Genomic DNA, 56,673 nt, shown 5'->3' with positions numbered 1-56,673 from the left:
GAATTTCTTGATCTTCATATTCATACAACCTACAGGATCACTACTATGTCTACCTGGGAAACCGTCAACGCATTACTGTCAGATCTCGCCAGCCAGTTGAATCTGTCGTTTCTGAAACTGAATGAAAATGGAATATGCGCTTTTGAAAACTCTGAAGGCGTTAAATTTCTAATTGAAGCTCCTGAGCACAGCGCTCTGGTGTTTATCGCCAGTCCAATGCAGTTCATGCCTAAACTGAATGATCAGCGTCGGGAATTGCAGCAGCATCTGCTGGAAGGGAACTTCTACTTTCATAACAATCTCGGCGCCGTATTTAGTCTGGATACCCGGGAGGACCGGATATATCTGCAGTACAGTTTTCCCGTCGCATTTCTAGACAGGGATCTGTTCGCCAATATCCTGAATAATTTCATTACCTATGCGACCCACAGCTATAAGGAGCTTCAGGATAACTTTTTTGCGGAAACGGCTGCGCCAGAGCATAAGCCACCCATGTTTTACCAACGTTTTTAAGCGTTCTGGAGGCGTAAAGCTATGCAAGTCAGTCATTCAACGCAATCTGTTCAGACCCAAACCGGGGCGACTCCGGAAGTAGTAACTCACGCCACTACAAAGGCCTCACACCCTTATGCCGGCTTGAGCGCCTCGCAACCCAGCGCCAACACGGCTCCGGATAATGCCGGGTCAATGAGTCAAACCTCGCTGAATAACCTTTTACCCACTCTGCGCCGTTCAGACTCGATGGAACTGAGTCATTTGGAAAAATCTCATTCCCAGGGCGTGGGAATAACGTCGCAAGGCAGAGTCAGCGTCATTAGAAATGGCGCGGAACTGCAGAAGTCGGTTGCTCATACGCAAGTCATGGAGAAGATTTCTGAACGGGGGCAGACCAAAACTAAAATGTGGGATGCTGGCGGTTCGTCGGATAGTCCGGCCAAGACTTACACCAAAGATCAGGTTAAGGGTAATACGGCGCTCACAAAAGAGGATGCCTGGGGAACGGGACGAGGAGATATTCATAAAGGGAATAACGCCCCCAACACTCCCTCATTTGAAGCTAATGTCTCCAAACAAGACGCTGAGGCGTTGATGCTGTCGCAGATGCAAGATCTGGTGAAGAGCAAGATTATTGGCAGCGGCAATTTAGAAAAGGGAGATGTCGTTCGCTTGGAGTTTCATGGCAACGAGGGGCCCTGTGATGGTTGTAAAGGGCGCCTGGAAGCGTTCACTGTCTCTCTGAAAGCTCACTTGGAGACAAAGGGCGTCAAAATCGAGTCAGATATATTTTATAACCAGGACGCAGTGGCGACGCAGCGCGCCGGTTCCGATACCTCATATGGCTGGCTGGGCGCTATCGGCGACATCAAAGAAAGCTATCTAGCGGAAACATCCAGGCTTTCTTCTTATTCGGGCAATCAGACGGAAATATTGTCTGACTCTAAATACGGGTCAACGGGCAAAGAGAAGACCTTGCATGGCGCCAGACTTCACTTTGCAGAACCGCCCAAGCCGTCTACAGCAGACGTTGCAGTACAGACGGAGCAGCAAGACCAAAAAGTTTAACTGATAGGATTTGCCGCCAGGGACTGGCAATGACTCAGCCTGGGACCTAGCATAAGTTAAGCGCCCGGCACTGCGTACATCCGCGCATTGTCTGGGCTGGCGACGGCGCCTATATTTTTCGGCCCGGCACATTAACCTGACATTGCTGAGTCCATGAAGTTACAGAAGTCCGAACTCCCTGCATTGCTTGAGCGTATTTATTCTGAGGTGACGCCTTTGTATGGCGTAGGTAAGACGGCGGATTATATTCCTCCGCTGTCGAGGGTGAATCCGCGCCAGTTCGGTATGGCGATTCGCTTTGTCGATGGCGATGAGTTCACGGTTGGCCAGGCCTCCACGCCTTTTTCCATTCAGAGTATCTCCAAACTGTTCGCCCTCATGCTGGCCCTGGATATTGTGGGCGATGACTTGTGGAAGCGGGTGGGACGCGAACCTTCCGGTATGCGCTTCAACTCGTTGTTGCAGCTGGAGAATGAAAACGGCATTCCGCGCAATCCTTTTATCAACGCCGGCGCCATTGTGGTGACCGACACCATCGTTAATCACAGCGCGTCGCCGGTGAAACGGCTGGAGCAATTCATGGCGTCGCTTTCCGGTAATATGTTCAACCGGTACGACCCGGAAGTCTATGCGGCGGAAGCGCGCACGGGTTATCGCAACGCCGCCATCGCCAACTTGCTCAAGGCGCTGGGCAACTTGGAAGGTGAAGTGGATGTGGTGCTCGACAGCTATTACAAGCAGTGCTCCATGACCATGAGCTGTCTTGATCTGGCGCGGGCCACCGAGAGTCTGGCCAATAAAGGCAAATCCAGTTTCCGCACTCAGTTTCATGGCGAACGCATGGACAAGCGAGTCAACGCACTGATGCTGACCTGTGGGCTTTACGACGCCGCTGGTAACTTTGCTTATCAGGTGGGATTGCCGGCTAAGAGCGGTGTGGGCGGAGGTATTGTGGCGGTGCTGCCTGGCTATTTCTCCGTGGCGGTGTGGTCGCCGGAACTGGATAGTTATGGTAACTCGGTGCTGGGCCAGAAGGCGCTGGAGTTACTCACTCATTACACCAGCAGTTCTATCTTCTGACGTCACTCATCCTGAGAGTCTACATGGGTGGTAAGGGGCGTCAGCGGGGCGCTCCAGGTATTTAGTCTTTCACCCCGCCTATCCAGGTTCCCTCGACCTCTAATTGGTCATTCAACAATACCAAATCAGCGCGATATCCCGGCGCAATACGGCCGTACTCGTCATCAATCCCCAGGAATTGCGCGGGATACAGCGAAGCCATACGTAGCGCTTCCTCTACGTCGAGGCCAATGGCGCTGACCGTATTACGCACAGCGGTGGCCATATCCAGGTCTGATCCCGCCAGTACGCCTTGCTCTGTCGCCAGTCGACCGTTACAGCGCACCAGTTTTTCGCCCAGCAACTCGAATTCTTCACCCGGCATACCGACAGAATGCATGGCGTCGGTGACTAGCATGATTTTTCCCTGAGCCTTGGCGCGCAGGGCGATACGCATGGTGGCTGGATGCACATGATGATTGTCCGCGATCAGGCCACACCAGCTGTCAGCGTCATCCAGCGCAGCGCCGACGACGCCAGGATCGCGATTGCGCAGCGGCGTCATGGCGTTGAACAGGTGAGTAAAACCTGTCGCCCCTTCCGCCAGCGCCTGATGCACTTGCTCGTAGCTGGCGGCCGTATGCCCCAGGCAAACATGGACGCCGCGTTCCCTTAGCTTGCGGACAAAACCCTCTGGCACTTTCTCCGGCGCCAGGGTGACGATGGTGACGCCGATATCGCCCAGGCTGCTGAGCAATTGCAGGGCGTCGGCTTCTGGCTCGCGAATGACGGCTTCTCGATGAACGCCTTTGCGGGCTACGTTCAGGTAAGGGCCTTCCAAATGAATGCCGAGTATACCCGGCGCGCCCTCGCGCAATGCGGCATCCACCGCACGCACCGCGGCATCCATTTTGTCGCGGGTGTCAGTGATCAGCGTCGGCATGAAAGCGGTAGTGCCGTAGCGCCGATGAGCGGCGCCCATTTCCCGCAGCACAGCCGGGCTGGGGTTGTCATTGAACAACGCGCCGCCGCCGCCGTTGACCTGAACATCGATATATCCTGGGGCCAACAACATTCCATTCAGAGAGAGACGGACCGCATCTGCGGGAATTTGATGTTCGGGCGTGATGCTGTGAATGCGTCCGCCTTCGATGATTAACGCTTGTTGCGAGAGTAGGGTCTCGCCGGTAAAAATCCGGCCATCAGTTAAGGCTGTTAGCATTCGCTTATCTCGGACTTCTGTTTGATCAGTAAGATGGCGCCGTCCAGCGCGTCCCCCAAAGGAGAGGTCAGGTAAGGCGTAATATCCCGCGGCAACCAGGGGACAATGGCTTCGCTCAGGCCCCCCATGATGCAGACGGCGGGCGCGCCCAGATTAATCAGGCCGCGAATCATCAACGCCGCTTCATCGGCGGTTTTCGCCAATAACTGCGTAGCGACGGGGTCATCCAGGCGGGCGTGCTCGAACACCAGTGGAACGAAAGCGGCGTAATCTCTGGGTTTGGCCTGATCCATCCAGGCCACGACGTTTTCCTGGTTGTTGTCGAAGCGCTGCATGACGGCGTCGGTCAGCGCCGAGGCCGGCTGCAGTCTTTCGAACGCCAGCAGGGAGTGACGCAGCGTGTTCAGGCCGAGCCAGGCGCCGCTGCCGCAATCCGATACCGGGAAACCCCAGCCGCCCAGTATATGAAATTCATGATCTATGGTGGCTACGGCGCAGGAGCCGGTGCCCATGATTAATATGCCGCCGTTAGCGCCGTTGAAGGCTCCCAGACAGGCGGTATGAGCGTCGGTAAGCAGGGCCAGATCCGCGAACGGGTGAGGATGGTTCAATACCAGTTCCCGTTCTTTCTTCTGCGCGACCCCCGCCAGACCAAAGCCCGCGTGAATATAAGGCAGCGCCTCGTCATCCAGATTCGCCGCCGTCAGCGCCTGGCGGGTGGCCAGCATAATATTGGCGTAGGCGAAGTCAAGGCCCAGGCGCGGATTGGCGCCGCCTGCGAAGCCTTCGCCGAGGAGGCGGCCATCGGCGGCGCAGAGTCGGGCGCGACAGGAGGTGCCGCCGCCGTCGACGCCGAGATACATAGGTTGCTGCGTCACAAATAGGCCCCCTGTACGCGTAAAGTTTCGCTCTGCACCCAACGATAATAGTCGATCAGCTCCAGTTTGGAGGCGGCGTCCGTATCCACGATCACCAGCGCGGACGGATGCATTTGCAAGGCGGAAGCTGGGTGCATGGCGCTGATTGGCCCTTCCACCATGGCTTTGACCGCATCCGCTTTAGCGGCGCCCGCCGCCAGCAGCATGACTTTGCGCGCATCGAGGATCGTACCAATGCCCATGGTGATGGCCAGATGCGGCTGCTCTTCGTCAGCGGAAAAAAAGCGGCTGTTATCGCGAATGGTTTCCTGGGTCAGGGTTTTCGCGCGGGTGCGAGAGCTCAGGCTGGAAGTGGGCTCATTAAAACCGATATGACCATTGCGGCCAAGCCCCAGTATCTGCAGATCAATGCCGCCGGCGCTATGGATTTTATCTTCATAGGCGCGGGACTCCGCAACGGGATCGCCCATGCCGCTAGGGATATGAGTGTTCTCGGGAAGAATATCAATGTGGTCGAATAACTGCTTCTGCATGAAGCTACGGTAGCTCTGCGGATGTTGCGGAGCAATACCAATGTACTCGTCCAGATTAAAGGTGCGTACCTGACGGAAGCTCACCTCTCCCTGCTGGCGCCGCTGAATCAAGTGTGCATACAATGCAATGGGCGTGCTGCCAGTGGCGAGACCCAGGACCGCAGCCGGTTTGTCCTGTAATAAACGAATGCACTGTTCGGCGCCCATCCGGGCCACTGCTTCCGGGGAATCTGCGATGATGACGCGCATAAGATCTCCTGCTGATTCAACGCCCTCTGAAGCAAGCATCCGGGACGTTCGATCAAGACAATACCTTTTTAATACCATTAATATAATAAGCGCACATGCGGACGAATAACAGCCCCAAATTTAGATAAAGGCGCCATTTTTGGACAAAGGTATTAAATTTCAGCGCTATGAAGGCTTGATTACCACTTTGCAATGGGTTTATATTGGTATTGTCAAATAAAAATACCAATTATTCTCCGGTATTGAGTACGAGCTGTTGAATCACTAACAACCTCTATGGGAGAAACAAGCGATGAGCTTTTTAACAATAAAGGGTGCGTTTCGCCATGCGGCGAAGATCGGGTTGGGCGTTTTCGCCCTGACGACATTAACTGCAGAAGCCGGCGACAAGCTGGTCATCGAAAGCTGGCGCAACGACGACGCCAAAGTCTGGAACGACGTCATCATTCCCGCCTTCAATAAAAGTCACCCCGATATCAAAGTTACTTTTACCCCCACACCTCCCGCAGATTACAACTCGGCTCTACAGGCTAAGCTTCAGGCGGGCACGGCTGGCGATCTGATCACCTGCCGCCCGTTTGATGTATCCCTGGCTCTTTATCAGAAGGGCAATCTGGAGAAGTTGAACGATCTTGATGGCATGAATAACTTCCCTGAGGTCGCCAAAACCGCATGGTCCACTGACGACGGTAAAGATGTGTTCTGCCTGCCAATGGCCTCGGTCATTCATGGTTATATCTACAATAAGGAAATTTTCAAAGAGCTTGGTCTGTCTGTGCCTAAGACGGAATCCGATTTCTTCAAGGTACTGGAGAAGATCAAGGATGAATCCCGTTATACGCCGCTGGTAATGGGCACTGCGGACCAGTGGGAAGCCGCCACCATGGGCTTCCAGAATGTCGGTCCCAATTACTGGAAAGGGGAAGAAGGACGCAAGGCCCTGATCGACGGCAAAGAAAAGCTGACCGACCCCGAGTACGTGAAGGTGTGGGAGCATCTGGCGAAATGGAAACCCTTCCTGGGCCGTGGCTATCAAGCGCAGAAATATGCGGATTCGCAGAACCTGTTCACCCTGGGTCGCGGCGCTATCTATCCCGCTGGCTCCTGGGATATCACCACCTTCAATGAGCAGGCCGACTTTGAATTCGGCGCCTTTCCTCCGCCAACGCCCGATGGTCAGAAAACCTGCTACATCAGCGATCACACTGATATCGGCATGGGCCTGAATGCGTCTTCCGCCAACAAGAAGGAAGCCCGTATTTTCCTATCCTGGATGGCAGGTCCGGAGTTCGCAGAGTTGTATGCTAACCAGTTGCCAGGTTTCTTTCCGCTGGGCAACCACAAGATTTCCATCAAAGATCCTGTGGCGAGCGAATTCCTGAGCTGGCGCGGCCAGTGCGAACAGACCATTCGCAACTCCTACCAGATTCTGTCTCGCGGCACGCCCAATATGGAAAACCAGCTTTGGAACGTGACTGTGCAGGTACTGAATGGCTCCATGGCGCCTAAAGCGGCGGCGGAAGAAGTCGAAAAAGGCCTGAAAACCTGGTATCAGCCGCACATGTAATCTTCCGCTAGCGAAGATCCTGGCCCGGCGCTCTGTGATAAGGAGCGCCCGGGCGCATAATAAATACAGCCGCAGACGCTTTATCGCCTGTGCAAAGGCAAACCGGGGCGGACTTCCGTCTCTCACCGGCTTGGTGTAGCGATTATGACTCACTCTGATATACGCAAACCTTTTCCCTGGCATATCCTGGTCTTTCTAGCGCCGGGACTGCTGATTTATCTGACTGTCAGCGTATACCCGTTGCTGGATACGCTAAGGCTGGGCTTTTTCAGTGAAGACGAAAGCGGCGCCACCTTTTTTGTCGGTATGCAGAACTACGCCAATCTCCTGTTTAGCGAGGTATGGTCAGAACCGTTCTGGAACGCCCTGAAAAACAATCTCAAGTTCTTCGTTATCCACATGTTGCTGCAGAACCCGATTGGTCTGCTGCTGGCGCTGTTACTGAGTTCTCCGCGCTTGCGCCTGAGTGGAACCTACCGCACTTTGCTGTTCATGCCGACCATGTTGTCGGTGGTGATTGTCGGCTTCGTGTGGCAGTTATTGCTGAGCCCGCTTTGGGGGATTTCCGAAGACTTCATGTACAACATCGGACTGGGCGATTACTTCGACGCCTGGCTTGGGAAAGAAGGCACGGCGTTAGTGACGCTGTCGTTGATTTCCGTGTGGCAGTTCGTCGGCATTCCCATGATGCTGATTTACGCCGCACTACTGAATATTCCTGAGGATCTCAATGACGCCGGTGTGGTGGATGGCGCCAACAGCTGGCAGATCTTCTGGAATATCAAACTGCCTTTATTGCTGCCTACCATCAGCATGGTGTCGATACTGACCTTCGTCGCCAACTTCAACGCTTTTGAACTGATATATGCAGTGAAAGGCGCGCTGGCGGGCCCCAATTTCTCCACGGACATCATGGGCACCTTGTTCTACCGCACCTTCTTCGGCTTCCAGCTGCAGCAGGGCAGCCCCACTATGGGCGCGGCGGTGGCGACGCTGATGTTCCTGATTATCCTTATCGGCGTGGCGATTTACCTGTTCTTCGTACAACGGCGCATCCAGCGCTTCCAACTGTAACGGGGAGGCGAACTATGCTAAACAAGATGACGCTGGCTATGCCTTGGAGTGGTATGAATAAACTGACGTTAAAACCGGATCTCGGTAAAAAGTTGATGGTGCACGCAGTGTTGCTGACCTACACCGTCATCGCTTTGTTCCCGATTCTGGTGATTCTGATCAACTCATTCAAAACCCGTAAGGCGATCTTTAACGACCCTCTCGGGTTGCCGGACGCGAGCAGTTTCACGCTGGTCGGTTTTGAGGAAGTGCTGGCGCGCTCCTCATTCGATGTATTTTTCTTCAACAGCCTGATCGTGACAGTGTTGTCGCTGTTCTTCGTGTTGTTGTTCGGCGCCATGGCGGCCTGGGCGTTGACGGAGTACCGCTTTCGCGGCGCGCTGTTTATCGCGGCGCTATTCGCCATGGGCATCATGATTCCAATTCGTCTGGGCACGGTGAGCATCCTGCAATTGATGGTGGATCTTGATCTGGTGAACACGCGGACATCTCTCGTGCTCGTGTATATTGCGCAGGGGCTGCCGCTGGCGGTGTATATCCTGTCAGAGTTTATTCGCACCATTCCGAAAGAGCTGAAAGAGGCGGCTCGCTGCGATAATGTCAGCGAGTACAAAATCTTCTTCCAGATCGTGCTGCCCTTGATTCGTCCTGCGATGGCGACAGTGGCGGTATTTACCATGATTCCTATCTGGAACGATTTGTGGTTCCCGCTGATTCTGGCCCCGGGCGAAAGCACGCAAACCATTACACTGGGCGTGCAGCAGTTTATCGGTCAGTTCGTGACGGACTGGAATGCGGTGTTGTCCTCTCTGACGCTGGCGATTGCGCCGGTGCTGGTGCTGTATCTGGTATTTTCACGCCAATTGATCCGAGGCCTGACGGCGGGAGCGGTGAAATGAGCGGCGTAATCTATATTCGTGGCCTGCGTTCCGGCGCACCGGCGGGGCTATGTCGGACAAGAGGTGAATAATGGCTGACGTACAACTTAAACAGATCAAGAAGAGTTACGGCCAGGTCAATGTCCTGCACGGCATAGATCTGGACATCAAGCACGGCGAGTTTGTGGTGCTGGTGGGCGCGTCTGGATGCGGCAAGTCCACCTTGCTGCGTCTGATCGCCGGTTTAGAGGACATTAGCGGCGGCGAACTGCTGATCGACAATAAAGTGGTGAATCATCAGCCCCCCGCCAAGCGCGGCATCGCCATGGTGTTTCAGTCCTACGCTCTGTACCCGCATATGTCAGTGTTCAAAAACATGGCTTTTGGCCTGAAAATCTCCGGCAAGGACAAGAACTACGTGCGGGAAAAAGTGGAGCACGCCGCCAAGATCCTGCAGATCGATCATCTGTTGGAGCGTTTGCCCCGGGAATTGTCCGGCGGCCAGCGTCAGCGGGTGGCGATAGGGCGCGCGATCGTGCGCGATCCCAATGTGTTTCTGTTCGACGAACCGCTCTCCAATCTGGACGCCGCGCTGCGGGTGCAGACCCGGGTAGAGATCGGCAAGCTGCATAAAGACCTGGACGCAACCATCATCTACGTTACCCATGATCAGGTCGAGGCCATGACCCTGGGCGATAAGATCGTGGTGATGAACAAGGGCAGGGTGGAGCAATGCGGTTCGCCCCTGGAGCTGTATCGTCATCCTCGCACGCAGTTTGTCGCGGGCTTCATCGGTTCGCCGAAAATGAATTTCATGAAAGGCAAAGTCTCGGTGAAAGCAGAGGGCGCCATTTATGTGAAACTGGCTGACGGCGTTGAAGTGGAAGCCCGCGTGGAAAGCGGCGCCATTGCTGTTGGCGAAGAAGTGACGGTCGGCGTGCGACCTGAACATTTGCAGGAAAGCCTTCACGGCGAAGGCCGGTTAAAAGGAAAAATTAACCTGGTCGAGCATTTGGGTGAAGTCAGTTATATATACATGACATTGACGGATGGATCTGAAGTTGTCGTGCGTGGAGACGGCGAAACGGAAGTGAAAGTGGGCGACGAGATATACGCTGACTATCAACCGCAGAATGTTCATGTATTCAATGCGCAGGGACTGGCTTTCAAACGATTAACGGCAGCGGAAGCCGATGCGCCGGCGGCTGCCATGATTAGGCAGGCAGCCGGTGGAAATACCTGACTTTATTCAAGTTTCTGCTATGCTAGCGTCTTCTCGCAGCTCAAAAAGCAAATCTACTGCTAAGAACCTACGTCAAGACGCTATGAGCAAACCAGACAGTCTGATTACTAAAATCTTCGGAATTCCGGAGCAAATCTCGCGGCATTCCGCGCCGTTGTATCTGCAGTTGCAGACCAAGATCCGCGAGGCGGTGGACGCTGGCGTGTTGCGCGCCGGCGATGTGGTGCCCGCGGAGCGTGAAATCGCCGCCGCCATGAAAGTTTCCCGCGTCACTGTCAGGCGCGCTATCGACGATCTGGTGGAAGAAGGCCTGCTGACCCAACGTCAGGGCGCGGGAACATTTGTGACCGAGCGCGTGGAACAGCCGCTGAACTATCTCAAGAGTTTCTCTGAGATCATGCAGGAGCGCGGCAAGAAGCCGGGCTCTCGCTGGCTGGACCGTTCCGTCGGCGTGCCTCACGAAGATGAACGCGTTGCGCTGAAGCTGGCGGTGGATAGTGAAGTGGTGCGTTTCCATCGTCTGCGTCTGGCGGATGATAAACCCATGGGGCTGGAAGTGGCGACGATACCGCGACAGTTTCTGGATAATCCGTTTGAAGTCACCGGGTCGCTGTATGAAGCGCTGGCGGAAAAGGGGTTGCGTCCGGTCAAGGCGCTGCAGCGTTTGCGGGCTATTTCCATTGATGAGACCCGCGCCAAGCTGTTGGATATTCCTGTGGACAGCGCCGTTCTCTATATCGAGCGCTTGGGCTTGTTGGAAGATGGCGTTCCCATCGAATTCACGCGTTCTTATTTCCCTGGCGACGCCTATGACTTCGTCGCGGAGATTCGCAATGTGTCTCACTACGCGCCAATGGGCTTTCACAAGTCAGATGGCGTTGAGGAAGACGACGAGGACTGAGCGCGCTGAGTCGGGTCGTATTATTAATCAGGCAGTCAAATAGCTTCCTTCTATTTGTCTGCAACGACAGGGCCTGCACAGGTCAGGCCCTGTCTCCCGAGGCTAGCCGCCGCGCAGGCGCATCCATGCGCCTAGTTATTAACATGCCAATATCATTGCCATATTAATAACTTAGTCAGAATGGAAGTAAGGTGGACGGCGATAGCCGGCTCCACCTTATTTTTTATCACGCCAAATCAATTCAACTGAAACCGAATCGGCACCGCCATTTTCCAATGGGTGCGCTCAAGCTCATCTGGGATAGGCTGGAACTGGGCCAAGGTGACCAACGCTTTGACGGCGGCTTCGTCCAGACGGGAAATACCGGAGCTGTCCCGCAAGCGCACTTCCGCAATATCGCCGCTTTTCGTAATCGTGAACTCCACCGTGCTGGTGCCTTCCTGGCGGCGGCGCTTGGCGCTCAGCGGGTACCTCTTGTTCTTCTCCAGGGCCAATTGCAACGCATTGATATAGGCCTGTTCAATATTAACGATTTGCGCTGAGCTTAGCTGCGGCTGCTCCGCAATGGCCGGCGCTGAGGATATTTCTGTTCGCGGGTCTGGCGAAGGAACGGGTTTTTCCGCCATTTCCTTGTTGGGTTCAGGGTCGACTTTGGCGACTTCTTCTTTCTTGGTCGGCTGCGGCGTCTTCACCTTTTCGACGACTTTTTTCGGCTCAGGCTTTTTCTTGACGGGCTGTTTAGGCTCTATCGGCTTTTCCACCTTGGCCACCTCCGGCTTGGGCTCGGGAGGCGTCTCCACCGGTTTAGGCGTTTCCTCTACGATTTCAGGCTCGGGCTCTTCAATGACCGGCTGTTCGGCTTCCACCACCTCTTCCACTTCCGGCGCTGGCTCCGCTTCCGGTTGCTTCGCCTCGATCTGTTGCTCGACGATGCGCATTTGCGACAGCACCAGGGACACTGGCGCGGCGGCGATGGGAGCCGGCGCTGGCGATGAGACGCCGGATATCAGCCAGACTGCGAGCGAAACATGCAGGCACAGGGCGACGGTGATTCCGATGATATGGCGTTTCATTGGTTACGACTGGCGAGTACGGAGAAATTGGTCAATGAATATTTCTGCAGCAGGTCGGCGACCGCTACAAAGCTTTTGAAATCCGCCTGACTGTCGACCTTGAGAGTGATCGGGCTGGATTTTCCCAGCGCTTTCAGGCGACCTTCCAATTGTTCCAGAGACGCGGCTTCATCCTGGTAGTAGTAAAGATTTTCCTTGTCGATAACGATATTGACCGCGTGTTCCGGCGCGGATTTGTTGGAAACGTTTTCCGCACTGGGCAACTCAATGGGGATTTTGCCCTGCACCACGAAGGTGGCGGTGGTCAGCACAATGGCCAGGAGCACCAGCATGATGTCGATAAACGGAATGACGTTGATCTGATCAAACTTTTTCATAGTGGGCCTGGCTTCCCTGGCGGGTATCTCTATCGGCGCGCCAAAGCGCCTGTGTGACTTCTACTTTGCGGGTCAGCGCGTTGTAAATCATCAGGGTGGGGATCGCCACCAGCAGGCCCAGGGCGGTGGCTTTCAGCGCCAGCGCCAGGCCGCTCATGATGGCGCCCACTTCCACATTGCCGCTTTGGCCGATCTGATAAAAGGTCAGCAGAATGCCGGCGACGGTGCCCAACAGGCCAACATAAGGGGCGTTGGCGCCGATGCTGGAAATAGTGGTGAGGTGTTTGGTCAGGTCGACAGTGAGTCGATCGAAATTTTGGTAATCCGGTAGCGACAGGGCGCGCATGAACAGCCAGCGTTCGATGGATAGCCAGACGACAGTGAAGCTCATCAGGCCCAGGATGCCGAAAATGGTGAGATCAAGGTATTCAGAAAGAAATTCCACTACGCCTCCCTTTGCGTCCGGCGCTGAAACGCTGTTGCGATGGAGTGGATCGCCGGGCTGCAAGACTAATTTGGGGATCAATGACGAAAAACAATAATCATACACAAATGAAAATGATTATCAATAAGTAGCTGAGGCGACGATATCGTTGAAATGTTCTCTTGCGGGTTCAAGCAGGTCTGACGCGGGAATGGCATTTATCGACTACTATTTAAGTAAATCATCAAGGCTTTATCTGGGGAATTATGGGCGCACCACCTCGTTTTCACCGCTATAGCCGTACGCCTCGTAGCCTTGCCGGTCTGGCGTTAGCGCTGTTGTTGTCCGCCACGTCAGCCTCCGCCGCCTCAGTGGGAGTGTGCGATACGCTGAATGTGACCGGCAATCCCGAGTATCCGCCATTCTTATGGCGGGATCGCGACAACCCGGATCAGCTTATCGGAGTAGCCGTAAGGTTGCTGGAGATAGCGCTGGAACCGGAAAACATCACTGTTGAATCTCGTTACGTCGGCCCATGGTCCCGGGCCCAGGTGGAGGCGCAATTGGGACGGGTGGATATGCTCACCGGCGCCTTCATTACGGAAGAGCGGCAGACTTATATGGACTATATCAAGCCGCCCATGATGATCATGCCCAATGTTATTTTTGTAAAAAAAGGCAAAGCTTTTCCGATGAACAGCTGGCTGGACCTTAAGGATCGCCATGGCGATACTTTGATCAACAACAGCTTTGGGCAAGAATTTGACGAATTCGCCGAGCGCCAATTGAGCATTGAAGAAGTGCGTTCGATTGAGTTTGCGTTTGAGCGCTTGCTACTGGGGCGCACCGATTATGTGATTTATGAGTTGTATCAGGGCTACGCCATCGGCGAGGTCCGAGGCTTCAAAGGCGAAATTGAACACTTGCCCACGCCTATCAGCTCTGAAGGGCTTTATTATACCGTGTCGAAGAAATCACCCTGCCATAACCAGGAGTTGATCGATTTTCTCAATAAGCGATTGCGTGAGCTGGTGGATAAAAAAGCGCCGGAGAGTCTGGTGGAGCGTTATATGACGCTATGGCGCAAACAGGCCACAGCCATTGATATCTCAGAAATTTCCTCCCTTAGCACGAAAAAAAGCCGCTTCTCAAAGTGAGAAGCGGCAAACTCCCAGGATATTGAAACGCTGAGGGCAGGTTTCAATTACTTGCGTGCGTCCTCCCAGGACTTGATCAGAGCGTCATAGCTGACGGTCTCGCCTTTGGGCTTCTCGTTAGCCAGTTTGGCTTTCGGAGAACCAGGCTGACTCAGCCAATAGCTCGGGTCCTTCTTCTCGTTCAGCTTGGGACCGCACTCGCCCTGTACATTGGCGCGTTCGAGGCGCTGCAGTACTCGGTCTTGTGCTTCCGCCAAACCGTCCAAGGCTTGCTGCGGAGTCTTCTCGCCGTTGGCGGCCTCCGCAATGAACTGCCACCACAACTGGGCCAGTTTCGGATAGTCAGGCACGTTGGTGCCGGTAGGCGTCCACTGAGTGCGGGCCGGGCTGCGATAGAACTCGACCAGACCGCCCAGTTTGGGCGCCACAGCAGTCATTTCTTCAGACAGAATGTCAGACTCACGAATAGGAGTCAGACCCACCAGCGTTTTCTTCAGAGAAACGGTTTTGGCTACAGTGAACTGCGCATACAACCATGCCGCCAGACGGCGATCATCCGGAGTGGACTTCAGGAAAGTCCAGGAGCCGGTGTCCTGATAGCCCAGCTTCATGCCGTCTTCCCAGTAAGGTCCTCTGGGAGAGGGCGCCATCCGCCACTTCGGCGTGCCGTCTGCATTGACCACTGGCAGACCAGGTTTGGTCATGTCCGCGGTAAATGCGGTGTACCAGAAGATCTGCTGAGCGACGTTGCCTTGCGCAGGAACCGGACCGGCTTCAGAGAAGGTCATGCCCTGTGCTTCAGGCGGCGCGTACTTACGCAGCCAATCTACGTATTTGGTGGTGGCGTAAACTGCAGCCGGGCCATTGGTGGCGCCGCCGCGTTCTACGCTGGAGCCCACTGGACGACAACCGTCGACGCGAATACCCCATTCGTCGACAGGTATGCCGTTTGGCAGACCTTTATCGCCTGCCCCCGCCATGGAGAACCAGGCGTCAGTGAAACGCCAGCCCAGGGAGGGGTCTTTCTTGCCGTAATCCATGTGGCCGTAAACGCGCTGACCGTCGATGTTTTTGACCTTGTCGGTAAAGAACTCAGCGATGTCCTCATAGGCCGACCAGTTCTTGGGTACCCCCAGCTCATAGCCGTAGATTTCCTTGAACTTTTTCTTCAGGTCGTCGCGCTGGAACCAGTCATAACGGAACCAGTACAAATTGGCGAACTGTTGGTCTGGAAGCTGATAGATTTTACCGTCTGGCCCGGTGGTGAAGGACAGGCCGATGAAGTCTTGCAGGTCCAGTGTCGGCAGGGTCAGGTCTTTGCCGTCGCCTTCCATCATGTCTGAGATGGGCACGGCTTTTCCGTAGCGGAAGTGAGTGCCGATCAAGTCGGAATCGTTGATGTAACCATCATAGATGTTGCGGCCGGACTGCATCTGAGTCTGCAGTTTTTCGACCACGTCGCCTTCCTGAATCAGGTCGTGGTTAATCTTGATGCCGGTGATTTCATAAAATGCTTTCGCAAGTACTTTGGATTCGTACTCGTGCGTGGTGATGGTTTCGGAAGCAACATTGATTTCCATACCGCGGAAACGTTTCGCCGCCTCGGTGAACCACGCCATTTCTTTCATCTGTTCTTCTTTCGACAGCGTTGAAGCGGTGAACTCGCTATCCACCCATTTCTTCGCTGCGTCACTATACTGGTCCGCCCAGCTCGCACTACTTGAGACCATCGCCACTGCCGCAGCTAAGCTGGCCAGCCGTAGCTTCATTGGTCCGGTGGGCAGTTTAACCTTATTATTTTTTTTCATGTCTACCTCTCTAATTGTTAGTTGGTTGGCTTCCATGCAAAGTCCTTTTGAATCCCTATGACGTAGGGGGCGGTTTACCCCCACCTCATTACAATTCCCATCCAAAGAAGGGAAATGATCGTCGCTATCCACACCGCCATGCTGGTGAAGCCCACAAAGGCCAGGTGGATATAGGCGCTGCCGAGCAACCCGATAAAGAGACGGTCGCCACGGGTGGTCAAAAGCGGCAGAAAACCTCTACGTTCAATACTTGGTGACTTCAGCTCCCAAACTGTCATCGCAATCAGAATGAGCACGATGGTGGTAAAGAAGCTAGCCGTTGGTACAGTCCACGCCATCCAGTTCATACAAAACCCTCTTACACACGACCCAAAGCAAAGCCTTTGGCGACATGGTTACGGACGAACCAGATCACCAATACGCCAGGAACAATAGTGAGAACGCCTGCGGCTGCGAGCACGCCCCAGTCGATACCTGATGCGGACACGGTCCGCGTCATGACGGCTGCGATGGGTTTGGCGTCCACAGAGGTCAGCGTACGCGCCAGAAGCAGCTCCACCCATGAGAACATGAAGCAGAAGAATGCTGTGACGCCAATGCCGGAACGGATCATGGGGATGAAGATTTTGATGAAGAATTTCGGAAAACTGTACCCATCAATATAGGCGGTTTCGTCAATTTCGCGAGGCACTCCGCTCATGAAGCCTTCCAGAATCCACACCGCCAGCGGCACGTTGAACAAACAGTGCGCCAACGCGACGGCGAGATGAGTGTCGAAAAGGCCGACAGAGGAATACAGCTGGAAGAAAGGCAGCAGGAATACGGCGGGCGGCGCCATCCGGTTGGACAACAGCCAGAAGAACATATGTTTGTCGCCGATGAATTTGTAACGGCTGAAGGCGTACGCCGCTGGCAGCGCGATCAACAGGCTCATGATCATGTTCAGGGAGACATAGGTAATGGAGTTTACGTATCCCATGTACCAGCTTGGATCCGTGAAGATTTTGACGTAGTTGTCAAAAGTGATGTCCTGTGGAAACAGGCTCAGGCCGCCCAGTATTTCCGCATTGGTCTTGAGGGACATATTGAGAAGCCAGTAGATCGGCAGCAGCACGAAGGCGATGTAGGCCACCAATCCAAATTTGCTGCGACTGAACATAGACATTACCCCTTTGCTTGCGTTGGCGGAGTCCTTTGCGCCTGTGTCGGCGGTCACGTTGGCCGCCAGGTTTACGTTTTGTTGACTCATTACCTGCTCCTCATTAACGGTCGTCGCGGCTGATATGCATGATGGTGGTGTAGAACAACCAGCAAACCAGCAGGATGATGAGGAAGTAGATCAGTGAGAACGCCGCCGCAGGTCCCAGGTCAAACTGTCCGACCGCCATTTTGGTCAATGACTGACTCAGGAAGGTGGTGGCGTTGCCGGGGCCGCCGCCGGTCAATACGAACGGCTCGGTGTAGATCATGAAGGAGTCCATGAACCGCAACAGAACGCCAATGATCAGCACATTGGTGAGCTTCGGCAATTGAATGAAGCGGAACACCGCCCAGCGGGAGGCGCGGTCAATGCGCGCAGCCTGGTAATATACTTCGGGAATGGCGCGCAGGCCGGAGTAGCACAGCAACGCAACCAGCGGCGTCCAGTGCCAGACATCCATCAGCAATACCGTCAACCATGCGTCCACCGGGTCGCCAGCATAGTTATAGTCGATACCCATGGCGTTAATACCCCAGCCGAACAGACCGATATCAGCGCGACCGAAAATCTGCCAGATGGTGCCTACCACGTTCCAGGGAATCAACAGTGGCAGGGCGATAAGAATCAGGCTCAGAGAAGCGGCTTTGCCTTTGGTCGGCATCAGTAGCGCCACGCCCACGCCCAATGGGATTTCAATCAACAATACAGCGAAGGAAAACAGGAACTGACGCACCAGCGCGTCATGTAAACGGGCGTCGTTCATCATTTGCTTGAACCATTCGACGCCGACGAAATAAGCTGTGTTCTGGTCAAAAATGTCCTGCACGGAATAGTTGACCACCGTCATCAAGGGAATGATGGCGGAGAAAGCTACAATCAGGAATACCGGTAATACCAGAAACCAGGCCTTATTGTTTTCTACCTTGTTCATTGGTCGCCCTCCAGCAGGAATTCATCCACATAAACCTTGAGCCACTGATCCGGGAAGCTGATGAAAGCGACGCCTTGCGGTACTTTCTGGTCTTCCTGCAGGCGCGCTTTCATTTCCACGCCGCCGAGGTAAAAGGTCATGATTTTGTAGGTGCCCAGATCTTCCACAAACCTGACGTTGACCTGCATGGCTTCGTCGTTGGCTTCATCCCAGACATGGACGAATTCGGGGCGGATGCCGATTTTGATGTTGTTGCTGCGGATCTGTTTCAAACGCTCCATCAGCTTCGGCCGCAGGGGCAGTTCGACACCGCCGAACGTGACGCCGTTTTCCGTCAGCTCCACGCTGACCAGATTCATGCCCGGGCTGCCGATAAAAAATCCGACGAAGGTGTGGTTAGGCGCTTCAAACAGGTCGCGGGGCGTGCCGAACTGTACGATCTGGCCTTCATACATCACCGCGATTTTGTCGGCGAAAGTGGACGCCTCCAACTGGTCGTGGGTGACGTACACCATGGTGATATTGAACTGCTCGTGAATCTGCTTCAGCTTGCGGCGCAGTTTCCACTTCAAGTGCGGGTCGATTACCGTCAGGGGCTCGTCGAACAGGATGGCGGATACATCGTCCCGCACCAGGCCGCGTCCCATGGAGACTTTCTGTTTCTCGTCCGCGGTCAGACCCTTGGCTTTCTTATCCAGCAATGGAGTCAGATCCAGAATGGACGCGATCTCATGAACTTTGCTTTTGACCTTGTGTTCCGGCGTTTTCACGTTGCGCAGTGGAAACGCCAGGTTATCGAACACAGTCATGGTGTCGTAAATCACCGGGAACTGGAAAACCTGAGCGATGTTACGGGCTTCCGGCGGCAGCGTGTTAACGCGTTTGCCGTCGAACAGCACGTCGCCGTCGGAAGGCGCCAGCAGTCCGGAAATAATATTCAACAGGGTGCTCTTGCCGCAGCCGGAAGGGCCTAGCAGCGCGAAAGCGCCCCCTTGCTCCCAGACGTGGTCCATCTTGCGGATGGCGTAGTCGTCGTCGCTTTGGGGGACCGGCGCATAGGAGTGCGCCAACTGAGATAGTCTGATTTCTGCCATGGCTTAAACTCCAACGCGTCTTACCGGCGCTTGCACCAGATGTCCGCTCATATCGAACGCATACAATTTATGAGTGGGGAAATAGATATTGATGCTCTCATCCACGTCGTAAGCGTGTACGCCGGACAGGTGCATCACTAGGCTCATATGGTCGTTGCGAACGTGCAGGAAGGTTTCAGAACCACTGATTTCAGCCAGATCGACATTGACGGATAACTCCAGGTCATCGTCGTTCTGCGGCACCAGCCCAATATGGGAGGCTCTGACGCCGAACTTGTAACGTCCTGGCTTCAGGGTGCGCAAGTCCTGATTCAACGGGAAATGAACAGTTTCGTCGAAGGTGACTTCTTCATCGGTCACCAGGCCTTCAACCACGTTGATAGGCGGCTCGCTGAACATTTCCGCAGTGAGAATATCCTGCGGACGGTGGTAAACTTCCGCGGTCGGACCGTGTTGGAGAACACGCCCTTCATGGATAACTGTCGTCGTGCCGCCCAGAGCCAGGGCTTCGTTGGGCTCAGTGGTGGCGTAGACAGCGATGGTGTTGCGCTCTTTGAACAGCTCGCGCAATTCCTGACGCAGCTCTTCGCGCAGCTTGTAGTCAAGGTTCACCAGCGGCTCGTCAAACAGAACCATATTGGCGTCTTTGACCAGGGCGCGCGCCATCGCCGTACGCTGCTGCTGACCGCCGGAAAGCGCCAGAGGCAGCCGGTCCAGGTAGGGCTCTATATGCAGCATCGACGCCGTCTCACGCACCCGCTCTTTGATTTTCGCTTCGCTCATATTGGCGAGACGCAAAGGAGACGCGATGTTTTCGTAGACGGTCAGGTTGGGATAGTTGATGAACTGCTGGTAGACCATGGAGATATTGCGGTCTTTTACCGGCACGCCGGTAACGTCTACGCCGTTCATGAAGATTTTGCCGCTGCTGGGTTTATCCAACCCCGCCATCAAACGCATGAGGGTGGTTTTACCGGCGAGGGTGCGGCCTAGGAGTACGTTGAAGGAGCCCGGTTTTAATGTGAGGTTCACATCGTTAATCCAGGTTTCGCCGTCAACAATACGACTGACATTTCTAAGCTCAAGGGACATTTTGCTAATCCCACCTTTGTTCTTGTTTGAATATGTTCGTAAATGTTCTTTTGAACAATTTGTTTTTTTCGAGTAGGTATATATACAAACATCGGGCCAACTTTTTTGCAAATCGCCCGCTTGTCGCTGATTGAACAAATTAGATAGATATAACAATGATTTGCAGAGGCGAATGTCGCCGCTGAGAAAGAAAGGTAACGCTTGGACAACAATTTTCCATTTCGAAAAGTGTTGACAACTGTTCACACTTAACAACAATGATTGAACAGGTTGACTGTTTTGTGAACAGTTGAACACTGTCCTGAACACCGATTTGAACACTCATGCGAGCTCACCATTCAGAAAGACGAGGGTCCTATGGACTCAGATGAAAATAAAAACGCATCAGTCTTCGCCGCTGAGGGGACGGCGCGAACTCATAGGGAGTTGATCGAGGATTCCTGGCGTCGCTGTAAAGAGTACGGGCTGACTCATAACAGCGTCCCGCAATACGGCGCTTTGAGAAGAGGCGACGTGTCGGCGCTGTTGGAAGAGCATCAGTTATTGGTGAACACCACGCAGAAAGAGGTGTTGCCTTATTACGACCACATTTTGTCCAACTCCAACTGCTTGATCGTATTGGCGGATCGGCGCGGCCATGTGTTGAACACCTGGGGCGAACAGCGCTTTACGCCGTTGGAGTGCGCGCATGGCCTGGTGGTGGGCAACCGCTGGACGGAGGTTGGGGCGGGCACTAACGCTATTGGCACCGCAATCGCCACGGGCGCGGCGGTGCAGGTAGGCAGGGATGAGCATTTCTTGCGCGCCAATCGTTTCATGGTCGGCTCCGCGGCGCCGATATTCAACACGCAGAAAGAGATGGTGGGAGTGTTAGACATTTCTTCTGACGCCTACCTGCCTCAGGACCATACCCTGGGGATGGTCAAGCTGATGACCCTGAGTGTAGAGAACCGGTTGATTCACAACGCCTTCCAGCGTGAACACCTGTTGATCACCTTCAACACGAATATCGCCGCGTTGGAAAGCCCGTGGTCAGGGTTAGTCGTGATCGATGAAGATGGTCGCATTATTTCCGCCAACCGTCGCGCGGAAGTGATGCTGGCGCATGATCTGGCTCTGGCGAACATCGAAGACATCTTCAATTGCAAGCTGAGGGAACTGCGGCATCATCCAGAGGGAATGCCGATGGAGGTCTCCGCGTTGGGCAAGTACCGCATGCATCTGATGATTAAACGTCCCCCTCAGGCGGCGATAATCGCTCCAGATTATCGTAAGAAGGAAAAGCCTGCGCCGGTAATAGTGGAGGAAGAACTGCCGGACGATGTTATTCCCTTTCATGAACTGGAGCATGGCGATGAACGGGTGGCGCGGATGGCGAAACAGGCCAACCGCATCATGGAAAAAGACATTCCCATTCTGATCCATGGCGAGACCGGTAGCGGTAAAGAAATTTTCGTACGCTCACTGCATTACCACAGTTCCCGCAAGGCGTTTCCGCTGGTGGCGGTGAACTGCGCGGCGATTCCGGCGGAGTTGGTGGAGTCTGAATTGTTTGGATATGAAAAAGGCGCGTTTACTGGCGCCAGCAACAAAGGCTCAATCGGACTGATCCGTAAGGCGCACCGAGGCACATTGTTTTTGGATGAGATCGGTGAAATGCCCCTCAAAGTGCAAGCCCGTCTGCTGCGAGTGTTGCAGGAGCGCCGCGTAACGCCGCTGGGCTCCACAGAAACCTTCCCAGTGGACATCAAGCTCATTTCCGCCACTAACCGTGTACTGAAAGAAGAAGTTAAACGGGGCGCGTTTAGAGAAGACCTGTATTACCGTATTTCCGGTCTTAATCTGGAGTTGCCGCCATTACGGGAGCGTGCGGATAAAGCCAGACTGATCGAGTACGTGCATGGAAGACTGACTCGCAGCGCCGGGGAAACCTATCATCCATTGAGTGCTGACGTGCTCGCCATGCTGGTGGACCACCCCTGGCCGGGCAACGTGCGCCAGTTGATAAGCATTCTAAGCGTGGCGCTGGCGATGGCGGATGGCGATCCGATTGAAGACTGGCACATCCCAGATGATTTTTATGACGACCTCAATGGTCTTGGTCTGGCGGAACCGGACGGAGACAGCCTGAATGAAGATGTCGATGGCTTCGGTGATGGACCGGCGATGCGCAATCCGAAAGAAGAACTGGAAGCGAAAATCGTGAGGTTATATCGAGAATACGGCGGCAACGTCAGCCAGACCGCCAAGGCGGCGGGCGTCAGTCGCAACACCGTGTATAAATACATCCGCTAGGCTGCGCCCGGCGGATGCTGTCGCAGAAAGCTATTTCTTGTGGGCGGCCTTGGCCATATTGCGGACGCCTTCCACGGAGTTGAGCCAGCCTTTGTAGAGGCGGTCGGCGACCGCTTCCTCCATGCTAGGTGGGAACGTCTTTTCGCATTGCCAAAGTTCCTGCACCTCTTCCAGTGAAGAGTAAACGCCAGCTTTCAGACCCGCTAGAAACGCTGCGCCCAGTGCGGTTGTCTCGGTAACGAAGGGACGATCCACACGCACGTCCAGAATATCCGCGAGGAACTGCATGGCCCAGTTGTTCACCACCATGCCGCCGTCTACGCGTAAAGCCGCCAGGCTTTCCACGCCATCCGATTTCATCGCTTCAAGCAAATCGCGAGTCTGATAAGCCACAGACTGCAGGCCCGCCGTGACAATCTCGGCGATGCCGGTATCCCGGGTCAGACCGACGATGGCGCCGCGAGCGTTGGGTTCCCAATAGGGCGCGCCCAGTCCAGTAAAAGCGGGAACCAGATATACGGAATGGTCCGGTCCGACTTGTTGCGCATGTCCCAGACTTTCACCGGCGCTTTTTAACAGACTGATGCCATCGCGTAACCACTGCATGGTGGCGCCGGCCATAAAGATGCTGCCTTCAATGGCGTATGTGGGTTTGCCATTAAGCCGATAGCCGACCGTGGTGAGCAGCTTATTGTTGGACTCCAGAGGGGTTTCGCCAGTGTTCATGATCATGAAACAACCGGTGCCGTAAGTGCTCTTACACATGCCCGGCGTGAAGCAAGCCTGCCCAAACAGGGCCGCCTGCTGGTCGCCAGCGACGCCAGTGATGGGGATTTCCGATCCCAGGAAGTGGTGCTCGGTCACGCCGAAATCGTCAGAGCTGTCTTTCACCACCGGCAGCATGTTGCGGGGCACATTGAGCATATCCAGTAGCTCATCATCCCATTGCTGGCTGTGAATATTGAAAAGGAGTGTACGGGAAGCATTGGTGGCGTCAGTGGCGTGTACAGTCCCGCCAGTCATCTTCCAGATAAGGAAACTGTCGACAGTGCCAAATAGAAGATCGCCGCGCTCCGCCTTTTCCCGCGCGCCTTCCACATTGTCGAGAATCCAGCGAATCTTGGTGCCGGAGAAGTAGGGATCGAGCAGCAGGCCGGTCTTTTCGCGCACCAGGGGCTCGCGACCGTTTTCATACAACTCTGCGCAGAACGCGGAGGTGCGGCGGTCCTGCCAGACGATAGCGTTATAAATGGGTTCGCCAGTGTGGCGATCCCACACTACCGTGGTTTCCCGTTGGTTGGTGATGCCGATGCAGGTGATGTCGCGGCCGGAAATCCCGGCCTCTTTCATAACGGCGCTGCAAACGCGTTTGACGGTATCCCACAAATCATGCGGGTTGTGTTCCACCCAGCCGTCATTCGGAAAATGCTGGGCGAATTCTTGTTGCACGCTGTATGCGGGCAGGCCTTCACGGGTAAACAGAATGGCGCGGCTGCTGGTCGTGCCTTGATCGATTGCTAATATGTACTTGCTCACAGTCGTCGTTCTCATGTTTGGCCACGGCGACGCAAGCCAGTCTGGAACTTAACACCCGGCCGCCGCAGTCTGCTTATTATTGTTCAATACCCTTTCGGTCGCTTGCGTTACTTTCCGTCAGTTCCGTTTATCCGTTCTGTTTTGACCTCCCGCTCATGCGCTCGCTTGCATGGGCTGGTAAGGCTCAGCGGCCCGGGGGCGCTTCCCCGCGAGGTATTCCGCCAGAGCGGCCTGTTGGTCTTCATTCAGGAACAGACCCATCTTGGTGCGGCGCCACAGGATATCGTCAGCGTTCATCGCAAACTCATACTCTAGCAGATAGTCCACCTCTTTTTGGAAAAAGCCTTCCCCGAACTTCTGACCCATATCCGCTCCCGATTGCGCGTCTTTCAGGAACAACTCGCAGCGGCTGCCATAGGTTGTGGCGAAGCGTTTTGCTGTGCGTGCGGTCAGGAACGGATAACGATTCTGTAGCCCCTGGCTGTAGTTGGCCACTGTGCCGGGCAGGTCGCCGCCAGGCAGTACGCTGTCTGCAGTCCAGGGCGCGCCCATTTGTGGATAAAACGGCTTGAGAGTTCTCAGTGCTGACTCCGCCAGTTTGCGATAGGTGGTCAGCTTGCCGCCAAAAATGGAGAGCAGCGGTAGTTCGCCTTCAGTCTCCAGCTCGACGGTGTAATCGCGGGTGATCGCCTGGGCGGAATCGGACTCATCGTCGCACAGAGGGCGTACGCCAGCGTATGTCCAGACGACGTCAGCGGGTGAAATCTGCTTCTTGAAGTGAGCGTTCACTACGTCGCAAAGATAGTCTATTTCTTCGTTTGAAATGGCGACAGTTTCCGGCGCGTCTTTGTGCTCCACATCGGTGGTGCCGACGATGGAGAACTCATCCAGATAGGGGATCACGAACACAATGCGCCCATCTTCGTTCTGTAGGATATAGGCTTCATCTTCGTTATGTAATTTTGGCACCACCATGTGGCTGCCTTTGATCAGGCGAATACCGCGTGGGCTACTGCGGTGCATTTCTTTCGTCAGTAGTGTCTTCACCCAGGGGCCAGCGGCGTTGACCAGCCCTTTGGCTTTCATGGTGTATTCTTCGCCAGTGACTTCGTTGCGCAATTGAACATGCCACAGGCCTTTTTCCTGGGATACGCCCACACACTTGGTCTGCACGAAAACATCTCCGCCCAGCGAACGGAATTGCATCGCGTTCAGCACCACCAGACGCGCATCATCCACCCAGCAGTCGGAATATTCGAAACCTTTGGTGATTTCTTGCTTCAAGGCGGCGCCAGGTTGATTAAAACGAATGAATTTACTGCCTGGAAGGATGTCGCGCTTGCCTAACATGTCATACAGGAAAAGTCCGATGCGAATCATCCAGGCGGGACGCAGGTGAGGGCGATGAGGCAGGCGGAACCGCATGGGTTTCACGATATGGGGCGCCTTGCGGTAGACCGTTTCGCGCTCGTTCAGCGCTTCTTTTACCAAGCGGAACTCATAATGCTCCAGGTAGCGCAGGCCGCCATGAATCAATTTGCTGCTGGCGGAAGAGGTGGCCCATGCGAGATCGCGCATTTCCACCAATGCGGTTTGCAATCCACGGCCCTGGGCGTCTACGGCGACGCCGACGCCATTGATGCCTCCGCCGATCACGAGAAGATCGTAAATTTTCTCACTCATTATTCGGAACCTTTCCATGCGGTTAAAAATTGACTAAAGTTTAAACGAAAGAAAAAAGAAAATAAAAGGAAAATTTACGAATTATTTTGTGACAGTTTCTAAATATTCTCTGCTTTATAGAGCGTCAACTTGAAACTAAATGAAAATAAATTATTAAATTCAGCAAGTTAGCCGTGGCCTGAAAAACAGATGAGGGAATGCTTCGAGAAAGAGAAAACAAAACTTCAGGTCGATTATCGGAAGTGGATTAGTTGCCCTGTAGCGGCGGAATGACGTGATGTGGAGAGAAAAGAAAAAAAACGAAGATAGGTCTGTGAGCGGTAAAAGCAGGGATGGTGAGCGGGCGTTCCCTGGCCCGTTCCCCGATGACGCTGTTAAGGCGTACAGATATGCAGGCGTACGTCGTGGTTCTTCATCATGGTTTCTATGTCTTCACTGGGACGCTGATCGGTGAAGAACATGTTGGCCTGAGTGATGCTGCCAAGGCGCACCATGGCTCTGCGACCGAACTTGGAATGGTCCGCCGCCAGAAACACATGCCGGCTTTGCTGGATAATCGCCTGGGCGACGCGGACTTCGCGGTAGTCGTAATCCAGCAATGCGCCGTCTTCGTCAATGGCGCTGATGCCAATGATGCCGAAGTCCAGGCGAAACTGCTGAACGAAGTCCATGGTGGCTTCACCCACAATGCCGCCGTCACGGGCCCGGACCTCACCAGAGGTGACGATCACGCGAAAGTCCTCTTTTTTACTCATCATACTGGCGACATGCAGATTGTTGGTCACTACCTGCAGGCCTTTGTGATTCATCAACGCTTTGGCGATGGTTTCGGTGGTGGTGCCGATATTGATGAACATACTGCTGTGATCAGGAACATGCAGCGCAATTTCCCTGGCGATGGCTTCCTTTTCCTCCAGGTTACGGATTTGTCGATCCTGATAGGACAGGTTTTCCGTGGACGTAATGGAGGTGGCGCCGCCGTGAAAGCGTTGGATCAGGTTGTAATCCGCCAGCAGATTAAGGTCCCGTCGCAGGGTTTGAGGAGTAACGTCGAAGGCTTCCACTAGTTCGTCTATAGTGGCGACGCCATTCTTTTCGATGAGCTTGAGAATCGCGGTTTGCCGCGCATTTAAAGGCTTGTCAGCGGACATGTTCGTTTTATTTTCGTGCGCAAATGATAAAACGAAATGGTAGTAGAAAATTACCCAGGGCGAAACCAGTAATAGTACTTCCCTTGAAAGGGCGGGAATTCTTATCCAGACAAGAGGTTAAGGACGAATCTCGCTTGTGCGTTAGCCTGGGCGTGGATGGCGATCTGGGCTTGCGTAAGAATTTTTTGGGTCGCCAGGTTGGCGCTTTCTGCGGCGATATCGGTATCCGCGATGCGGCTGCGCGCTTCAGTCGCATTGAGATGTGCGGTTTCCAGTTCGCGTATGCCGGCCTCGAAACGATTTGACAAGGCGCCGAATTGCGCGGCCCGATCAACCGTCGCTTGCAGGCTGTCGTCAATGACGGATACTGCGCTGATGGCGCCCTGCTGGCTGGAAATATCCAGGCTGTCCAAACCGAAGTCGCTCAACTCCTGCACCAGATTACGGCCTTCCAGAACGATCTGTTCTCCACCTTCCGCGCCAGCCTGAAAGCGGTGTTCATCACTCGAATCGAACAGATTGACGCCATTGAAGTTGGACTGCTTCAGCAACTGGCGCGTACTTTCCAGAATCTGTGCGGCCTCCTGCTGTAAGGCGGCGCGGTCACTGTCGTTGTATACCCCGTTGCTGGCTTGCAGGGCGAGCTGGCGGATACGCTGTAGATTTTCGGTCACCTGCCCCAATGAACCTTGAGCTGTCTGGGAGAGAGAAATGCCGTCGCCGGCGTTGCGAATAGCGGTGGAGAAACCACTGATACGGCTGCTGATACGGGTGGCGATGGACAGACCGGCGGGATCGTCAGCCGCGCTGTTAATACGCGAACCGGAACTGATGCGGGCGAAGCTCCGCTGAATTTGCGCGTCGTTCGGCGAAGGTAGCGCCGGGCCGTTAATCGTGACCGCCATGAAGTACCTCTATAATCCATAGCTTTAAGTTATTTTAGATCAATAAATGATCAATTGCGACTGCCTTATATCCTTACGAGCCCCGTCTTTATGCGCACGCAGCTTTCTTTTCCGTTTCTAAGCGGCATCGCTTAGACTCTGTGTTTTAACGTTTTACTGAAGAGAAATAATCATGCGTATATGGGTAGACGCCGATGCATGCCCGAACGTCATCAAAGAGATTCTGTTCCGGGCGGCGGAAAGGGTGAAGGTTCCCTTGATTCTGGTGGCCAATCAGCCGCTTAAGACGCCGCCGTCGCAATATATCCGCAGTTTGCAGGTGGCGCCGGGATTTGACGTGGCGGATAACCATATTGTGCAGCATGTCGAACAGGGCGAGCTGGTGATCACCGCCGACATTCCCCTGGCGGCGGAAGTGATAGACAAAGGCGCCCATGCGTTGAATCCCAGAGGCGAGTTTTACAGTAAGGAAAACATACGCCAGCGCCTGATGATGCGGGACTTCATGGAAACCATGCGCAGCAGCGGCGAGCACACCGGCGGTCCCGCCGCGTTTAATCACGGCGACCGCATGGAGTTCGCCAATCAACTGGATCGTTTTCTGGCGAAGGCGAGTAAGCCATGATTGAGGCGACGGATTACGCCGTCGCCTCACATAGCTCCGCCATACGCTCCGCAGCGGCGTCACTGCCAAGTTTTCCTTGCCATTCGATATAACGGGAACAAACCGCAGCGACTTCCACGCGCCCTCGCAACTGGCGTAAATCCTCTGCGCTGCGTACGCCGAAACCGACTGCAAGAGGCAGATTCGTGTAGCGCCTGAGTCGTGCTATGTAGTCGTCGAACTCGGCGTCCCAACGGGTTTGCGAGCCAGTGACGCCGGTTCGCGCGACAACATACACCATGCCTCGGGCGGCGGCGCTGATGCGTCGCAGGCGCTCGGGGGGCGTGACGGGCGTCACCATCATGATTGGCGCCAAACTAAGCTTATCCAGCAGCGGCAGGTGTGGCTCCAGGGCTTCCACAGGCAGGTCGGGGATGATCAGCCCTTTTACGCCGGCTTCGGCCGCATCGGTGAATAAGCGATCAAGACCGTAACGGTAGAGAGGGTTGAGGTAGCTCATGAACAGAAAGCTCACCTGTGGATGACGTTGTGACACTTGCGCCGCCAACGCCAGCGCCTGTCTAACGCCGCCGCCATTCTTGAGGGCGACATGGCAGGCGTGAGCCAGTGTCGGGCCGTCGGCTACCGGGTCGCTGAATGGAATTTGCAGCTCTATCATTTTCACCCCTGCGGCGACCAATCCGTCAATCGCAGGCAGGTTGGCTTCAAGAGAGGGGTAGCCCACCACAGCATGGGACATGACCAGCAGTTCTTGTGGTTTTTTTTCAGGCAACATCGGTGGTGTTCTCCCCTTGCGTTGTTTGCGTTGTGAAATCCGGCTGGCGAGCCAGCTCGCGTTGCAGGAAGGCGGACCAATCCGGATGCGGGAAAGCGCGCGCGACATTGAAAATGTCTTTGTCTCCGCGTCCGCTCAAATTGATCACCACATGTTCGTTGGGTGACATCTGGGCCGCGCGGCGGAAACCGCCCGCCAAAGCATGGGAGGATTCCAGCGCCGGGATGATGCCTTCGTGGCGCAGTAATGTCTCAAACGCCGTCAGGGCTTCCTCGTCGGTTGCGGAATCTGGCGTCAATCGCCCGCGTTGGGTGAGGTCGGCCAGGATCGGCGATACGCCGACGTAGTCCAGTCCCGCCGCTACGCTGTGCGTGTGTCCAAGTTGTCCGTCGGCGTCTTGTAAGAAGAGCGTTTTGAAGCCCTGGGCGATGCCGTCTTCGCCGGTCCCTTCCTGAAGACGAATGGAGTGCTGGCCTTCCTCGCGGCCGCGTCCGCCGGCTTCGACGCCGATCAATTCGATGTCACTTTGGTCGATATACGGCGCGAACGCGCCCAGGGCGTTACTGCCCCCGCCGACGCAGGCCACGATGCTGTCAGGATTGCGACCGATTTGTGATAGAGCCTGTTGCTGTAGCTCTTTACCGATAATGCTCTGGAAATAAGCCACCAGCTCCGGGAAAGGCGCAGGTCCGCAGGCGGTGCCGAGCACGTAATGGGTGTCTTCAAAACTGGCGGCCCAATCGCGCAATGCCTCGTCCATGGCTTCTTTCAAAGTGCGTGCGCCGGTGGCGACTGGAATGACTTCTGCGCCCAGGCGACGTATCCAGAATACATTGCCGTACTGACGCTCGATGTCGTCCGCTCCCATGTAAATACGGCACTCCAAACCCAAACGAGCGGCCATGATCGCAGTGGCCAGTCCATGCTGACCGGCGCCGGTTTCAGCGATCACCCGACGTTTGCCCATGCGCCGCACCAGAAGGCCTTGGCCCAAAACGTTATTCACTTTGTGGGCGCCGGAATGGTTGAGGTCTTCCCGTTTTAACCAGATTTGCGCGCCGCCAATCGCCTTAGACAGGCGTTCGCAGGGAGTGAGAGGCGTGGGCCTGCCGCTGAATTGCTGCGCCAGGGTCTGATATTCTCGCCAAAAATCAGGATCGTCGCGCAAACTGAAAAATAGTCGTTCCAGCTCCATCAGAGCAGGCGTCAGTATTTCCGGGGCGTAACGGCCGCCGAAGCTGCCGAACATACCGTTGTTGCTGCGGATCATGGCGATTTTCTCCTGTATTATTCGGGCCCATAAGGCATAATGGAAACAGTTAAAATTAAACTAAACTGTTTAGTTAAAATAAAGTGAAATTCTGAGCATGGCAAGAGCATCGAAGCGAGATTTTATTGTTGAGACGGCGACAGGGATTTTTCTGGAGCAGGGCTTCAAGGGGACATCGATCGATATGGTGGTCAATGCCTGCAAAGTATCCAAACCCACGGTATACAACCATTTTCCCGACAAATCCCAGCTTATTGACGCCGTCATTGATGACTGGCTCAGGGCGCAAAAACCGATTATTCCGCAGTGTGATAATGAGTCCGCTCTGTGGTGCGTGCTAAACGAAAGCTGGTGGCGTGATGAAGCTATCGCCATGTATCGCCTGGTTATTGGCGAAGGCTGGCGCTTCGATGAGGCTGCGCAGCATTTTTGGCGCGAATATGACGCCAAATGGCGTGAATATGTAGAAAAATACGGGAAAGAGCGGCACTTATCCTCAGAGGATATCGCCTTGCTGCAGGCCAGGGTCAGCCATGAGCTGTGGACAAGACTCAGTCACGGAGGAGAAGGCTCATGAAAATACTGCTGACCGGTGCAGGCGGGTTTATCGCCAGCGTTGTCCTGGAGAAGCTGTTGGAGCAGGGATGTCAGGTGGTGGCGGTGGCGCGGCGGCGAGCGAATATCCCCGTTTCAGATTCTGTCACCTTCGTTCAGGCGGATCTGCATCACCTTACTCGCATGGAAGATTGGTCCTCTATGCTGCGCGGTGTCGATGCTGTGATTAATTGCGCCGGCATTTTGCGGGAGCCGCGCAAAGGCGACTTCGATCTGGTGCATTTTCAGGCGCCAAAAGCATTGGTGGAAGCCTGTCTGCAGAACGGCGTTGAGCGCTTTGTGCAGGTTTCGGCGTTGGGGACGGAGCAGGACGGCGGTTTTATCACGTCCAAACACAAGTTTGACGATTACCTCATGCGGGCGTTGCCCACCGCAGTGGTGCTGCGGCCTTCGGTCGTGTTATCGGAAAGAGGCTCTTATGGCGGCACTTCTCTGCTGCGGGCCTTGGCGGCTTTGCCTTACCTGCTGTTTATCCCCGGTTCTGGCGATCAGAAAATCCAGCCGATTCTGCTGGAGGATCTGGCGAGCGTTGTAGCGCAGGCTGCCACGCGGACAGAGGATGTACAAAGTCTGGAGCGATCCAGTGGTGTGGCTTATACCGTGGGGCCGGAAGTCATTACATTGCGGGAATATCTCACGCTGATGCGGCGATGGTTGAAGTTTCCCGCTGCGAAACTGGTTTCTGTTCCCTTATCGTTAATCGGGTTGGTGGCCTGGATAGGGCAGCGGCTGGGAGCGGGCCCTCTTAATGATACGGTATGGGGCATGTTGCAGCGGGGTAACTATGCCGAGCCGGGAGCCTATGAACGTTCCTGTGAAAAATTCGACTATGCGCCGCGCTCCGTAAAGGGGTATCTACAAACATCCGCCAGTTTTGTGCAGGACCGCTGGCACGCCAGACTGTACCTGTTGCGGGAGCCCATATGGCTGACGCTGGTCGTGGTGTGGATGCTGTCCGGCGTGGCGGGGATCGGCGCTCAACCCGAGACCTTCTCGCCTATATTGAAGGCGATGGGCTTACCCGAATTCCTATGGCGTCCTATGGTCTGGTTAACCAGCGCAGTTGATCTCGCGCTGGGGGTGTTTTTGCTGAGCCGTCGTCATATGGCGTTGGCGGGACAACTGATGTTGGCGTGCACGTTGGGATATACGCTGGCTTTGGGCCTGCTGGCGCCGGCCGTATGGCTGGAGCCTCTGGGCGGTTTGTTAAAGAATTTGCCGCTGCTGTGCCTGCTGAGCGTATTTCTGGCGGTGGAAAAGCTGCGTTGAGAGAGGCGTTGTCGTATGGAGTGGTATCCCCTGGTCAAACTGATTCATATTCTTTCCTCCACCTTGCTGTTTGGTACGGGGCTGGGGACGGCATTCTACATGTGGCGGGCGGATTGTAGCGGCGATGTGCGGGTTATCGCCGCAGTGGCTCGCAACGTGGTGCTGGCGGACTGGCTGTTTACCACTCCGGCGGTCATTATCCAGCCGTTGACTGGTTTTCTGATGCTGCATTGGCTGAATATTCCATACACCACGCCCTGGATAGGGATAAGTCTGGCGCTGTTCGTCCTGGTGGGAATGTGTTGGCTGCCGGTGGTCTGGCTGCAGATTAAGGTCGCCCGCGGAGCGGAAGCGGCGGTGCGTGATGGGACAGGATTCAATTACCCCCACCGCGCCTATATGCGCATCTGGTATGCGCTGGGTTGGCCGGCGTTTATCGCCGTTATGGGAATTTTTTATCTGATGGTGACCAAACAGGGCTGGTGATAAAGCCCTGGCGCGTTGACATGTGAAAACGTGGAGGTTGCGGTTATCGTTTGGGTAAAAAATACGGAGCCTCCGTATATCGGTCTGATCTTTGCTAAGCTTTTGAAAAGAGTGGAATTATCATTTTACCCCGTTACAATTGCGATGAGGCTGGGGACATCTTCCTATAGTTGAGGATGGCGCGAAGGAACGGTTCCAGCAGTCAGCTTCTTGTTAATAGTGAGGCGAATGGATGCGCCTGCGCGGCGGTTAGCCGCGGGAGACAGGACCTGACATGTGCAGGCTCTGTCGATGCAGACAATATAGCAGGAGGCTATCTGTCTGCCTGGTTAATGAAACATGATGTCGGTCAGATGGGGACGCGAACGGCGACGGCCCGGAGACCGGGGAGGAAGGAAATCTCTCCCTGTGGGATGCGTACGTAATATTGTGACCGCCCACTGAGCAGTGACGAATGAGTTGTTAACGTAGTAATGGATGCGACGACCCGGTCCAGGTTAGAAGTTCGCAGTCTGCGGTTTACGTTCCCTTTGTAGACGGTTGGATATCTCCGACGCGTCTTACCGATGATGTCGTATCACAACAAGAAGGGAATGACTTATGAACATGGATCAGGAGAAGTCAGGCGAACGTCTGGCTTTGAGGAAAGTTGTCGGCGCATTTTTTATCACCGCCATGATATCCGCCCCGACCCTCGCCGCAGATCTCGTCTGCGCTTATGGCGATGGCCAGACTTTTCTCAAATGGAATGAAATCAACGATCCCAGCGTCCGCTATCAGATATATCGGGGAACGCAGCCGTTTCAGGTGGATCAAGCTTCACAGACCGTATTAGTGGGAGACGCCGAGTTGCTCGGCGACGCCGCATTCGCTTCAGGATTGAATAAGCGAAGGTCGGGACGACCGTTCCTCACGCCGTTCTTTCCTATGACCAAAGGCGAAGGCCTGTATGTGCACACGATCAGGCAGGATACCGCCACGGCCTACTACGCCGTATTTCCCAATCGCGGCGGCCAGCGCCTGGAGTCCGTGGAGGAGGTTTCCTTCGGTTGCGCGGTCAGTAATGAACGCGTCGCGAAAACTGCGCCTTTTCTGCAGGAAAACGTAGGGGGCGTACGATACTTTACTCATTGGGGCGCGCACTATGACACCGCCGCGCAGAAGGCCTTCTCCAATACACCCAGCTCTCCATTCACCTTCGGCATTGAAGGCGATCTCAGCAAGACTGGTCAGCCTTTGTTTGTCGGCTTTCACCCGCGTCGGGCGGACCCGACCAAGACCCCTGAATTTGAAGTTAAACCAGGCTCTTTTGATAATCCCGCTGAGGATGAGATTGTCTACTATCCGGAAGACTTCAACACTAACCTTCTAGACGCCTGTGGCGGAGACCAAACTCAACCTTCCTGCGAAAGAGGGCCGGTGGAGTTCGTGAATGACTTCTGGTACGGCTATCCTGATCGCCTGGGCATTCGTAACTGCAGTGCGCAAGAGCTGCCCCGTAATAGCAACGGACAAGTGATTATCCGTGATTACAGTCGGCAGCGGGTGTTGCATATTATTGGCTGGCTGAAGGGGTTATTGATCAAGACTGACGGGGAACTGAAGCCAGTCATTGACCCTAACAGAGTGTACGCCGGCGGCTATTCCATGGGCGGCATTGGGGCTCTGTTTACGGCGGTGGCGTCGCCGGAAGTCTTTGCGGCGGTCATGGCCAGCGCGCCTAAATTCAATTTCGCCGCGTCATATAGTGAGCAGTCCGACCAATGGGATATTGGGGAAACCGAACGCTGCTACGGCGATCACTTATGGGGGGATATGCCTTCCAGTACGGTATTCGTGGACCCGGACGGGTTATGGATTTACGACCGTCTGAACCTGAATTATCTGGTGGACCATGCCCGCGCCGACTTACCGATTATGTATGTCATCAATGGTAAGAACGACAATGTCGTCAGTTGGGATGAAAAGCCGGAGTTCTACCAGACGATGGAAGCCAATAAGCAGTTGGGCTATTTCTTTTGGGACCAGCGCGTCAAAAGCGGTAAAACCCATACGCCTGTGGGCGGCGAGTGGGACCCCATGATCGACTTTTCCACGATTTACGCTTATCGCAAGAACCAGAGTTACCCGGTGTTCACCAATGTACAGGGCGCGGATAATCCAGGCTCCGGCTCACCGATGGACGGTGACGCAGTGGGTGTTCTTAATGGGTATTTGACATGGGACACGCATACAATTGTCGACACGCCAGTGCGCTTTCGCATGACGTTGAAGCTACGCAGCCTGCGCAAGTGCGTTCGCTTTAACCCGGAGCGGGAGTGCCTGCAGATGGGCAGGGCGAACGCCCCTTCCAGCATTGTGACGGCGGATGTCAGCTTACGTGGTTTGCAGAGTTTTGAGGCGGAGCCGAAGGGCGTTTATCTGTATAAAGCGACCAATCCGGACAACCCGTCAGAGATTTACCAGAGCGGGTTGGCGAAAGCCGATCCTAATGGTTTGATTACAATCGAAGGGCTGCAGATCCGCGACGCTGGCGTCGCCCTGTTTCTCGGTAAGGCTGATGACGGCAGTAGGCGTCCTTAGCCATTAGTCTCCTTATCGTTTTGACGCCGCCGCATTATGGCGGCGTTAATTCTCCTGTCGCCCATCTCTGGTTGCGCAGCGTCCGAGGACTTTGTAAGGTCGGCGCTTTAATCTCTTTATCGCGGACTGTCTTATCGCCAGTGCGACGATTGAAATCAAAGCTGGGATAGACCTGTGAAAAAGAAACGTGCGCTGTTTGTCTTATTGGGAATATTTATCGCTTGGGCTGTGGCTCCAGAGGCTCCGACCATACCGGTGCAGGGGGCGACCAGTAAAGACTGGAACTCCAATACATTCTGGTATGAGCCTTGGGGAAAATCCGGGGTGCACAAGGGGATAGATATCCTCGCAGACGCAGGAACGCCAGTGGTGTCTCCGACCTATGGGGTCGTAGTGTTTCGCGGTGAACTGGGCATAGGCGGTAAAGTCGTGGCGGTGCTGGGTCCGAAATGGCGCGTACACTACTTCGCGCATCTCAAGGATCAGGCGGTATACCCCGGCTATCTGGTGCGGACGGGAACGCCGATTGGAACCGTGGGAGATACCGGCAATGCCAGGGGCAAGCCGCCGCACCTGCATTATTCAGCTTTGACATTGCTTCCTTACCCATGGCGAGCGGACGACGCCACTCAAGGCTGGAAGAAAATGTTCTTCCTCGATCCCAATGAAGTATTGGAGGTGAAGTAAGGCGGTCGCCCACGAGAGAGGAAAGAGAGAAAGAGGTAAAGCGCCTGTGAGACAGGCGCTTTGAAGGAAGGGATTACAATACCCAGTTCAACTGTACGGAGTACAGGTTGGCGTCGCCTTCGGAGGAGCCGTTGAACTCACCTAAAGTGGACTCTTCAGACAGGTAAACCTTGTCGCCGTTCAGATGGGTATAACCTGCGTCTACGCTCAGATTAGCATTAACTCTGTAGGTCGCTCCGATGCTGTACCACATACGGTCTGCATCAGGGATGCTCAGGCTGCGATTCTCTTCCGCCACAGGCGTTTCGTCGAGGGCCAGACCTGCTCTCAACGTCAGGTTGCTATCGACATCATAAGTTGCGCCGAGGGCATAGCGGATGGAATCGTCCCAGTTTTCTTCTTTCAGTACCTTGTCAACACCGCTGTTCAGTTTGACTTCCAGGTTATCGAAGTTTTCCCAGCCCATGTAAGTGACGCTGGCGTGAACGGCGAACTGGTCGTTTATACGCTGGAAAAGAGACAGCTCAGTAATGTCGGGCAAATCTACAGTTAACGAACCGCTGTCGTTAAATGCGAGGATTGTGTCGGACTTAATGTCACCTTCCAGTTTGATAGACAACTTGGAGCGATACGCCAGGCCCAAGCGGGTATTCTGGCTGAGGTTCCAAAGTACGCCTGCATTCCAGCCCCAAGCATCGCCGTCGCCGGAAAGGTCTACGTTTTTGGCTCGAGCCAATCCAGGAACCCCATCAGGAACAGTAGATAAAAGCTCCGCCTCGGCTCTTACGTAGTTAATACCAAAGCCCAGGCTGAATTGGTCGCTCAGCTTGTAAGCGATGCTGGGATTGATATTGACGGTAGTGATGCTGGTTTTATTGGCGATATCGCTAGCGCCAAAACCGTCGCCGTAATCAGTCTCCAATCCAAAATTTGAGAATGCGCCGATACCGACAGTTACTTGATCATTAAGAGGGTGAACGAAATAAACTGCAGGGACTAAAGCGCTAGGCGCTGCACTGTCCTTGCCTGCATCGCGAGAGGGTAGAGGGAATGCTGTGAAGCTTCTTTCACCATCAACCTCAACGTTAGGATCGATATAACTCAATGCGCCGCTGAATGTGGTTTTTTCGATCAGCGACATTGCCGCCGGGTTGGCCGCCAGCACACTGGCGTCATCGGCGATTGCTGCTTCGCCGGCGTATGCCCGGCCCATACCTGACGCGCTGTGCTCCACAAGTTGGAAACCTGCCGCCAGGGCGGAATTACTCAGCGCCAGCGCTGCGCCAGTCACTAGAGATCTAACTACTTTATCTTGAAAGTGCTTCATCAATTTCCACGCTTTTTTTAGATTTTTTACGATGTCGTGTAACGGGCGATTTACCCGTCTCTTGAAAAGAGAGGATACAGGGTAGGCGTGAGGCCCGCTTCCGCCAATTGGCGTAAATTACCGTGACTGTTTGTTTTTTAGGCGTTCTGCCCGAGAGGGCGCGTGGTTGCTGGGTTTTGCTAAAACATTAATTTTGTTAATTTTTATTAACTACGCCTTTTGAACTACCTGAAACGTGGCGACGCAGGGGCGGACGGTTGTTTTCCTCCTGCAAACTTGGGTATCGGAACAGGGCGTTAACATGAGGGATGGAGGTGAAAAGGCGGCGCTTGGGCGCCGCCTGAGAGAGTTTATTGAGAAGTCCACTCCAGTGTGACGCCGCTGAAGTCAGTGTAACCACGCAGGCTCATGAACCATTCGCCAGCTGAAGGGTTAGGAATGACGCAGGACTCGTTGTTGCCGTCTTTATAGGGACGACACTGGAAACGACTGCCGCTGGGCTGTCTGCCCTTGCGCACGTACAAGTCCGCGTCGCCGCTGCCGCCGGACATCTTAACGGTCAGTGTGGATACGCCTTCTGGAATGACGTCGCTGAAATGCAGCCATTCGCCAGAACCGCCGCTCAGGCCACTTTCAACGCCATTGCCTTCGCTGCCGTCTCCATTGTCGCCGCCGTCATCACCGCCGCCGCTGTATGAACCAGTCAGGCTCAGCCCGCTGTAGGCGCTGTAGCCCTGCAACATGACGTAGTATTTGCCGGGCTTAACAGGCAGGTCAGAGCAGGTTTCATCATTGCCGTTTTTGTAGGGACGGCAGTCATAGCTGGAGGAAGTCGGCTTCGCGCCCGCCTTCACATACAGGTCCGCGTCGCCGGAGCCGCCTGCAATCTTGAAGGAAATGTCGCTGGCGCCGGTGGGCACATCCAGCACATAGTATTTCGAGCTGCCGGCGGAACCGCTCAGGTCAGTCAGGGCTTTGCCGTTGCTCAGACTGGTGGCGTCGCCGTTATCGCCGCCGTCGTCTCCACCGTCATCCCCGCCAGTATGAGAGTTGATCCAGCTGGCGAAGCTGGGGACCGCTGTATAGACGCCATATTTGTTCGGTCGCGCACAACCGTCGCCCCAGCTGACAACGCCCAATTGCCGGAATTCTCCGGCCTGGTTGATAAACAAGGGGCCGCCGGAGTCGCCCTGACAGGAGTCTTTGCCGCCCTGCTTGAGGCCTGCGCAGACGTTATGATCATGAATATTGCTGCTGCCGTAGGCGCTGCGACATTCATCCAGAGACACGACCGGCACGTCTACTTTCTGCAGGGCGTTGGGAGAATTGCCGCCTTCGGACGTATCCCCCCAGCCGATGACTGTGGTCGTGAGGCCGTCATAGATGTCGTTGGGCGCTCCCAAGGTGATGCGGGTGTATTTCTCGTCGATTTTTTGCGCGACTTTCAGCAGCGCAATATCGTTTTGCATGGTGTTGGAGTTATAGCCTGGGTGGTTGATGACTTCCGTCACCTGAATGACCTGGGCGTCGCTCATGTCGTTCTGACGGTGCAGACCAACAACCGCCTTGAAGCTGCTGGCGGAGCGTCCGGATGTACAGTGTGCGGCGGTGAGCACATAGTAGTCGCTGACTACGGATGCGCCGCACCATTGTCCGCCGTTGTACTGCAGGTACACCATGAACGGGAATTCGCCTTCAGACGCTTCTTCTCCGCCCACGATTTTTGCGGTAATGCTACGGTAGGATTCAATATTGTCGGGACCGCTGGCGTAGACATTGGCGGCGAACGTCAGTCCGGTCATCATCCCTACAAGCAGGGGTTTTTTGCACAGTTTCATTGTCGATTCCATTGCATGAGATTGTTTTATTTAAAGAGAGCTTTTTCTTGGTTGTACTGATTGCTCCCCGTCGGCTGTGCACCAAGGCGAGAGGGGACTGCGCTCCCGCTGCTCCTTTATATTTATTGGTGTTCAGATAATAAACCATACATCCACCTCTGCATGCCTTCAATTCGGTCGAATGTCTTAGGTTCAGGGGTCTATGTCAGGGTCTTATCGGCTTGGCCTGCAAATCAATATAGCGGTGAATTTGAGACTATGTATCACCTGTATAGACTAGGCGCCGCTGACTCAGGTCTCGTAGTTTTGTCGTGAGGCGCGAAAACGCACGCGCAGCTTGCCGCGACGCACCTCGACGTTCTTCACCAGGGCGCGCGCCAGTCGGTGGCGCAGGCTGTCCATGCGGAACTGGAAAACAGGAGCGCCGGCGACATAACGGGATAGCGCAATACGCACGGCGGCGCGGGCCGGTTTGAGGTAGCGGCCGGGGATGGGATGTAGTTGTAGATCGGTGATTTGCGGGTCGAAGAGATAAAATGCGCCTTCCTGCGGCGAGTAGGAGAGAACGCCCTCCATCTCCACGACTCCAGTGGAGATAAAGCCGCCGGGAAGCAGCAACTCCACCCTTGCTCCGACGGCGATGCGATTGCGGGTGTCGTCCAGGCGCACCCAGGGATCATGCAGCCTGACTCCTAACAGGTATTTTCTGGTTTCAATTGGGAAGTGCGCGGTGAGATAGCGCTGCAGATCCACCTCGGTCAGGGCCAGCCTGTAAGCCAGCGCTCTGACGATGCTGCGACTGATTTTATAAGTCCACGCGAGCCTTAAGTTTTGCATACCGCTGCTGATTATGTTGTTTTAAGCGCCATGTTCAATTCCTGGCGGAGACGTTTGGTCATGGTAACCAGTAATGAGTCTGAACTGATAATAAGAACTTTCCAGTGGAAAGACGAACACGAGGTCGTCGTTTTGTGGGAAAAGTGCGGCTTGGTGCGTCCCTGGAACGATCCGCGCAAAGACATTCACCGTAAACTCGAGGTCGGCGCCGATTTGTTCCTAGTGGGAGAGTGGCGTGGACGTCCGGTGGCGACTGTGATGGGCGGTTATGAGGGACATCGCGGCTGGGTGAACTACTTGGCGGTGGACCCTCAATATCAGGGTTCGGGCTGGGGGCGCGCATTGATGGATGCGCTGCAGAAGCGTTTGCTGGCGTTGGGGTGTCCGAAAATAAACTTACAGATTCGTAAGGATAATCTGGCCGCCATCGGGTTTTATACTGCTTTGGGCTATTTGGAGGATCAGTCCATCAGTATGGGCAAGCGTTTGATCCCGGACTGATTCTTCTCCCTGCGGATGACGCGGATATACGCTATTGCCCCCCGCGTCGGCATATTGCAGGATGGACGACAAAGAACTCTGGAAATAATCCACATGAAAAAACTGTTTTTACCGATTTTGGTTTTGATGTCTCTGTTGAGCGGTTGTGCGGCGTTATCGCCTTTCAGCATCAGCGAGGCCACACTGGAGAGTTACATGCAGGAGCAGGTGAGTCGCTATGACCGCCAGCAACTGGAATCCGGGTCGCCATTGTCATTGGCGCTGGATAAAGTGGATGTCACTCTGGGGCCGGAAGGTCGTGATGTTGCAGTGTTGGAGCTGAACGGAGAAGTCGCGGTCAACGCGCTGATGGCGAAACTGCCGGTTGGCGTTTTCCTGAAAGTAGAAGGCGCGCCCTATTACAACAGCCAGGAGAAAGCGGTGTATATCCGTCGCCTGCGCTTGCTGGACAGCCGTATTGACTCCCCTTACTTCAAGGGCGATTTCAAGCCCGTGACGGACAACGCCATGCGCTTCCTGGCGCAAATGCTGGAAACCATGCCAGTGTACCGCCTGGATGACGCCAATCTGGCGGGACAGTTCATGTCTCTGACCAATATGGATTTGAAAGTGGCGCCGGGCAAACTGGTGTTTGTGCCTTCCGATAAGTAACGCTTATTGGACTGGCCGCCTGCGCGGTCAGTCCATAATCGCTTTTCTCTCTTCTTCTTTTTCATCTTCCCATTGATGTAAGTGACACACCTGCGGACAACAGCTTGGCAGGTATTTAAGCCACTCGGCGATAGTGAAAAACTTGATCTTCTCTCTCAGCCACAGCACGCCGGGATCACGGTCATGGCGGGCGTGCCAGATCATGGACACGGGGGTGGGGCGTATTTCCAGAGGCGGCTTGGTGACATGCAGCGAACCGCATTTGGCGCCTTTGGCGATCACCATATTGGGAACGATGGAAATCAGGTCGCTGCCTTCCAGCAGCGCCGGCACGGAGGCGAAATGATTCACCGTCATCGCCACGCGACGACTCAATCCCTGCTGACTGAGAGTGATGTCAACGAAACCGGTGGCTTCTCCAGTTAAAGACACCAGTAGATGATCCGCCTTGAGATATTTCTCCAGCGTCAGCGGTTCCGCAGCCAATGGATGGTCTTTACGCATGGCGCACACATAATCGCTTTCAAACAGAAAATCATTGCGGAACGAAGTACGAAACTCCTGCATCACGCCCACGATAAGGTCCACCTCGCCATTTGTCAGGATGCTTTCCGAGTTATTGCCGTTGGCGGGGACCGCATGCAGGTCGATGTTTGGCGCTTCGGTCTCCACCATTCTGCGCATGGGCAGCCAGATCAGGTCCGTCGTGATATCGCTCATGCCTACGCGGAAGCGTCTGCGGGTTGACGACGGGTCGAAGTCTTGTGGATTGACGGCGTCTTTCAGTTGAATCAATGGGCCGCTCACCTGATGCCATAGGCTGAGCGCGTGGGTGGTGGGCTGGATGCCGCGCCCGTTTTTCACGAACAAGGGATCGTTCCAGACCTGACGCATACGCGCCACCGCATTGGACACCGCCGGCTGGGTCATGGAAAGCCGCTCCGCCGCGCCGCTAATGGAGTTCTCGGTCATGATGGCGTCGAAAATAACGAGCAAATTCAGATCTATATTACGCATATCGAGCCTTCATATAAAAATTAATGATGTGTCGAATATCAAATATAAATTAGACGATATCAATGATTGCGAACAGAATGCAAGCATCGCAAAAAACCTGAGGCGCTAACGGAGCTACTGACAGCAGGTTGTCAGTAGAGGCCGGTTATTGTGCGCCTGTCAGTCAAAGGAGCTTGTCATGAAATTTTCCAGATCTCTCATTCTATACGGAGCGGCAGTGTCGGCGGCAGTCCTGTTGAGCGCCTGTCAGCCCGCTGAACCACCCCAACAGCAAGGTCATGCGATGGCGCCGCCAGCGGTGGACGTCGCAACTGTGCTGAGCGAGCCCGTTACGGAATGGGACGAATTCACCGGTCGCCTGGAGGCGACGCAAACCGTTGAGTTGCGCCCGCGGGTGTCAGGTTACATCGATAAGGTGACCTTCGAAGAAGGCGCGCAAGTCAACAAAGGCGATCTGCTGTTTGAAATCGATCCTCGCTCTTTTCAGGCGGAAGTGAACCGCTTGAACGCGGAACTGGCCAGCGCCGAAGCGCGTCTGGACCTTGCCGAGCGCGATATGAAGCGGGCGCAAAGTCTGAAGAAGCAAAACGCCATTTCGGTGGAGCAGGTAGACAGCCGTGAGAGCCAGTTGAGTCAGGCCCGCGCGCAGGTGCAGTCCACGCGAGCGGCTCTGGAGTCTGCCAAACTGAGCCTGAGCTTCACCAAAGTGACGGCGCCGATTGCCGGTCGCGTTTCCCGCGCCGTGATTACAGAAGGCAACTACGTGCAGGCTGGTCAGAGTCTGCTGACCACGCTGGTGTCTACAGACAAGGTCTACGCCTATTTTGACGCCGATGAACGCACCTATCTGAAATACCGTGACCAGGTAGCCCGGGGCGACCGTCCCAGCGCTCGCGACGGCGATAATCCTGCCTTGATGAGTCTGGCTGATGAGCAGGACTATGCGCATACCGGCTACATCGACTTCCTGGATAACCGGGTGAATCCGGAGACAGGAACTATTCGTGGTCGGGCGGTATTCGATAACCAGAACGATGAGTTCACTCCCGGCCTGTTCGCCCGCGTCAGAATTATCGCCAGCGGCCGTCATGAAGGCATCTTGATCAACGACCGCGCCATCAACACGGATTTGAGCAACAAGTTCGTGCTGGTGCTCGGTGAAGATAACAAGGTGACTTACCGTCCCGTAGAGCTGGGTCCGAAAGTGGACGGCTTGCGTCTAATCCGCAAGGGGCTGCAGTCCGGCGAGAAAATCGTGGTGAATGGTCTGCAACGGGTGCGTCCTGGCGCTGAAGTGACGCCGCAGGAAACCGCTATGGCGGAGCCCGCCGCGCTGGAGCGTTTCTATGCGCAACAACGGATCGTGGAAAAGTATTTGACGGAGCAGGCCCGTCTGGAGGCGGCGCAAGCGGCCGCACCAGCCAAGGCCTCTCCCAACGCCGCATTGGAACAGCCTCGCGGCTAAAGGTAAGCAGTTATGAATCTGTCGCAATATTTCATTCATCGGCCCATATTGGCCGGCGTACTGTCGATAATGATATTTATCGCAGGCGCATTGGCGGTGTTCGAGCTGCCTATTACGGAATACCCCGAAGTGGTTCCGCCCACGGTGGTGGTGAACGCCACCTATCCCGGCGCCAACCCCAAGGTTATCGCAGAAACTGTCGCCTCGCCGCTGGAACAAGAGATCAATGGCGTGGAGAACATGCTCTATATGTCTTCCCAGGCCTCTTCCGACGGTCGCATGGCGTTGACGGTGACCTTCGCCCTGGGCACCGACCTGGACGAAGCCCAGGTGGACGTGCAGAACCGCGTCAGCCGCGCTTTGCCGCGTCTGCCCAATGAAGTGCAGCGACTAGGCGTTACGACGGAGAAATCTTCGCCGGACCTGACCATGGTTGTGCATATGGTGTCGCCGGATAACCGTTACGACACGCTCTATCTGGCGAACTACGCCACCTTGAACGTGAAAGACGCGCTGTCGCGTATTGATGGCGTTGGCGCAGTACGTGTGTTCGGCGCTGGGGATTACTCTCTGCGTATCTGGCTGGACCCGGAAAAAGTGGCGGCGTTGAATCTGACCACCAGCGACGTGCTGCAAGCCATTCGCGAACAGAACCGCGCGGTGGCGGCGGGCACCCTGGCGGCTCCGCCGTCTCCCAGCGCCAGCGACTTCCAGTTGCTGATCAACGTGAAAGGCCGCCTGGAATCCACGGAAGAGTTTGAAAACATCATTGTCCGCGTCGGTCCGAATGGGGAAATGACCCGTCTTAAAGACGTCGGTCGTGTGGAACTGGGCTCCAGCACTTATGCATTGCGCTCTTTGCTGAATAACAAGCCTGCGGCGGCGTTGCCGATCTTCCAGCGTCCCGGCTCCAACGCCATTGAGATTTCTGACAACGTGCGCGCCACTATGGCGGAATTGAAGAAGTCGTTTCCGGAAGGCGTGGACTACTCCATCGTTTATGACCCTACCGTTTTCGTAAAAGGCTCCATCAAAGCGGTGGTGCAAACCCTGCTGGAAGCCATTCTGCTGGTCGTCATCGTTGTGGTACTGTTCCTGCAAACCTGGCGCGCCTCGATTATCCCTCTGGTGGCGGTGCCTGTATCCCTGGTGGGCACCTTCGCAGTGATGTATCTGTTCGGCTTCTCGCTGAACGCGCTGTCCTTGTTTGGACTGGTGTTGGCCATCGGCATCGTGGTGGATGACGCTATCGTGGTGGTGGAGAACGTCGAGCGTAATATCGAGCTGGGCATGACGCCGGTGGACGCCACCAAGCAGGCCATGAAAGAAGTGACTGGTCCGATTATCGCGACCTCACTGGTGCTGAGCGCGGTGTTTATTCCGACTGCGTTTATTTCTGGTTTGACCGGTCAGTTTTATAAGCAGTTTGCGTTGACCATTGCGATCTCCACGATCATTTCGACCATCAACTCCCTGACCCTGAGTCCGGCGTTGTCCGCTGTGCTGCTGAAACCACACGGCGCCAAGAAAGATCTGCTGAGCCGCATGATCGACGGCCTGTTGGGACGCTGGTTGTTCGCGCCTTTTAACAAGTTCTTTGCGAAGGCTTCCAATGCCTATACCTGGGGCGTGAAGCGCATCATTCGCGGCGGCCTGGTGATCCTGGTGGTGTACGGCGGTCTGATTGGTCTGACTTACCATCAGTTCCAGACTACGCCGGTGGGCTTCGTGCCGCAGCAGGACAAGCAGTATCTGGTGTCCTTCGCGCAGTTGCCGGACGCGGCTTCGCTGGATCGTACGGAAGAAGTGATTCGGGAAATGTCCGCCATCGCGCTGAAGCATCCTGGCGTGGAGTCCGCCGTAGCTTTCCCTGGTTTGTCCGTGAACGGCTTTGTGAACGCCCCTAACAGCGGCATCGTATTCGTGACGCTGAAGCCTTTTGAAGAACGTAAGGACCCCTCTCTGTCCGCAGGCGCTATCGCAGGACAGTTGAATGGCGAATACAGCGCTATCAAGGAAGCCTTTGTGGCGATATTCCCGCCGCCTCCTGTTATGGGGCTGGGCACTATCGGCGGTTTCCGCCTGCAGGTCGAAGATCGCGCCAGCATGGGCTACAACGAGTTGTATGCGCAAACCCAGAACATCGTACAGAAAGCCTGGGCGACCCCTGGACTGACTGGCCTGTTCAGCAGCTTCCAGGTCAACGTGCCGCAGATCGACGTGGACGTGGACCGGGAGAAGGCCAAGTCGCACAACGTGTCTCTGAACGACGTGTTTGAAACCATGCAGGTCTACATGGGCTCGCTGTATGTGAACGACTACAACCAGTTCGGCCGCACCTATCAGGTGAATGTGCAGGCGGAGGATGACTTCCGTCAGGAGGCGGACCAGATCAGCCGCTTGAAAGTGCGCAACGGCCAGGGCGACATGATCCCCATCGGTTCCTTTGTGAATGTCACTCATACGGCGGGACCGGACCGGGTTATGCACTACAACGGTTACCCTACCGCGGAAATTAACGGCGCGCCGGCGCCGGGCTACAGCTCCGGTCAGGCCCAGGCGGCGATTGAGAAGCTGCTCAAAGACGAGTTGCCCAACGGCATGACCTTCGAGTGGACCGAGCTGACCTATCAGCAGATTCTGGCGGGCAACACAGCGGTATTCGTCTTCCCGCTGGTTGTTCTGCTGGTCTTCCTGGTGCTGGCGGCGCAGTACGAAAGCTGGTCGTTGCCATTGGCGATTATTCTGATCGTACCGATGACGTTATTGTCTGCCATGACCGGAGTGATTCTGTCCGGCGGCGACAATAATATCTTCACCCAGATTGGTCTCATCGTGCTGGTGGGACTGGCGACCAAAAACGCGATTCTGATCGTGGAGTTCGCCAAGGAGCGTCAGGATGCGGGACTCAGTCTGATGGATGCGATCCTGGAAGCCTGTCGCCTGCGTTTGCGTCCGATTCTGATGACGTCTCTGGCGTTCATCATGGGCGTGGCGCCATTGGTGTACTCCAGCGGCGCCGGCGCAGAGATGCGTCACGCTATGGGTGTTGCGGTATTCTCCGGAATGATCGGGGTGACGATCTTCGGACTGTTGCTGACGCCGTTGTTCTATCACCTGATTCGTCGCTGGGTGAAAAAGCGCGATCCGCAGGACGAAGCGCAAGGGGAGGTGGCTCATGCGTAAGGCGAAGTTTTTCCTGGTCTCCGCATTGACCCTTGCTATGGCGGGATGCATGACAGTGGGGCCTGATTATCAGGCTCCGGAACAGCTTGAGGCGCAACTGCAGACGTTCAATCAGCAGCAGTTTGACTTCCAGCGCATGGAGGAAAACTGGTGGGGGCAGTTCAACGACCCCCGTATTGAGAAACTGGTGGACCTCGCTCTTGCTGACAACCATGACATCGCCAAGGCGCGGGCCAATGTGAAGGCCGCCTACGCTGCTTTTGACGACAGTCGCGACGATCGCTTTCCGAAAGGCGGCGCAGGCGCGGAATACAGCGCCTCGCGCGCCAAATCGGCGCCGACTTTCTCTGACGCCGCCAAAGTGGAGCAATATTCCGCTGGCGGCAACCTGAGCTGGAACCTGGACTTCTTCGGCCGCGTCACGCGGCTGATCGAAGCGGCCGAGGCGGAAGCGCTGTCCAGCGACGCGGCGTTACGCAACGTACAGGTGGAGATCATCGCCGAAGTTGTGCGCGTCTATGCGGACCTGCGCGGCGCGCAGGCGCAGATTCAAGTGGCGCAGCGTAATCTGGAGAATCTGAAATCCGTCGTGGATCTAACGGAAGCCAAGTACAAGACGGGAGTCGGCGCTGAGCTGGATGTGGTGCGCAGTAAGGCGCAGTATGCCGGAGCGCAGGCTACGCTGGCTCCGCTGCAGGCGCGCATCGCCCGCGATGAATATCGACTGGCTGTGCTGACTGGCGTGGAACCGGGCAAGCTGGCGGTGGACCTGAACTATCAGCCTATCCCGCAGGTGGCGACGACGCTTGCGATTGGCGACCCCGCTGAATTATTGCGTCGTCGTCCCGACGTACGCGTCGCGGAGCGTCGTCTGGCGTCGGCAAGCGCCAGGATTGGCGTCGCTACGGCGGATTTGTTTCCCAAAGTTGAAATGACGGGTTTCCTGGGCTTTATTTCCGGCTCCGGCAGTGAGCTGCTGAAGTCTTCGTCCGGCGCCTGGTCCGTGGCTCCCACTCTCAACTGGGCGGTGTTCGACTGGGCGTCTCTGAAGGCGCGGGTGCGCGTTGCGGAAGCGCACAATGAGGCGGCTCTGGAAGACTATCAACAGACCGTCTTGCGGGCGTTAGAAGACGCACAGCTCAGCTTTGTTAATTATCATCAGAGCCAACAGCGCTATCTGCACTTGCAGGCGCAGGTGGAGAGCAGCGCACGGGCTCAGGAAATCGCCCAGGCGCAATACAAGGAAGGTTTTATCGACCTGTTGGTGCTGCTGGACACGGAGCGCACCCGTCTGGCGGCGGAAGACGCCGCCATGCAGGCGGAGACGGATATTATGAAAGGCGTTGTGGAAATTTACCGCTCACTGGGCGGCGGCTGGGAAGCGCCGGCGGATAATGTCGCCGCGACCGGCTCGGAGGCGTTCACACGAGGCTAGCCCCCTGTTTTCTGCGGCCATCTGACGTCGTCGCGCGTTTTGCGGTCCTTTTTGCGATCTCATGACAAGCGCAAGGCGCACGACACTGACGGCGGGTGGTCGCAGATCCTTTTTCTGACTCTGGGAAAACCCCCGTCAGTCTTTTTTCATGTGGAACACCTCCACACGATTCCTGCCTTGATCTTTGGCCTGCTGCAAGGCTACTTCCGCCTGTTTGAAAAGCTGCTCGAACGGCGTATCGCACTCTCCGATGCACAGCCCGATGGACGCGGTGACACGCACTTCCGCATCGCCATCCGCGGGTCCGGTGAAGACCATGTCGGCAATAGATTCGATGAGGCGTCCAGCGATCTGCATGCCGACCTTATCATTGGCCTGACTGAGGAAAATCGCGAACTCTTCGCCGGCGATACGTCCGAACACATCGTATTCACGCAACGCGTCCCGGGTCATTTCCGCGATGCGGCGCAATATTGCGTCACCCACCGGATAGCCGTGGTTGTCGTTGACCTTTTTGAAATGGTCCATGTCCAGCAGCATCAGCGTCATGGGCGCGCCGGTGCGCCAGCAGCGATTCGCCTCCGCTTCCGCCGCTTCAAAAAAGCCGCGATAGTTGGAGACATGGGTGAGTTCGTCCGTCATCGCCATATGGCGTAACTTCTGGTTGGCGTGATTGATGCGGCCTTCCAGTTGCTTCTGCGCGGTGAGGTCGCGTGCGCGCACCAACATGCGGCCCTGTTTGTCGATCTGCTCCGAGAATAAGAACCAGCGACCGCCGCTGATCTCCACTTCATAGCTGCGGAACTGGCGCGTGCGACGTAATTCCTGCGCGTATCGCAACCATCCCTCAAGGTCGTCGGACTCAATGTGAATCCCTTGTCGGGTGTCGTAGCAACGTTCCGCCAGACGGCGGAAGCTGAAACCGGCGAGAAAGTCGCGTTCAGCATTGAACAGCCGGGCGAAAGCGGCGTTGCAGTAAACAAGAAGATCCTGGTCGTTGAAGAGGGCGTAAGCTTCGTCGCTGCTTTCTATAAAAGCGAACAGCGTATGCTCCAGATCGTTGACTTCGCTGGACATGAATAAAGGCTCCACGGCGGGTGCAAAATATATCGGAATAATAAGGCGTTGCGCGTTTTCCGCCGTTTATGTCGGCGTTGACGCAATGCGGCGCATCAAAAATAACGCCTATTAATTAAGTAGCATACTTTTCAGGATAATTCCGCCGCAGGACGCGGCGGAGCAGATTCAGCCCAGTTTGTATTCGATTTCGGCGGAGACGCTGGGGGCGTTGGAGCGGCTGCCCAGGGTCACCATGGTGCGATTGTCGAATGCGTGGGTCCACAAGGATAAGTCATTGGGCACGTAGACGGGACGGGTGAACTTAAAGGACGCCTGACGAATCTCACGTTCATTCTGATTGCTAAGATACCCCATGATTTTACCAACGGAGTACATGCCGTGCACAATCGGGCGCTTCATGCCGCACAGACGCGCGGTCCACTGGTACAGGTGGATCGGATTGAAATCGCCGGACAGCCGCGCATAACGACGAATATCGGCGCTGCCGAAATAGAAAGTCGTCTCCGGGGCTGCGTCGGAAAACGGCGTGCGCGGTCCGTTACGGGCGGGACGATGATTGCCGGGACGCTTGCTCAGGTAATGGTTGATCATTTCCACCGCCACCTGACCGCGGGTCCAGATTTCCGTGGTGATGGTGAAACTCTGCCCATGCGCGCATTCTTCCTGGCCGGATAAATAAGCGCGTACGGTCAATCTGTCATGGGCGTTTATCGGAAAACGTTGAATGAATTTGACGCCCAGATGCACCAGGCCCAGCAGTTTGAGCGGAAACTCCGGCCGGGTCAGCAGGGTCAACTGGGGTTTTTGGGTAAAAACATACAGAAACGGCAGGGGCGCGCGTTCAGTTTGTCGATATTGCGGACTAAACTCAAAGAAGTGCAGATATTTTTCCAGATGGCTGCGGCAAAGAGTGATATCGAAAACCTCAACGCATAATTCGGGCAGACGAGTGTAGGTCAGCTCCCGCTTTAGCAGCGTCTTTGCGTAAAGCGTCAGTAAATCAGGGAGTTGGGGTTCGGTGTAGCTTACTACGTGCATAACTGTTCTCTTCTCGCCGCCGGCCGGTGGTCGAATGCGCTCATTCGTGACATCCCGGTTGTCTGTTGTAAAGTTGTCTGTTGTAAATATGTAACTATTTGTAAAGCTGCTATATAAATAGATTAAAAAAGAAACAGCTACAATAGGCTTTTGGGGTGGTGGGGTCGGCCGAAAGGATGATAAGGCGCTATTATCATTGCGGAGAAAAGGCCAAATGAGACTGTCAGTATTGGTGCTTAGTGGGCTGCTCGCGCTTCTGATGCGGCCGTCAGCGGCGGAAATATCCGTTGTGTTGGCTTCACAGGAAGACTTCAAGCCATACGAATGGCGCGAGGGCGATCAGATCAAAGGATTTGACGTGGATATCGTCCAGGAAATGGCGCGTCGTTTGGACTGGAAGGTCGAAATCAAGCTTTATCCTTGGAAAAGAGTGCTGCATGAGATCGCGGCGGGGTCCGTTGATGGCGGCTTTTCCGCCTTTCGCACACGGGAGCGGGAAGAATATGCGATCTTTCTCGATCCGCCGATCCATCTGAGCACCTATTGCGTGTTTGTTAACCCGGAGCGGCCTATCGTTTTTTACAGTCTGGAGGATTTAGACGGCAAGGTACTGGGCAAGAATCTGGGCTTTTCCATCAATTCTGAGTTTGATCATGCGCAAAAACGGGGACGCTTTGAGGTCATCGAGAAGAGCATGAGTCATAATCTGCGTTTGCTTGCCGCGCAGCGTATTGACGCGGTGATTGGCAATGCCCTGGAAGTGGATTATATGGCGCGGGAACTGGGTCTGGAGGAGAAGATAGAGGGGCTGCCGACAAAAGTCGCATCGGATACCCCCGCCCATTTGATTATCTCCAGAAAATCGCCGCTGGCCAAAGATCCGGAATTGCTCAAGCTAATGGAAGAAACCCTGCGGCATATGCTGGAAGACGGCACATACGCCGCCTTGCTGAAGAAGTATCAATAACCTTGGCGTCGCTTCGTCTGGTGTTTATTCCGGTTTGCCGATTTGCTTTTTGCCGGTGACCATGGCGGCGATAAGGTTTTCTTTGCCAAAGCGTGAATACAGGCTCACCGCAGCGATGTGAATAAGCATGAGCGCCATTAATGCGTTGGCCAGGCCCTCGTGAATCTCCTCCAGCCAGTCTTCGCCCCAAAAGGCGTCGAGGCTCATCATCCAGCCGCTGACCGCCAGCGCAGCCACCAGGAACATGAGCGCCAGAATCATCAGGCCGCCCATCGGGTTGTGGCCTACTGTCTCGGCAGGCTTACCGGACATGAGGGCGCCTACGTAGTTTTTAAGTCGTGTCGGCGTAGGAAAAAAAGACCGAAAGCGCGCGTAGGGCGTCCCTATAAAACCCCATAAGACTCTGATCGCAATCGCGCCCCCGGCGTAATAACCGACCCATTCGTGCCAGGAACTTCCGTCCTCCAGTACCCACAGATTAAGAATGCACGCTGTGGCTAACGTCCAGTGAAATAAGCGGACCAGAGGGTCCCAGACACGAACGGTTTGCATGGGAAACTCCTTAATCGATTTCAGTTTTGACTGCTTCGCCGTTAACCGGGTTGAAGTAGATCTCCACTTTCTGACCCTGATTGTTCCAGCCGTAGATTTCATAACAGCCGGTGTCCGTCTCTTTGAACTTCTTGATCTTGTAACCCTGGTCCAGCAGCGACTGTTTAAACACTTCCTGATCCTGCCAGGCGGATTTGGGCTCCGTGGTGCAGGTAGGGTCCGCGAATGCGGTGGCTGCAGTCAGACTCAGAGCGGCGGCGAATAAGGCGATTGAGGTTGATTTCATAAATCTGTTCCTTGTGTGGAGGTCTTGTTTAACGACAAGGAGCAGATTAAGGGGCGAAGCTTAAGGGAGGCTTAAGTCAATGCTCGAAAAAGAAAAATTTATTGATGGGCTTATTGAGGCAGCGACAGCCCCATTAGCGTCACGCTGTAGAGCGCGTTGTCCATTTCTGCGACGTTGGGCAATTCTCCCCAGCATTGGAAGCCATGCTTGCGAAACAAGGCGAGACTGGGCGCATTGTGAGAGAAAATCACTCCGACGAGCGCCGTCACGCCAAGTTGCGGCGCCAACGTTATCGCATGACTCAAAAGGCGGGCGCCCATTCCTTTGCCTCGCTGCTCCGGCGCCAGATAGATGCTCAGTTCCGCCGTATGTCTATATGCAGGACGAGAATGGTAAGGCTCGAAGCTAATCCAGCCCAGAATATGGCCCGCTCGTTCCGCCACCAACAAAGGGCGTTCACTTGTATGCCGCAAAAACCAGTCCCGACGACTCGCTGCGGGAACCTCCTCGGTATCCGCGGTGACTTGCCTGGAAGCGACCGTGGAATTATAGATATCGACAACGGCTTGCAGGTCCGCCTCTTGGGCGGGACGTAACTGGAAATCCTCAAAGACGGCGTTAAGCATGTGATGTCCTTAACCATGAGAGTTGTGAAACGCTCAGCCGTTATAGCGCAAAACGTTATTTTCGCAAAGCCCGCTGGCACACCCTGTCAGAGCGGGTTAAAAACGCTATATTATTCAACCCGGTGCGTTAGACGCCGACAGGCGCGACGTTTTACCCACAGTCCGTGCAGTCAGGGATATTTTGACTATGTACATGCCCGCTTCATTCAAGGTGGAGGACCGCTCCGCCATGCTGGATTTTATCGACCGTTGGAGCTTCGGCGTTTTGATGACGCTGAAAGCCGGTTCGCTGGAGGTCAATCAAGTCCCTTTTATACTGGATCGCGAGAATAACCGTTTGTATGGCCATCTGGCCCGCCAGAACGACCAATGGAAAGAGTTGGACGGCGCTGATGAAACACGGGTCTTGTTTCAGGGACCGCATGCGTATGTGTCGCCAGATTGGTATGAAAGCGCAGGAATGGTCCCTACCTGGAACTTTATGAGCGCGGAAGTGCGGGGACGCTCGGAGTTATTGCCTCCTGAGCGCCTGCCCTGGCTGCTTGAGCAATTGAGCGATAAACACGAAGCGGCGTTCGCCAACCCCTGGAAAATGAGCAAGGTGCCGCCAGCGAAGCTGGAGGCGATGATGAAAGCCATTGTCGGCTTCAGCATTGATATCGAAACCTTGAACGGCAAGTTCAAACTCAGCCAGAATCGTAACCCGCAGGATCGGGCCGGTGTAATCGCCGGGCTGTCGGCGCAGCCGGACGAGAATTCACAGGTGATCGCGCAGCAGATGCAGTTGCTGCAGGATAGCTGACTTTAATCAGAGGCGATGATATGGACTACGTAGCGGCCAGACAGGCGCTTTTAAGTAAACCCGAAGCCATTGAGGATTTTCCGTTTGGACCCGAAGTGGCTGTGTTCAAGATCAAAGGCAAAATGTTCGCGACCCTAGGCATGGAAGATGGCGAGGGGCGCATGAACCTGAAGTGCGATCCGGTGGAAGCGTTGGCGTTGCGGGATATCTTCCCTTCCGTGACGCCGGGCTACCACATGAATAAAAAACACTGGAATACGCTGGCGCTGGATGGCGGCGTGCCGCCCGGAGAGATCGGGCGGATGATTGATAACTCCTACGCGCTGGTGGTCAAAGGCCTCACCAAGACGGAGCGTCAGGCGCTGGAGCTGCGTTACGGCAGGGAAACCCTGTTCCCCGCCTAAGCGTTTCAGCGTTCAGAACCGGCAGTTGGAGGGCAGATAAGCCGGCTCTATATCCGTCTTGTTGGCGCCGACGGCCTCCATTCCCTCGACCGCGGGGCTATGTCCGCATAACCAGGTCATTGGGCTGGCGGGGCTGCCGGTCACGATGGCGGGGCGAATGGTGAGATATTTGTCCTGCAGACTTTTGTTCACCTTGTTGCCCAACTGAACATGAAAGGCGCCGTTCTCCAGAGTGATGTTCTTCACAAAATTCCCCAATAACTTGTTGGGCGCAGGCATGCCTGCGGCGGCGTTATCGGCCGGAAAATCGCCTTTGTATTTGTAATACTCTTTCACCTGGTCACGCAGTTCGCCCACGATGGTGACCGCCTCAGTGATCTGCGCCCGAGTGATGTATATCTGGTAACTGGGCAAGGCGACGGACGCCAGGATGCCGATGATGGCGACCACTATCATTAATTCGATGAGGGTGAATCCGTTTTGTGTTTGTTTGCTCATAATGCTGCCTTTGCCGAGTAGAAGTTAAATTGCGGAGCCTAAGCCAAATATTGGCAGGTAGACGGCGAGTACGGTCGCTCCAACCAGTATGGCTATTAAGGTGCTGACGCCTGCGACGAATTTGGTTTTGAAGGAAGCCAGAGCCGCGGAGTACGCGACGTTGAGTCGCTCGAACTGATACGCCAACTCCTGTTCCAGCGCGCCAGTTTTCAGGGCGATCATCAGATCCAGATATTCCGATTGTGAGAGCTTTTCTTCCAGACTGGCGCTGGAACAGAGTTGTAGCGCCTCGCGTAAGGACGTTTCCGCATCCAGACCTGAGCGGTTAAGCAGGTAGGCGTTGGCGAGCCAGATATAACGCAGATGGGCGTTGGCGATGGAGGACAAACCTGGGACGCGTTGCATGAAGTCCGGCATGGGCCTCAACTGTCGAATACAACCGACCGCCTTGAACCCAATCCAAAATAGCGGAGCCAAACCGATCAAGACGAAGATCCAAACTGACTGAAACGTCTCCATGCCGGATATCAGCGCCAGCGTAAATGCTGGCAGCTCCATATTCATTTCACTGTAAAATACCTGAAATCCCGGCAATACCTTGATGAGCAGGACGCTGAAAATAAAGATGGCGATCATTAACAGGACGAAGACGTAGCCAAGCAGACTTTGCAGTCCGTCCCAAACGCCACGCCAGGATATTTCCATAGCGTGAGAGTGGGTGATATAGCGTTCCAGAAAGCCGGGTAGCGAGCCGCCTCTGGCGCGCACGATGGCGGCGAGTCGACTTATGTCGTAGAAGGGACTGTCCTGATAAGGCGTCGCTTGTAGGCTGACGTCACCCTGCAATACTTTTTTCAGTTGCTCAACCTGGGGCTGTGCGTGAGCCGGCAGGAGAGGCTCCAGTCGGGCCAGCGCCTGTTCTAGAGAAAGCCCTTGTTGAACCTGATGGTTCAAGTGCCGCAACAGTTGGCTTAGATTTGAGTTTGGTGATGAAATAAGGATCACGGTTTAACCTCTACAGATATAGGGGAGTTGCTCCGGAGGCAGCGAGCTTTTGTCGTCGCCGTAGACTTTGCGTGGACCCGAGTGGGCTGACGCGCATGTCCAACCCAGGGTGCGCAATGCGCCATCAGGATTACTGACGACGGATCGAAAGCTGATGGTTCCAGGCGTTTCTTCAGCGAGCGGAGAAAATGTAAAGTGCAAGGCTCCGCTAGCATCAAGTTCAACAGGCTGGAAATAAACCGCCTCAACCTCGCTCAAAGCATACAGTTTGTCTCGCTCCGGCCAGACGCCGGAGAAAGCGTATTTTTCCGCCATGTCTACTCTGACCCCTCCCAATAAACTAAAGGCCTCGGTTAGACGAGCTTTAATAATGGTCTGGCGTCCGGCGTCCAATGCGAAAGTCAAAGCGATGCAAATCACGGCGATACAGGTAAAAATCTCCAGCCAACGAAAGCTTTTAACAGTCTGGAAAGACGGTCTGAAAACGAGGACGTCGTGGCCAGATTGCAGCGGCGAGCCGGCGACGATTACGGAGACGCTTGCATCCGACTGAGCCGAAGCTGTTATGAACTGCTGGTTGACCCATCTTGCCCGCCAGTTCAAATAGGTCAGAAAAGGAAAGGCGGACAGAATAAACAGAGGATGCAATGCCTCCGCGAGCGTAGAGGCTGTTATCACTGCTGCAATATAGAGCGCGCTGGTCCATGGGCCAAGCGAAGGATCTGAGCGGCCCGCCAAGGAGGAGCTGCGCGCGAGATTACCAACCAGAGCAGGAATAAAAAAGTAAAAGAACAGCCCGCGCAGCGGCGGCCAGATAGGATCTCCCGATATAAGCCGATACTTGCGCCAATTCATGTAATGCCAGAACAGCTCGTACGCGCCCAGCGTTAACACATACAAAAGACAGTGCAACCACATGGGGGGCGCAAAATAAGGCGTCAGTTTTTCTTTGAA

General features: G+C 55.0%; 54 protein-coding genes (1 of these 54 only partly in view). 24 read left to right on the top strand and 30 right to left on the bottom strand.

Annotated elements, in window-relative coordinates; genetic code table 11:
- Positions 1–45: 45 nt before the first annotated feature.
- From EUZ85_RS02100 to EUZ85_RS02090, 3 genes are all read left to right on the top strand, one after another.
- Positions 46–513 carry a type III secretion system chaperone gene (locus EUZ85_RS02100; RefSeq protein ID WP_127974301.1) on the top strand — a complete coding sequence of 156 codons (468 nt, stop codon included), beginning with the start codon at positions 46–48 and terminating at the stop codon, positions 511–513.
- Positions 514–534: 21 nt separating this feature from the next.
- Positions 535–1,563 (top strand): hypothetical protein, encoded by a 1,029-nt coding sequence (locus EUZ85_RS02095; RefSeq protein ID WP_127974300.1) that lies wholly within the window; start codon positions 535–537, stop codon positions 1,561–1,563.
- 153 nt (positions 1,564–1,716) lie between these two features.
- The gene (locus EUZ85_RS02090) at positions 1,717–2,643 is read left to right on the top strand and encodes a glutaminase (protein ID WP_127974299.1); all 927 of its coding nucleotides are present in this window, start codon (positions 1,717–1,719) and stop codon (positions 2,641–2,643) included.
- 61 nt (positions 2,644–2,704) lie between these two features.
- Here EUZ85_RS02090 and nagA read toward each other — a convergent pair whose 3' ends face one another.
- From nagA to nagB, 3 genes are read right to left on the bottom strand one after another with little or no spacing between them, the layout of a single operon-like run.
- Positions 2,705–3,844, bottom strand: coding sequence for an N-acetylglucosamine-6-phosphate deacetylase (gene nagA, locus EUZ85_RS02085; protein WP_127974298.1), 1,140 nt, complete (start codon positions 3,842–3,844; stop codon positions 2,705–2,707).
- A complete protein-coding gene (locus EUZ85_RS02080) occupies positions 3,838–4,722 on the bottom strand; it encodes a BadF/BadG/BcrA/BcrD ATPase family protein (RefSeq protein WP_241566929.1) in 885 nt (294 codons plus the stop codon). Before EUZ85_RS02080 ends, nagA begins: the two co-directional genes overlap by 7 nt.
- Positions 4,719–5,504, bottom strand: coding sequence for a glucosamine-6-phosphate deaminase (nagB, locus tag EUZ85_RS02075; RefSeq protein ID WP_127974297.1), 786 nt, complete (start codon positions 5,502–5,504; stop codon positions 4,719–4,721). The genes EUZ85_RS02080 and nagB overlap by 4 nt, the downstream gene beginning before the upstream one ends.
- Positions 5,505–5,796: 292 nt before the next feature.
- On the opposite strand from nagB, the gene EUZ85_RS02070 reads away from it, so the two are divergent.
- The 5 genes from EUZ85_RS02070 to EUZ85_RS02050 all read left to right on the top strand — a co-directional run bounded on the left by EUZ85_RS02070 (position 5,797) and on the right by EUZ85_RS02050 (position 11,167).
- The gene (locus EUZ85_RS02070) at positions 5,797–7,071 is read left to right on the top strand and encodes an ABC transporter substrate-binding protein (RefSeq protein ID WP_127974296.1); all 1,275 of its coding nucleotides are present in this window, start codon (positions 5,797–5,799) and stop codon (positions 7,069–7,071) included.
- Positions 7,072–7,215: 144 nt separating this feature from the next.
- A complete protein-coding gene (locus tag EUZ85_RS02065; RefSeq protein WP_127974295.1) occupies positions 7,216–8,145 on the top strand; it encodes a carbohydrate ABC transporter permease in 930 nt (309 codons plus the stop codon).
- Between the two features lie 14 nt (positions 8,146–8,159).
- A complete protein-coding gene (locus EUZ85_RS02060; protein WP_127974294.1) occupies positions 8,160–9,044 on the top strand; it encodes a carbohydrate ABC transporter permease in 885 nt (294 codons plus the stop codon).
- 70 nt (positions 9,045–9,114) lie between these two features.
- On the top strand, positions 9,115–10,266 hold the full coding sequence (locus EUZ85_RS02055; RefSeq protein ID WP_127974293.1) for an ABC transporter ATP-binding protein: 1,152 nt from the start codon (positions 9,115–9,117) through the stop codon (positions 10,264–10,266).
- Positions 10,267–10,348: 82 nt separating this feature from the next.
- Positions 10,349–11,167, top strand: coding sequence for a GntR family transcriptional regulator (locus tag EUZ85_RS02050; RefSeq protein ID WP_164887419.1), 819 nt, complete (start codon positions 10,349–10,351; stop codon positions 11,165–11,167).
- A 236-nt stretch (positions 11,168–11,403) separates the two neighbouring features.
- Here the strand turns inward: EUZ85_RS02050 and EUZ85_RS02045 are convergent, their stop codons facing one another.
- Genes EUZ85_RS02045 through exbB form a run of 3 tightly spaced genes read right to left on the bottom strand, consistent with a single transcriptional unit; the run spans position 11,404 to position 13,062 of the window.
- Positions 11,404–12,240: an energy transducer TonB gene (locus EUZ85_RS02045; RefSeq protein ID WP_127974291.1), complete on the bottom strand. Its 837-nt coding sequence runs from the start codon at positions 12,238–12,240 to the stop codon at positions 11,404–11,406.
- Complete coding sequence (gene exbD / locus EUZ85_RS02040; RefSeq protein ID WP_127974290.1) at positions 12,237–12,617, bottom strand: TonB system transport protein ExbD; 381 nt, start codon at positions 12,615–12,617, stop codon at positions 12,237–12,239. The genes EUZ85_RS02045 and exbD overlap by 4 nt, the downstream gene beginning before the upstream one ends.
- Positions 12,604–13,062 (bottom strand): TonB-system energizer ExbB, encoded by a 459-nt coding sequence (exbB, locus tag EUZ85_RS02035; protein WP_127974289.1) that lies wholly within the window; start codon positions 13,060–13,062, stop codon positions 12,604–12,606. Before exbB ends, exbD begins: the two co-directional genes overlap by 14 nt.
- 245 nt (positions 13,063–13,307) lie before the next feature.
- Between exbB and EUZ85_RS02030 the strand changes: the two genes are divergently transcribed.
- A complete protein-coding gene (locus tag EUZ85_RS02030) occupies positions 13,308–14,198 on the top strand; it encodes an ABC transporter substrate-binding protein (protein ID WP_127974288.1) in 891 nt (296 codons plus the stop codon).
- A gap of 47 nt (positions 14,199–14,245) precedes the next feature.
- On the opposite strand, the gene EUZ85_RS02025 is transcribed toward EUZ85_RS02030, so the two are convergent.
- From EUZ85_RS02025 to EUZ85_RS02000, 6 genes are all read right to left on the bottom strand, one after another.
- Positions 14,246–16,006 carry an ABC transporter substrate-binding protein gene (locus tag EUZ85_RS02025; protein ID WP_206617983.1) on the bottom strand — a complete coding sequence of 587 codons (1,761 nt, stop codon included), beginning with the start codon at positions 16,004–16,006 and terminating at the stop codon, positions 14,246–14,248.
- A 74-nt stretch (positions 16,007–16,080) separates the two neighbouring features.
- Entirely contained in the window at positions 16,081–16,353 is a 273-nt protein-coding gene (locus tag EUZ85_RS02020; protein ID WP_041599056.1) for a DUF2160 domain-containing protein, read from the bottom strand.
- Between the two features lie 11 nt (positions 16,354–16,364).
- Positions 16,365–17,165, bottom strand: coding sequence for a carbohydrate ABC transporter permease (locus EUZ85_RS02015; RefSeq protein WP_041600129.1), 801 nt, complete (start codon positions 17,163–17,165; stop codon positions 16,365–16,367).
- A 103-nt stretch (positions 17,166–17,268) separates the two neighbouring features.
- A complete protein-coding gene (locus tag EUZ85_RS02010; protein ID WP_011400634.1) occupies positions 17,269–18,138 on the bottom strand; it encodes a carbohydrate ABC transporter permease in 870 nt (289 codons plus the stop codon).
- Positions 18,135–19,232, bottom strand: a complete 1,098-nt coding sequence (locus EUZ85_RS02005; RefSeq protein WP_127974287.1) for an ABC transporter ATP-binding protein — start codon at positions 19,230–19,232, stop codon at positions 18,135–18,137. The genes EUZ85_RS02010 and EUZ85_RS02005 overlap by 4 nt, the downstream gene beginning before the upstream one ends.
- 3 nt (positions 19,233–19,235) lie before the next feature.
- The gene (locus EUZ85_RS02000; RefSeq protein ID WP_127974286.1) at positions 19,236–20,324 is read right to left on the bottom strand and encodes an ABC transporter ATP-binding protein; all 1,089 of its coding nucleotides are present in this window, start codon (positions 20,322–20,324) and stop codon (positions 19,236–19,238) included.
- Between the two features lie 357 nt (positions 20,325–20,681).
- Here EUZ85_RS02000 and EUZ85_RS01995 point away from each other — a divergent pair, with 357 nt between their 5' ends.
- On the top strand, positions 20,682–22,619 hold the full coding sequence (locus EUZ85_RS01995; RefSeq protein ID WP_127974285.1) for a sigma-54-dependent Fis family transcriptional regulator: 1,938 nt from the start codon (positions 20,682–20,684) through the stop codon (positions 22,617–22,619).
- A 30-nt stretch (positions 22,620–22,649) separates the two neighbouring features.
- On the opposite strand, the gene glpK is transcribed toward EUZ85_RS01995, so the two are convergent.
- From glpK to EUZ85_RS01975, 4 genes are all read right to left on the bottom strand, one after another.
- A complete protein-coding gene (gene glpK / locus EUZ85_RS01990; protein WP_164887418.1) occupies positions 22,650–24,155 on the bottom strand; it encodes a glycerol kinase GlpK in 1,506 nt (501 codons plus the stop codon).
- Positions 24,156–24,308: 153 nt separating this feature from the next.
- A complete protein-coding gene (glpD, locus tag EUZ85_RS01985) occupies positions 24,309–25,838 on the bottom strand; it encodes a glycerol-3-phosphate dehydrogenase (protein ID WP_127974283.1) in 1,530 nt (509 codons plus the stop codon).
- 374 nt (positions 25,839–26,212) lie between these two features.
- Positions 26,213–26,989, bottom strand: a complete 777-nt coding sequence (locus EUZ85_RS01980) for a DeoR/GlpR family transcriptional regulator (protein WP_127974282.1) — start codon at positions 26,987–26,989, stop codon at positions 26,213–26,215.
- Positions 26,990–27,090: 101 nt separating this feature from the next.
- Entirely contained in the window at positions 27,091–27,894 is an 804-nt protein-coding gene (locus EUZ85_RS01975; RefSeq protein ID WP_127974281.1) for a flagellin, read from the bottom strand.
- 172 nt (positions 27,895–28,066) lie between these two features.
- On the opposite strand from EUZ85_RS01975, the gene EUZ85_RS01970 reads away from it, so the two are divergent.
- Positions 28,067–28,519, top strand: a complete 453-nt coding sequence (locus EUZ85_RS01970) for a YaiI/YqxD family protein (protein ID WP_127974280.1) — start codon at positions 28,067–28,069, stop codon at positions 28,517–28,519.
- A gap of 13 nt (positions 28,520–28,532) precedes the next feature.
- Here the strand turns inward: EUZ85_RS01970 and trpA are convergent, their stop codons facing one another.
- The gene (gene trpA, locus EUZ85_RS01965) at positions 28,533–29,294 is read right to left on the bottom strand and encodes a tryptophan synthase subunit alpha (protein ID WP_127974279.1); all 762 of its coding nucleotides are present in this window, start codon (positions 29,292–29,294) and stop codon (positions 28,533–28,535) included.
- A complete protein-coding gene (gene trpB, locus EUZ85_RS01960; RefSeq protein WP_127974278.1) occupies positions 29,284–30,564 on the bottom strand; it encodes a tryptophan synthase subunit beta in 1,281 nt (426 codons plus the stop codon). Before trpB ends, trpA begins: the two co-directional genes overlap by 11 nt.
- A gap of 97 nt (positions 30,565–30,661) precedes the next feature.
- On the opposite strand from trpB, the gene EUZ85_RS01955 reads away from it, so the two are divergent.
- The 5 genes from EUZ85_RS01955 to EUZ85_RS01935 all read left to right on the top strand — a co-directional run bounded on the left by EUZ85_RS01955 (position 30,662) and on the right by EUZ85_RS01935 (position 36,204).
- Positions 30,662–31,141 carry a TetR/AcrR family transcriptional regulator gene (locus EUZ85_RS01955; RefSeq protein WP_127974277.1) on the top strand — a complete coding sequence of 160 codons (480 nt, stop codon included), beginning with the start codon at positions 30,662–30,664 and terminating at the stop codon, positions 31,139–31,141.
- The gene (locus EUZ85_RS01950) at positions 31,138–32,448 is read left to right on the top strand and encodes an NAD(P)H-binding protein (protein WP_127974276.1); all 1,311 of its coding nucleotides are present in this window, start codon (positions 31,138–31,140) and stop codon (positions 32,446–32,448) included. The genes EUZ85_RS01955 and EUZ85_RS01950 overlap by 4 nt, the downstream gene beginning before the upstream one ends.
- Positions 32,449–32,463: 15 nt before the next feature.
- Positions 32,464–32,934, top strand: a complete 471-nt coding sequence (locus EUZ85_RS01945; protein ID WP_127974275.1) for a DUF2269 domain-containing protein — start codon at positions 32,464–32,466, stop codon at positions 32,932–32,934.
- A gap of 600 nt (positions 32,935–33,534) precedes the next feature.
- Entirely contained in the window at positions 33,535–35,517 is a 1,983-nt protein-coding gene (locus tag EUZ85_RS01940) for a S9 family peptidase (RefSeq protein WP_127974274.1), read from the top strand.
- Positions 35,518–35,691: 174 nt separating this feature from the next.
- Positions 35,692–36,204 (top strand): M23 family metallopeptidase, encoded by a 513-nt coding sequence (locus EUZ85_RS01935; RefSeq protein WP_127974273.1) that lies wholly within the window; start codon positions 35,692–35,694, stop codon positions 36,202–36,204.
- Between the two features lie 73 nt (positions 36,205–36,277).
- On the opposite strand, the gene EUZ85_RS01930 is transcribed toward EUZ85_RS01935, so the two are convergent.
- From EUZ85_RS01930 to EUZ85_RS01920, 3 genes are all read right to left on the bottom strand, one after another.
- Positions 36,278–37,531: an OmpP1/FadL family transporter gene (locus EUZ85_RS01930; RefSeq protein ID WP_127974272.1), complete on the bottom strand. Its 1,254-nt coding sequence runs from the start codon at positions 37,529–37,531 to the stop codon at positions 36,278–36,280.
- A 350-nt stretch (positions 37,532–37,881) separates the two neighbouring features.
- Entirely contained in the window at positions 37,882–39,369 is a 1,488-nt protein-coding gene (locus EUZ85_RS01925; protein WP_127974271.1) for a trypsin-like serine protease, read from the bottom strand.
- A gap of 291 nt (positions 39,370–39,660) precedes the next feature.
- Positions 39,661–40,206 (bottom strand): DUF1439 domain-containing protein, encoded by a 546-nt coding sequence (locus tag EUZ85_RS01920; protein ID WP_127974270.1) that lies wholly within the window; start codon positions 40,204–40,206, stop codon positions 39,661–39,663.
- A gap of 60 nt (positions 40,207–40,266) precedes the next feature.
- Between EUZ85_RS01920 and EUZ85_RS01915 the strand changes: the two genes are divergently transcribed.
- Both EUZ85_RS01915 and EUZ85_RS01910 read left to right on the top strand, forming a co-directional pair.
- Positions 40,267–40,707, top strand: a complete 441-nt coding sequence (locus EUZ85_RS01915; protein WP_127974269.1) for a GNAT family acetyltransferase — start codon at positions 40,267–40,269, stop codon at positions 40,705–40,707.
- A 93-nt stretch (positions 40,708–40,800) separates the two neighbouring features.
- Entirely contained in the window at positions 40,801–41,358 is a 558-nt protein-coding gene (locus EUZ85_RS01910; RefSeq protein ID WP_127974268.1) for a DUF1439 domain-containing protein, read from the top strand.
- A 27-nt stretch (positions 41,359–41,385) separates the two neighbouring features.
- Here the strand turns inward: EUZ85_RS01910 and EUZ85_RS01905 are convergent, their stop codons facing one another.
- On the bottom strand, positions 41,386–42,375 hold the full coding sequence (locus EUZ85_RS01905) for a LysR family transcriptional regulator (RefSeq protein WP_127974267.1): 990 nt from the start codon (positions 42,373–42,375) through the stop codon (positions 41,386–41,388).
- A gap of 178 nt (positions 42,376–42,553) precedes the next feature.
- Here EUZ85_RS01905 and EUZ85_RS01900 point away from each other — a divergent pair, with 178 nt between their 5' ends.
- The 3 genes from EUZ85_RS01900 to EUZ85_RS01890 are packed head-to-tail and all read left to right on the top strand — an operon-like array spanning position 42,554 to position 48,461.
- Entirely contained in the window at positions 42,554–43,840 is a 1,287-nt protein-coding gene (locus tag EUZ85_RS01900; RefSeq protein ID WP_127974266.1) for an efflux RND transporter periplasmic adaptor subunit, read from the top strand.
- A 12-nt stretch (positions 43,841–43,852) separates the two neighbouring features.
- Positions 43,853–47,026 (top strand): efflux RND transporter permease subunit, encoded by a 3,174-nt coding sequence (locus tag EUZ85_RS01895; RefSeq protein WP_127974265.1) that lies wholly within the window; start codon positions 43,853–43,855, stop codon positions 47,024–47,026.
- Positions 47,019–48,461: an efflux transporter outer membrane subunit gene (locus tag EUZ85_RS01890; RefSeq protein ID WP_127974264.1), complete on the top strand. Its 1,443-nt coding sequence runs from the start codon at positions 47,019–47,021 to the stop codon at positions 48,459–48,461. The genes EUZ85_RS01895 and EUZ85_RS01890 overlap by 8 nt, the downstream gene beginning before the upstream one ends.
- A gap of 135 nt (positions 48,462–48,596) precedes the next feature.
- On the opposite strand, the gene EUZ85_RS01885 is transcribed toward EUZ85_RS01890, so the two are convergent.
- Together EUZ85_RS01885 and EUZ85_RS01880 are read right to left on the bottom strand one after the other, a co-directional pair.
- On the bottom strand, positions 48,597–49,538 hold the full coding sequence (locus EUZ85_RS01885) for a GGDEF domain-containing protein (protein ID WP_127974263.1): 942 nt from the start codon (positions 49,536–49,538) through the stop codon (positions 48,597–48,599).
- 168 nt (positions 49,539–49,706) lie between these two features.
- Positions 49,707–50,579, bottom strand: coding sequence for a MaoC/PaaZ C-terminal domain-containing protein (locus tag EUZ85_RS01880; protein ID WP_127974262.1), 873 nt, complete (start codon positions 50,577–50,579; stop codon positions 49,707–49,709).
- Between the two features lie 214 nt (positions 50,580–50,793).
- Between EUZ85_RS01880 and EUZ85_RS01875 the strand changes: the two genes are divergently transcribed.
- The gene (locus tag EUZ85_RS01875; protein ID WP_127974261.1) at positions 50,794–51,546 is read left to right on the top strand and encodes an ABC transporter substrate-binding protein; all 753 of its coding nucleotides are present in this window, start codon (positions 50,794–50,796) and stop codon (positions 51,544–51,546) included.
- 24 nt (positions 51,547–51,570) lie between these two features.
- On the opposite strand, the gene EUZ85_RS01870 is transcribed toward EUZ85_RS01875, so the two are convergent.
- From EUZ85_RS01870 to EUZ85_RS01860, 3 genes are all read right to left on the bottom strand, one after another.
- The gene (locus tag EUZ85_RS01870) at positions 51,571–52,098 is read right to left on the bottom strand and encodes a cytochrome b/b6 domain-containing protein (RefSeq protein WP_127974260.1); all 528 of its coding nucleotides are present in this window, start codon (positions 52,096–52,098) and stop codon (positions 51,571–51,573) included.
- Between the two features lie 10 nt (positions 52,099–52,108).
- Complete coding sequence (locus EUZ85_RS01865) at positions 52,109–52,384, bottom strand: PepSY domain-containing protein (protein WP_127974259.1); 276 nt, start codon at positions 52,382–52,384, stop codon at positions 52,109–52,111.
- A 110-nt stretch (positions 52,385–52,494) separates the two neighbouring features.
- Positions 52,495–53,010, bottom strand: a complete 516-nt coding sequence (locus EUZ85_RS01860; protein WP_127974258.1) for a GNAT family N-acetyltransferase — start codon at positions 53,008–53,010, stop codon at positions 52,495–52,497.
- Between the two features lie 187 nt (positions 53,011–53,197).
- Between EUZ85_RS01860 and EUZ85_RS01855 the strand changes: the two genes are divergently transcribed.
- Both EUZ85_RS01855 and EUZ85_RS01850 read left to right on the top strand, forming a co-directional pair.
- Positions 53,198–53,812, top strand: a complete 615-nt coding sequence (locus EUZ85_RS01855; protein ID WP_127974257.1) for an FMN-binding negative transcriptional regulator — start codon at positions 53,198–53,200, stop codon at positions 53,810–53,812.
- Between the two features lie 20 nt (positions 53,813–53,832).
- Positions 53,833–54,216, top strand: a complete 384-nt coding sequence (locus EUZ85_RS01850; RefSeq protein WP_127974256.1) for an MmcQ/YjbR family DNA-binding protein — start codon at positions 53,833–53,835, stop codon at positions 54,214–54,216.
- A gap of 12 nt (positions 54,217–54,228) precedes the next feature.
- On the opposite strand, the gene EUZ85_RS01845 is transcribed toward EUZ85_RS01850, so the two are convergent.
- The 3 genes in view from EUZ85_RS01845 to EUZ85_RS01835 are tightly spaced (at most 24 nt apart) and all read right to left on the bottom strand, a layout consistent with a single transcriptional unit that may run on beyond the window.
- The gene (locus EUZ85_RS01845; RefSeq protein WP_127974255.1) at positions 54,229–54,714 is read right to left on the bottom strand and encodes a pilin; all 486 of its coding nucleotides are present in this window, start codon (positions 54,712–54,714) and stop codon (positions 54,229–54,231) included.
- A 24-nt stretch (positions 54,715–54,738) separates the two neighbouring features.
- Positions 54,739–55,719, bottom strand: a complete 981-nt coding sequence (locus EUZ85_RS01840; protein WP_127974254.1) for a type II secretion system F family protein — start codon at positions 55,717–55,719, stop codon at positions 54,739–54,741.
- Positions 55,720–55,722: 3 nt separating this feature from the next.
- A protein-coding gene (locus EUZ85_RS01835) for a pilin (RefSeq protein ID WP_127974253.1) crosses the window boundary here: on the bottom strand, positions 55,723–56,673 show its 3' portion. 21 nt of this gene lie beyond the right edge of the window; only the last 951 of its 972 coding nucleotides appear in the window; its start codon lies off the right edge, out of view — the gene reads right to left on this strand; the stop codon is at positions 55,723–55,725.

It is taken from the genome of Hahella sp. KA22 (genome assembly GCF_004135205.1).
Taxonomy (GTDB): domain Bacteria; phylum Pseudomonadota; class Gammaproteobacteria; order Pseudomonadales; family Oleiphilaceae; genus Hahella.
The sequence above is the reverse complement of the archived record's forward strand: the minus strand, read 5'-3'. Positions and strand labels throughout refer to the sequence as shown.

Bases quoted from the DNA above. Each gene is read 5' to 3' on its own strand.
- EUZ85_RS02100 (WP_127974301.1), top strand. From the start codon at position 46: ATGTCTACCTGGGAAACCGTCAACGCATTACTGTCAGATCTCGCCAGC.
- EUZ85_RS02095 (WP_127974300.1), top strand. From the start codon at position 535: ATGCAAGTCAGTCATTCAACGCAATCTGTTCAGACCCAAACCGGGGCG.
- EUZ85_RS02090 (WP_127974299.1), top strand. From the start codon at position 1,717: ATGAAGTTACAGAAGTCCGAACTCCCTGCATTGCTTGAGCGTATTTAT.
- nagA (WP_127974298.1), bottom strand. From the start codon at position 3,844: ATGCTAACAGCCTTAACTGATGGCCGGATTTTTACCGGCGAGACCCTA.
- nagB (WP_127974297.1), bottom strand. From the start codon at position 5,504: ATGCGCGTCATCATCGCAGATTCCCCGGAAGCAGTGGCCCGGATGGGC.
- EUZ85_RS02070 (WP_127974296.1), top strand. From the start codon at position 5,797: ATGAGCTTTTTAACAATAAAGGGTGCGTTTCGCCATGCGGCGAAGATC.
- EUZ85_RS02065 (WP_127974295.1), top strand. From the start codon at position 7,216: ATGACTCACTCTGATATACGCAAACCTTTTCCCTGGCATATCCTGGTC.
- EUZ85_RS02060 (WP_127974294.1), top strand. From the start codon at position 8,160: ATGCTAAACAAGATGACGCTGGCTATGCCTTGGAGTGGTATGAATAAA.
- EUZ85_RS02055 (WP_127974293.1), top strand. From the start codon at position 9,115: ATGGCTGACGTACAACTTAAACAGATCAAGAAGAGTTACGGCCAGGTC.
- EUZ85_RS02050 (WP_164887419.1), top strand. From the start codon at position 10,349: ATGAGCAAACCAGACAGTCTGATTACTAAAATCTTCGGAATTCCGGAG.
- EUZ85_RS02045 (WP_127974291.1), bottom strand. From the start codon at position 12,240: ATGAAACGCCATATCATCGGAATCACCGTCGCCCTGTGCCTGCATGTT.
- exbD (WP_127974290.1), bottom strand. From the start codon at position 12,617: ATGAAAAAGTTTGATCAGATCAACGTCATTCCGTTTATCGACATCATG.
- EUZ85_RS02030 (WP_127974288.1), top strand. From the start codon at position 13,308: ATGGGCGCACCACCTCGTTTTCACCGCTATAGCCGTACGCCTCGTAGC.
- EUZ85_RS02025 (WP_206617983.1), bottom strand. From the start codon at position 16,006: ATGAAAAAAAATAATAAGGTTAAACTGCCCACCGGACCAATGAAGCTA.
- EUZ85_RS02020 (WP_041599056.1), bottom strand. From the start codon at position 16,353: ATGAACTGGATGGCGTGGACTGTACCAACGGCTAGCTTCTTTACCACC.
- EUZ85_RS02015 (WP_041600129.1), bottom strand. From the start codon at position 17,165: ATGTTCAGTCGCAGCAAATTTGGATTGGTGGCCTACATCGCCTTCGTG.
- EUZ85_RS02010 (WP_011400634.1), bottom strand. From the start codon at position 18,138: ATGAACAAGGTAGAAAACAATAAGGCCTGGTTTCTGGTATTACCGGTA.
- EUZ85_RS02005 (WP_127974287.1), bottom strand. From the start codon at position 19,232: ATGGCAGAAATCAGACTATCTCAGTTGGCGCACTCCTATGCGCCGGTC.
- EUZ85_RS02000 (WP_127974286.1), bottom strand. From the start codon at position 20,324: ATGTCCCTTGAGCTTAGAAATGTCAGTCGTATTGTTGACGGCGAAACC.
- EUZ85_RS01995 (WP_127974285.1), top strand. From the start codon at position 20,682: ATGGACTCAGATGAAAATAAAAACGCATCAGTCTTCGCCGCTGAGGGG.
- glpD (WP_127974283.1), bottom strand. From the start codon at position 25,838: ATGAGTGAGAAAATTTACGATCTTCTCGTGATCGGCGGAGGCATCAAT.
- EUZ85_RS01980 (WP_127974282.1), bottom strand. From the start codon at position 26,989: ATGTCCGCTGACAAGCCTTTAAATGCGCGGCAAACCGCGATTCTCAAG.
- EUZ85_RS01975 (WP_127974281.1), bottom strand. From the start codon at position 27,894: ATGGCGGTCACGATTAACGGCCCGGCGCTACCTTCGCCGAACGACGCG.
- EUZ85_RS01970 (WP_127974280.1), top strand. From the start codon at position 28,067: ATGCGTATATGGGTAGACGCCGATGCATGCCCGAACGTCATCAAAGAG.
- trpA (WP_127974279.1), bottom strand. From the start codon at position 29,294: ATGTTGCCTGAAAAAAAACCACAAGAACTGCTGGTCATGTCCCATGCT.
- trpB (WP_127974278.1), bottom strand. From the start codon at position 30,564: ATGATCCGCAGCAACAACGGTATGTTCGGCAGCTTCGGCGGCCGTTAC.
- EUZ85_RS01955 (WP_127974277.1), top strand. From the start codon at position 30,662: ATGGCAAGAGCATCGAAGCGAGATTTTATTGTTGAGACGGCGACAGGG.
- EUZ85_RS01950 (WP_127974276.1), top strand. From the start codon at position 31,138: ATGAAAATACTGCTGACCGGTGCAGGCGGGTTTATCGCCAGCGTTGTC.
- EUZ85_RS01945 (WP_127974275.1), top strand. From the start codon at position 32,464: ATGGAGTGGTATCCCCTGGTCAAACTGATTCATATTCTTTCCTCCACC.
- EUZ85_RS01940 (WP_127974274.1), top strand. From the start codon at position 33,535: ATGAACATGGATCAGGAGAAGTCAGGCGAACGTCTGGCTTTGAGGAAA.
- EUZ85_RS01930 (WP_127974272.1), bottom strand. From the start codon at position 37,531: ATGAAGCACTTTCAAGATAAAGTAGTTAGATCTCTAGTGACTGGCGCA.
- EUZ85_RS01925 (WP_127974271.1), bottom strand. From the start codon at position 39,369: ATGAAACTGTGCAAAAAACCCCTGCTTGTAGGGATGATGACCGGACTG.
- EUZ85_RS01920 (WP_127974270.1), bottom strand. From the start codon at position 40,206: ATGCAAAACTTAAGGCTCGCGTGGACTTATAAAATCAGTCGCAGCATC.
- EUZ85_RS01915 (WP_127974269.1), top strand. From the start codon at position 40,267: ATGGTAACCAGTAATGAGTCTGAACTGATAATAAGAACTTTCCAGTGG.
- EUZ85_RS01910 (WP_127974268.1), top strand. From the start codon at position 40,801: ATGAAAAAACTGTTTTTACCGATTTTGGTTTTGATGTCTCTGTTGAGC.
- EUZ85_RS01905 (WP_127974267.1), bottom strand. From the start codon at position 42,375: ATGCGTAATATAGATCTGAATTTGCTCGTTATTTTCGACGCCATCATG.
- EUZ85_RS01900 (WP_127974266.1), top strand. From the start codon at position 42,554: ATGAAATTTTCCAGATCTCTCATTCTATACGGAGCGGCAGTGTCGGCG.
- EUZ85_RS01895 (WP_127974265.1), top strand. From the start codon at position 43,853: ATGAATCTGTCGCAATATTTCATTCATCGGCCCATATTGGCCGGCGTA.
- EUZ85_RS01890 (WP_127974264.1), top strand. From the start codon at position 47,019: ATGCGTAAGGCGAAGTTTTTCCTGGTCTCCGCATTGACCCTTGCTATG.
- EUZ85_RS01885 (WP_127974263.1), bottom strand. From the start codon at position 49,538: ATGTCCAGCGAAGTCAACGATCTGGAGCATACGCTGTTCGCTTTTATA.
- EUZ85_RS01880 (WP_127974262.1), bottom strand. From the start codon at position 50,579: ATGCACGTAGTAAGCTACACCGAACCCCAACTCCCTGATTTACTGACG.
- EUZ85_RS01875 (WP_127974261.1), top strand. From the start codon at position 50,794: ATGAGACTGTCAGTATTGGTGCTTAGTGGGCTGCTCGCGCTTCTGATG.
- EUZ85_RS01870 (WP_127974260.1), bottom strand. From the start codon at position 52,098: ATGCAAACCGTTCGTGTCTGGGACCCTCTGGTCCGCTTATTTCACTGG.
- EUZ85_RS01865 (WP_127974259.1), bottom strand. From the start codon at position 52,384: ATGAAATCAACCTCAATCGCCTTATTCGCCGCCGCTCTGAGTCTGACT.
- EUZ85_RS01860 (WP_127974258.1), bottom strand. From the start codon at position 53,010: ATGCTTAACGCCGTCTTTGAGGATTTCCAGTTACGTCCCGCCCAAGAG.
- EUZ85_RS01855 (WP_127974257.1), top strand. From the start codon at position 53,198: ATGTACATGCCCGCTTCATTCAAGGTGGAGGACCGCTCCGCCATGCTG.
- EUZ85_RS01850 (WP_127974256.1), top strand. From the start codon at position 53,833: ATGGACTACGTAGCGGCCAGACAGGCGCTTTTAAGTAAACCCGAAGCC.
- EUZ85_RS01845 (WP_127974255.1), bottom strand. From the start codon at position 54,714: ATGAGCAAACAAACACAAAACGGATTCACCCTCATCGAATTAATGATA.